Here is a 43419-nt window from a genome sequence, read left to right as displayed (position 1 = left end):
GGGCCAGTCACATCCAGCCCCTCCGGCGTTTGAGGAGCGGGGTCTGGGGCGGAGCCCCAGGGAACGGTGGAAGGGCGGGTCGGGGACGGCCCCGCGCAGCGGCTGCCGGAGCCGGCTACCCCGGCCAGGGGGCCACTCCGACCGGCTGAACCAGCCAGCCGAAGTCGCCGAGGCCACCCCGCGCGGTGAGTTCCGCAGCCTCCCCGGCCAGGGACAGCGCCCGCACGTACGCCACCGGATCGCTGGAGGCGAGGGCCAGCGGGGGCCGCGCCCCCGAGACCCCGAGCGCGGCCAGCGCTTCCCGCTGCGTCACCAGGGCCGCCCCCGGCCCCCCGCACGCGTCGAGCGCCACGTGCGCCGTGACATCGCAGCTCCCGTCCGGGACGGGGGCGGTCTCCCGCCCGGCGCGGAATCCGGTGAGCGTTCCGAAGGGCGGCCGGGCCTCCCGGGTGTGGGCGTAGTCCACCGCGACCGCGAGCCCCCGCTCCAGGGTCGCGACGGCCGCCGCCCAGGCCTCGTCGCGCGGGCGCCCGATCTCCGCCCGGCCCGCGCCCTCCTCCGTGCCCGCCCCCGGCCACCACCGCTCCAGCCAGGCCCGGTCCGGCCCGTCGAGAGGGCCGCCCGGATGCTCCGTACCGTCCCGGGCGACCTCCACGTAGCGCCCGTCCTCGGCGAGGTCCAGCGGTACGTTGTCGAGCCACTCGTTGGCGAAGAGCAGCCCGCGGACGCCGCGCGGCGGCTCGCTCACCCAGCGGATCCGCCCGTCGAGCCCGGCGGGCCGCTCCGCGCGTTCCACCCCGTACGGCCGCACCCGCGCGGCAGTCTGCGGCGGCAGCGCGGCCAGCACCTCGGCCAGCAGTTCCCCGCGCCCGGCCCCTACGTCGACCAGGTCCAGCTCCTCCGGGCGGCCGAGCTCCCCGTCCACCCACAGGAGCAGCCGGGCCACGGCCCCCGCGTACAGCGGCGAGGCGTGCACGGACGTGCGGAAATGGCCTGCGGGGCCGGGCCCGCCGGGGCGTACGTAGAAGCCGTCGGGGCCGTACAGCGCCCGCTCCATCGCCGTCCGCCAGCGGACCGGACCCGCCTCTTCCACGGCTTCACCCTGAGTGCTCATCGCTGAAAGGTTATGGTCGCCTCCACCTCGGGTAGTACTCGCGCGTCGCACGGATCGCCCCTCTGGTTGACTCCAGCACCTATCTGCTGTCCCTACTCTGGGTTACGTGCAGCGCCTCTACGATTTCCTCCGCAGACACCCGACGGGCGTCGACAGCTTCTGGGCTGTCCTCTTCTTCGGGTTCTCGATGGCCGTCGTCGCCTCGATGCACGAGGGCACCACCGCCGCACTGCTCGCCACCCCCTGCGTGGTGGCGCTGAGCAGCGCCGTCGCGCTGCGCCGCAAGTGGACCGTCCCGGTCTTCTGGCTCACCGTCGCCACCGGGCTCTACCAGCTGGCCATCGGCGCGCAGGCGAACTTCTACGACTTCGCGATGCTCCTCGTGCTCTTCACCGTCGCCGCGTCCGACGTGCCGCGCTGGGTCTCGCGCACGGCCCTCGGCTGGGGGCTGCTCGCCTCCTCGCTGTACTTCCTGCGCGTCGGCGTGGACAAGTCGAACTCCACCACCGACAACCTGCTCTTCGTCGTGTTCATGATGGTCCCCTTCGCCCTCGCCTGGGTGATGGGCGACTCCCTGCGCACCCGCCGGGCCTATTACGCCCAGCTCGTCGAACGCAACCAGCGCCTGGAGCAGGAGCGCGCGGCCCAGGCCAAGGTGGCCGTCGCCGCCGAGCGGGCCCGGATCGCCCGCGAGCTGCACGACGTGGTCGCGCACAACGTCTCGGTGATGGTGGTCCAGGCCGACGGCGCCGCCTACGTGATGGACGCGGCCCCCGAGCAGGCCAAGGAGGCCCTGCAGACCATCTCCGGCACCGGCCGCCTGGCCCTCGCCGAGATGCGCCGGCTGCTCGGCGTCCTGCGCACCGGCGAGCCGCAGGAGTCCGAGGACTACGTGCCGCAGCCCGACGTGGAGCAGATCGAGGTGCTGGTCGAGCAGGTGCGGGTGGCCGGGCTCGCGGTGGACTTCGAGGTCGAGGGCGCCCCCCGCAAACTGCCCAGCGGCGTGGAGCTGACGGCGTACCGGATCGTCCAGGAAGCGCTCACGAACACCCGCAAGCACGGCGGCCCCGACGCGAAGGCCAGCGTGCGGCTCGTCTACTTCGACGACGGGCTCGGCCTGCTCGTCGAGGACGACGGCCGGGGCGCGGCCCGCGAGCTGTACACCGACGGCGGCGCGGACGGCGCCGGTCACGGGCTGATCGGCATGCGCGAACGCATCGGTATGGTCGGAGGCACTCTCGACGCGGGCCCCCGGCCCGGTGGCGGCTTCCGGATCAGCGCCCTGCTCCCCCTGAAGAAAAGGTGACCATGTCCTTCCCCACCGGCCCCTCCATCCGCGTGATGCTGGTCGACGACCAGGTCCTGCTGCGCACCGGTTTCCGGATGGTGCTCGCGGCGCAGCCCGACATGGAGGTCGTCGCCGAGGCCGGCGACGGCCTGGAGGCGCTGGAGGTGCTGCGGGCCACCAAGGTGGACGTGGTGCTGATGGACGTCCGCATGCCCCGTCTCGACGGGGTCGAGGCGACGCGCCGCATCTGCGAGCCCGAGGAACACCCCAAGGTGATCATCCTGACCACCTTCGACCTCGACGAGTACGCCTTCTCGGGCCTGAAGGCGGGCGCGAGCGGGTTCATGCTCAAGGACGTCCCGCCGGGCGAGCTGCTGGCCGCGATCCGCTCGGTGCACAGCGGCGACGCGGTCGTCGCCCCGTCCACGACGCGCCGGCTGCTGGACCGGTTCGCGCCGATGCTGCCGTCGACCTCGGCGGAACCGCGCAACAAGGACGTCGAGCGGCTGACGGAGCGCGAGCGCGAGGTCATGCTGCTGGTCGCCCAGGGCCTGTCGAACGGCGAGATCGCCGCCCGCCTGGTCCTGTCGGAGGCCACGGTCAAGACCCACGTGGGCCGCATCCTGACCAAGCTGGACCTGCGCGACCGGGTGCAGGTCGTGGTCCTGGCGTACGAGACCGGCCTGGTCCGCGCGGGCGGCGGCGGGGCGGCGTAGTTTTCCGGCCACTGCGGTGATCGTGAGATCCTCCCCGGAGCGGGGGCGGCACCAGGCCTCCGCCCAGGGGAGGGAACACCAGCATGAGAAGCACGAGATCCGTGAAGCGCGCGGCGACCGCGGTCGCACTGGCGCTGGCCGCCGTCTTCACCTCGGGGGGAGCGGCGCCGGCGGCCGGGACCACGATCGCCCAGACGTACACGGTGTGGCACTGGAACGTGTCCGGACACAAGATCAATAACGGGTCGGCCACCACCGGAATGGTCGCCGCGGCCGTCGGCTCGATCAAGTCCCAGGACCCGAGCCCGGACTTCGTCTCCTTCAACGAGCTCTGCTACTCCCAGTACAAGGCGATCCGCGACCAGCTGAACTCCGCCCCCAACGCATGGACCCAGGCGACCAACTACGCCCGCTGGTCCGAAACCCACCCGGCCGGCACCGGAATCTGCGGGGGCGAGGCGTTCGGCAACGCCCTGTTCAGCAAGGCGCAGCTGCGCGGCGAGCAGAACTACATCCTGCCCGCCGACTACACCCAGGCCGAGGCTGACAGCGGCGCCTACCACGAGGACCGCAGCCTGCTCTGCGCGGCGCTCGCCGACCAGGCGACGATGAAGTTCTGCACGACGCACATCACGACCTCGAACAGGCGCCTGCCCAATCCGGACTCGGCGAAGATCAACACCCAGCAGCTCGGCGCCGTCCGGAACATCCTCAAGGGATTCGCGGACGCCGGTGAGACGTACCTGGTGGCGGGCGACTTCAACGCCGAGCCCGACATGTCCCGCATGGGCTCCCTGATGACGACGCACACGGAGCTCGACAGCACCGATGCCCGCTGCCTGAACTACGGCGAGTGGACCGCGATCGACAACCCGGAGATCAACGACCCCGACACCGGGCTGCCTCCGTGTGCCGCCAACGGAGGCAACCCGAAGATCGACATGATCCTCGCCCGGACCGACCGGCTCGTCGACCCCGCCGCCGGCTTCACCGCCGACACGAAGTCGATCCCGACGACCTGCACGGTCGACGGCAAGACCAACCAGCTGTGCTCCGACCACCGCGTCCTGATCGGCACCGCCACCCTCTCCGTGCCCGTCCCCGTCACGCTGCCCGCCACCGGCTGACCGCGGACCCCGCCCGGACCTCAGGTCATCCAGCGGTCCGGGCGGGCTGCCGCCCGGGAGGTGCGGGAGCGGGCCGCCTGGGCGTGGAGCAGTCCGGCGGCCTGTGCCGCGTCGCGCAGGCGGGCCGTGACCGTGCCGTTCGCGCCGGTGTCCACGTGGACGTCGGCCACGCCGCGGGCGCGCTCCCAGGGGCCCTGGGACAGGCGCACGCTCTGCACCTTGGCGTGCGGGACGATCTCCGTACGCCGGCACAGGCGGCCGCGGCGGGCCGCGAACACGTCGGCGGAGACGGCCAGGCCGTACCCCTTCCACCACACCGGGACCACCCAGCGCGATCCGCTCCGGGGCGAGGGCTCGAAGACCAGGCCCCCCAGGTCGACTCCGGGCAGTACCCGCGCGACGACGGCGTGGGCTGCGGCCCGGGTGGCCACCGGGACCAGGACGTCGTTCTTCGAGCCGGCCACCGCCAGCTCCACCCGGACCCAGCCGCGCCGGCGCCACAGCAGCGGCTCGACGATCCGTACGGTCTGCACGCGCCCCGGCGGCACCGTCTCGTGGGCGCGGTCGAGCATGCCGTGGTCCAGGCGGAGCCCGTCGGGGGACTCGGCGACCCGCCAGTCGTACTCGGCGAGGAACCGCCCGGCGCTCGCCGCCCACATCGCGCCCAGCACCGGGAGCAGGGCGGCGAGCGCCACCCAGGGGCTGGAGCTGAGCCACCACAGGAGCGAGGGGCCGGCGATCCCGCCGACGAGGACCGCCCAGGTGGTCAGGGTGAGCAGCAGGGACACCGCCAGATCGCGCGGCCCCACCCGGAGCAGTTCCCGGTCGGGGGCCTCGCCCAGGAGCGGGGCCTCGGCCGGGGTGAATCCGGCCGCGCGGGCCAGCAGTTCGGCGCGGAGCGAGACGGCGTCCTGCTCCGCGAGGAAGGCCAGCTCGTCCTTGGCCTCGGTGCCGATGACGTCGAGCCGCAGTTTGGCGACGCCCGCGATGCGGGCCAGCAGGGGGCGGGTGACGTCGATCGCCTGGATCCGGTCGAGGCGGATGTGCGCGGTGCGGCGGAAGAGGAGCCCGCTGCGGATGCGCAGTTCGGTGTCGGTGACCGCGTAGTGCGTGAACCACCAGCTGAGGAAGCCGTACACGCCGAAGACGAGGACCAGCGCGGCCAGCGCGAGGACCCGCAGGGCGATGGAGACGGCCGTGACCCACTCGGCGAGGTTCTCGCCCTGCTGGGCGGCGATGCCGATGGTCGCGGCGATGGGCACCCAGGCGCGGCGCAGCGGGGTGAGGAAGTGCAGCCGCCGCTCCTGGCCGGGCCCGGCCGCGGGCTTGTCGAGCCCCGGCCCCGCAGCCTCCGCCCCCGGCCCCGCAGCCTCCGCCCCCGTCTCCGCCCCCGCCGGCGGCGTCACAGGCCCGCCGACCTTGCCTCGCCGAGCTCCGTCAGCCGGTCGCGCAGCCGTTCCGCCTCCTCGGGCGCGAGTCCGGGGATCGTGGCGTCGGTCGCCGCCGCGGCCGTGTGGAGCTGCACGGTGGCCAGCCCGAAGCGGCGCTCCAGGGGCCCCGAGGTCACCTCCACCAGCTGCATCCGCCCGTACGGGACCACGGTCTGCTCCCGCCACATCACGCCCCTGCTGATCAGCAGGTCGTCGGCGCGCTCCGCGTACCGCCAGGACCGCCAGTTCCGCCCGAGCATCACCCAGCCCCAGGCCAGCACCACCAGCCAGAACCCGCCGAGCGCCGCCCACCCCGGCCCGGCGGTGAGCCCCAGCACGACGGCCGTCACCACCGCGAAGACGGACATCCACAGCGCGAGCAGGAGCCTGCGCACCGTCAGCAGCCCCGGCCGCAGCCCCACCCACTCGGGCGGACCCGCCTCATCCTCTGTCCCCGTGTCCATCCCCCCACCCTAGGGGCGTGCCCCGCGGAGCGGACCGGGCTCGTGGCGGCTGCCGGCCGCCGCTCCCGGATCCGGAATCCGGACCGTGCCGCGGCCCGCCCCCGGCGGCTGAGACAATGCCGCCATGACGGAGACCACGGTCGGCATCGGCGGCGCGGCGGAGAGCACCGACATGGTGCTCAACATCGGCCCCCAGCACCCTTCCACGCACGGCGTGCTGCGCCTACGCCTCGTCCTGGACGGCGAGCGCATCGTCAGCGCCGAGCCGGTGGTCGGCTACATGCACCGCGGCGCCGAGAAGCTCTTCGAGGCCCGCGACTACCGCCAGATCGTGATGCTCGCGAACCGCCACGACTGGCTGTCCGCGTTCTCCAACGAGCTGGGCGTGGTCATGGCCGTCGAGCGGATGCTCGGCATGGAGGTCCCCGAGCGGGCCGTGTGGATGCGGACCCTGCTCGCCGAGCTGAACCGGGTGCTGAACCACCTGATGTTCCTCGGCTCGTACCCCCTGGAGCTGGGCGGGATCACCCCGATCTTCCACGCGTTCCGCGAGCGCGAGGAGCTCCAGGCCGTCATGGAGGAGATCTCCGGCGGCCGCATGCACTACATGTTCAACCGCGTCGGTGGCCTCAAGGAGGACCTCCCGGCGGGCTGGCTCGGCCGGGCCCGCGAGGCCATCGCCGACGTCCGCACCCGCATGCACGTCTACGACGACCTGGTGCGCGGCAACGAGATCTTCCGCGCCCGCACCCGCGGCGTCGGCGTCCTGTCCGCCGAGGCCGTGCACGCGTACGGGGTCTCCGGCCCGATCGCCCGCGCCTCCGGCGTCGACTTCGACCTGCGCCGCGACGAGCCGTACCTCGCCTACGGCGACCTCCAGGACGTCCTGAAGGTCGTCACCCGCACCGAGGGCGACTGCCTGGCCCGCTTCGAGGTCCTGCTGGAGCAGACCCACAACGCGCTGGACCTCGCGGTCGCCTGCCTGGACCGGATGGCGGAGCTGGCCCCGGGACCGATCAACCAGCGGCTGCCGAAGGTGCTGAAGGCCCCCGAGGGCGAGACGTACGCGTGGACCGAGAACCCCCTCGGCATCAACGGCTACTACCTGGTCTCCAAGGGCGAGAAGACCCCGTACCGGCTCAAGCTGCGCTCCGCGTCCTACAACAACATCCAGGCGCTCGCGGTACTGCTCCCCGGGCAGCTCGTCGCGGACATGGTCTCGATCCTCGGCTCGCTGTTCTTCGTCGTCGGGGACATCGACAAGTGACCCGCATAGAGGCCCCCTACGCCGCCTACCTGCGGCGGCTAGGCATCGAGGAGCCCGGCGCGCCGTCCGTGGAGGGGCTGTTCGCCCTCCAGCGGGCGCACCTGGAGCGCGTCCCGTACGAGAACGTCGACATCCAGCTCGGCCGCGCCCCCGGCATCGATCCCGAGCTGTCGGCACGCCGCTTCGCCGCCGGACGCGGCGGCTACTGCTTCCACCTCAACGGGGCCCTCGCCGCGCTCCTCGGCCACCTCGGCTACGAGGTCACCCGCCACGTGGGCGGCGTCTACAAGGAGTCCCAGGCCGAAGACGCCCTGCGGGGCGTGAGCGGGGACCACCTGGCGCTCACCGTCCGCGTGCCGGGTGCGACGGCCGACGCGGACCGCGTCTTCTACGTGGACGCCGGGCTCGGAGACGGCCCGCACGAGCCGCTGCCGCTGCGCGAAGGCACGTACCGCCAGGGGGCCTTCGCCTACTCCCTGGAGCGGCTGCCCGGAACGGGCTGGCTGTACCGCCACCCGGGCAGCTCCGCCCCGCTCGTGAACTTCCGCGCGGAGCCCGCCGGGACGGCCGGAGCGGCCGGTTTCGAGGCCGAACACCTGCGGCTGTCGACCTCCGGGGACTCCGGTTTCGTACGGACCTTCGCGGCCCTGCGCCGCGATGCGGACGGCATCGACGCCCTGCGGGGACGGGTGCTGAGCCGCACCGACCCGGTGAAGGGGAACACGGAGCGGGTGCTCGACGGCCCGGAGGAGTTCTTCGCCGCGCTGGAGGGGGTCTTCGGCCGGGCGCTCGACGACCTGACCCCGACGGACCGCACGGCCCTGTGGACCCGGGTGGACCGGGCCCACGAGAGCTGGGCGGCCGGACGCGAGGCCGCCGGGCGTGCGGCGGCCGGGCGCGAGGCCGCCGGACCCGAGGCCACCGGACCCGAGGCCACCGGACGCGAGACCGCCGCCGACGGGGCCACCGCCGGCGTGACCCGCGAGGGCTGACACCGCGCCGGCCGGGCGGGCCGATGTCCGTGCGGCAGGGCAGACTTGGGGGATGTCCCTCTCACCCCGCCGGGCCTGCCCCTCCTGCGGCCGCGACTGCGCCGTCACCGCCGGGCGGATCGCCCGCCACGACCCGCCCGCCGGGCGGGGCCGCGGGGACCTCGTCTCCTGCCCCGGCTCCCGCGCCCGCGTGACCCTCGGCGCCTCCGCACCCACCCTGGACGGCTTCACCCTGTCCCCGCTCCCGGGCCAACTCCCGTTGTTCTGAGCGCGGACGGGGGGCCAGCACCCGTAACCGCCGCGGGGTAGCCGGATGTCGGGGATCTCCGCAGCTCCGTAGCTTCGGAGCATGACGATCGAGCAGAAGCAGAGCAACCGCCAGTGGCTCCGGCGCGGCGCCGCCGCCGTGGCCCTCGCAGCCGTCCTCGGCGGGCTCGCCGCGCCCGTGGCGCTCGCCGCCCCGGCGGGGAGCCCCGCGTCCGCCACGGCCGCGCAGGGCGGCCGCGGGCACCTGATCTCCCTCACCGCCCTGGAGCGGCTCACCCCCGCGGACGTCACCGACCGGCTCGGCACCCTCGGCTTCGACGCCTCCACGGTCCGGTACGGCGTCGACGCCTACCGGCTCACCTACGCCACCGTCGACCCCCGGGGCCGCCCGGCCACCGCCACCGGCCTGCTCGTGCTCCCCCGAGGAGGACCGCACCGGCTCGACCTGGTCTCCGACACCCACGGCACGGTCGCCACCCGCGACGACGCCCCGTCCGGGGGCCCGGGCGACAACCGGCTCACCCCCTACCTGCACGCCTCCGCCGGCCGCGCCGTCGCCGCCCCGGACTACCTCGGCCTGGGAGGCGGGCCCGGCGCCCACCCGTACATGGACACCCGGTCCTCGGTCACCGCCTCCGTCGACATGCTGGAGGCCGCCCGCACCGCCGCCGCCCGGCTGGGGCGGCCCGTCACCCGGGACGTGTACGCCACCGGCTTCTCCCAGGGCGCCCAGGTGGCGATGGCCCTGGGCCGCGAACTGTCCCGCCCCGGCTCCGGCTTCCGGCTGCGCGCGCTGGCCCCGATCGCCGGACCGTACGACCTGGACGGCTCCGAGCTGCCCGGTGTCACCGACGGCCGGGTCGCACCGCGCACCGCCGTCTTCTACCTCTCCTACTTCCTCACCGCCCAGAACCGGCTGCACCCGCTCTACGCGGACCCGGCCGAGGTGTTCCGCGCACCTTATGCACAGGCTGTGGAAAGCCTGTTCGACGGGAACCACCGCTTCGAGGACATCGTGGCCGGGCTCCCCGCGTCACCGCAGGAGCTGCTCACCCCGGAGTGGTACGAGAACGTCAGGGCCCCGCGCGGGGCCCTGCTCACGGCCCTGAAGGCCAACGACGACGCCTGCGACTGGAAGCCCGCCGCACCGGTCCGCCTCTACGGCGGCTCCGCCGACACCGACGTGCCCTTCGCCAACACCCGTGCCTGCGCGGCCGAGCTGGCCCGCCACGGGGTCCGCGCGAAGGTCGTCGACCAGGGGCCGGACGCCGACCATTTCCTCTCGGCGATCCGCTCGGCCCCGCAGGCCGTCCGCTGGTTCGACACCCTCCGCCAGACGACCGCCCTTCGCCAGACGACCGCCGTGCGCTAGGAGATCGCGGTGCGCAGCTGCACCACGTCGATGGGCTCGGTCTCGTCGTGCGCGGTCAGGTCGATGACCTGACCCGCCGCGCGCTGCTCGTCGGTGGCCGGACCGGCGGCGCCGACGAGGGCCGCCGACTCCGCCCCGCCCTGGACGGACTCCGCCTCGTGGACGGCGAGGGCCTCCGCGCCGACGACATCGGCGAGGTCCTCGTTCTGGACGGACTCGATGACCGCGCGGGCCTGCGCCGCGGTCTTCGTACCGAAGAAGTCGAAGCCGCCCTCGACGCGCGAGGCCGGGCGGCGCTGCGCTGCGTACGGGGCCACCGCGGCGGCGAGCCGGCGCGCGGGGACGGCTGCCGCCGGACCCGCGGGCACGGGGCCGGTGAGTGCGGGGCGGGAGTGCGCCTCCAGCTCAGCGGGCTTCGCCGGGGCGGCGGGGGCGGCCGCGGTGGCGGCGGCAGCCGGGGCGGCGGGAAGAGCGGGAGCGGCGGGGGCCGCGGACAGCGCGGCGGGGCCGCTCTGCGCCGGCCGGGCGGACGCGACGGTCCCGGCCGCCTTGTCGCCAGGCTTGCCAGTCGTCGTGCCAGCCGTCTTGTCGGCCAGCGCCGCCAGTGCGGCGTGGGCGCGGGCGAAGCCCACCGAGGTGGCCGCACCGGCGCTGGTGCGCTCCTCGGACACCGCGGGAAGTTCCTTGGGACCCTCGGCGGCGGGAGCGGCCGGGGCCGCCGGGGCCGCGGCCTCGATGGCCAGCAGCCGGCGTCCCTCCAGGGCGCTCGCCCGCTCGGTCTCCGCGGTGGCGTACCGGCGCAGCAGCGAGGCGTGCTCCCCGCGCAGGCCGGCGAGTTCGACCCGCTTGGCGCGCAGTTTGGCGTCGAGCTTGCCGCGCAGCACCCGGGCCTCTTCGAGGTCGGATTCGAGCTCGGCTATCCGCTCGTCCGTGCGCCACTCGTCCTTGACCCGTTCGCGCCCGAGCTCGGTGACCCGGCGGCCCGCCGCCAGGTCCCACGCGCGCATGACGACGGCGCCGGCCAGCCCGGCGGCCGCGGTGAGCGCCACGAGCAGGCGCAGCGCCATCGGTTCCGCGAGCAGCCAGGCGGCGCCGGCGCCGGCGACGGATACACCGGCGACGGCCGTCGGCGTGAGCAGCCGGTGAAGAGGTTCGGGATTGCGGTGGCGTCCACGGGGCATGGCCTGAAATTTACAGGGAGTGGACGCGGTGTGGGGCAGCCGCCCGGGAATCTGTTCCCGAGCGGTTACCGCACTTGGCGCACGAAAGGCGCAACTCCTACTTCTTCAGAAGGCCCTTCGACTCCAGGTAGGCCTTCGCCACATCGGAGGGCTTGGCGCGCTCGGCGTCGACCTTGCGGTTCAGCTCGACCAGATCGGCCGTGGTGAGCGCCTTGGTGATCTTGTCGAGGGCGGCCGCGATCTCGGGGGCGCCGGCGTCCTTGGCGTTGACCACCGGGAGCACGTTGTCGGCGTTCTGGAGCTTCTTGTCGTCCTCCAGCAGGACCAGGCCGAAGCTGTCGAGGGTGGCGTCCGTGGTGGTGGTCAGGACGAGCTGGTCCGCGCCGTCCTTGACCGCCTGCTTGGCCTGCGGGGTTCCGACGCCCTTGGGGTCGATACCGGAAACGTCGATTCCGTACGTGGTCTTCAATCCGGGTGCGCAGAAGGGCCGCACCGCGCATTCGTCACCGGCCGCGATCTTCACCTTCAGACCGGACTTGCCCAGATCGGAAAGGGTCTTGAGATTGTTCTTCGTGGCGAATTCCTTGCTCACCGCGAAGGCGTTCTGGTCGACGGCCGAGCCCGCGGGCAGCGCCTTCAGGCCCAGCGGGCCCGCCAGCTTCTCCAGGGCCGCCACCGTCGCCGTCACATCGCTCGACGCGACCGGCTTGTCCGTCGGCGCCTTGGCACCGTTCACCTTGGCGTTGAGGAACTCCGCGAGGGTCGCCGCGTACTCAGGGACGACGTCGATCTCGCCCTTCTCCAGCGAGGGTTCGTACAGCTCGCGGTTGCTGACCGTGGTGATCGAGGTGTCGTAGCCGGCGTCCTTGAGGACCTGCGCGTACAGCTCGGCCAGCACGTTGGACTCGGTGAAGCCGGCGGCGCCGATCACCAGCTTGCCGCCCTTGGCGCCCTCGGACGACCCGGAGGCGGCGGCGGAGGAGCCCCCGTCCTTGGTCTTCTCCAGGCTGTCGCCGCCGCACGCGGCGAGCGATGCGGTCAGGGCGACGGCACCCAGGGCCGCGCCGAGGGCGCGCGTGGACTTGCTCATCTCAATCTCCTTCAAGGGGTGGACCGACAGGGGGGGGCCGAGGTGTCGGGGCCCGCTCAGCGGGTGGCCGCGCCCGGCAGCAGCCGGTCGGCCGCCACCAGCGCGCCCTCCACGAGCAGGGCCAGCGCGGCGACCAGCAGGGCGCCCGCGACGACCTGCGGGGTGTTGTACGTGTTGAAGCCGGCGGTGATGATCCGGCCGAGGCCGCCCTGGCCGACCATGGCGGCGATGGTGGCCGTGGCGATGACCTGGACGGCTCCCGAGCGCAGCCCGGTCATCACCAGTGCGCGGGCGAGGGGCAGTTCCACCCGCCAGAAGAGCTGGCGGCCGGACATGCCCATGCCCCGGGCGGCCTCCACCACCGAGCGGTCGACCTCGCGCATGCCCACGTAGGCGTTGGTCAGCAGCGGCGGGATCGCGAACAGGACCAGCGCGGCGATGGTGGGCACGTACCCGGCGTTGCGCAGCGGGGAGACCATGAACAGCGCCAGCACCGCGAAGACGGGGACGGCCCGCCCGATGTTGGAGACGTTGACGGCGAGGCCGCCGCCCTTGCCGAGGTGGCCCAGCCACAGCCCGACCGGGAGGGCGAGGGCGCAGGCCAGGGCGAGGGCGACGCCGCTGACGTACACATGCTCGCCGAGCCGGTGCCACACCCCGCTCTCCCCGGACCAGTTGGCCCCGTCGGCCAGCCAGTCCCAGGCCTGTCCCAGCACTCCCATCAGACGGCTCCCGCGGTGACGTCGGCGGTACGCGCGGCGCGCTTGGCCCGCGTCGGGCGGCTCGCCCGGGTCCAGGGCGTCAGCAGCCGCTGGACGCCGAGCAGCGCCAGGTCCGCGACGAGCGCGAGGAGCACGCACAGCACCGAGGCGGTGAGCACCTGGGCCTTGAAGGAGCTGTTCACGGCGGGTGCGATGAGATTGCCGAGGCCGCCCTTGCCCACGATGGAGCCCACGGTGGTCAGCGCCACCGTGGAGACGGTCGCGATCCGTACGCCGGCCAGCAGCGCGGGCAGGGCCAGCGGCAGCTCGACCTGCCACAGCAGCCGGCCCGGGCCGTACCCCATCCCGCGCGCGGCTTCCCGTACGTCCTCGGGCACGGCTTCGAGACCGGCCAGCACGTTGCGCACGAGGATGGTCAGCGAATACAGCACCAGGCCGGTCACCACCAGCGCCGCCGAGAGCCCGAAGACGGGCAGCAGCAGGGAGAACATGGCGAGCGAGGGGACCGTGTAGAGCAGGGTGGTGAGGCCCAGGACGGGCGCCGCCCAGTGCCGGCCGCGGCGGGCCAGCAGGGCGAGCGGGACGGACACTGCGATGCCGATGAGCACCGAGACACCCGTGATCCAGACGTGTTCGAGGGTGGCGTCGGTGAGCTCCTGGGAGCGGGACGTGACGTACTCCCAGCAGATCCAGTCGTTCGCCACCAGGCAGCTCTGCCCTGCCATCGCTCCTCACCCCCCGTCACCGATCGCACGTAGGAGCGACCATAACCCCCGGCACCGACAATGGCCGGAATCCTTCGCACGCGGGCAACACGCCCTTCACAAATGGACCCCGCGGGTAGGGAAAGATGGCCGGGTGATCCGATTCGAGCAAGTGACCAAGCGCTACCCCGACGGGACCACGGCCGTCGCGGACCTGTCCTTCGAGGTCGCCGAGGGCGAACTGGTCACCCTGGTGGGCCCGTCCGGCTGCGGCAAGACGACCACCATGAAGATGGTCAACCGGCTCATCGAGCCGACCTCCGGCCGGATCCTGCTGAACGGCGAGGACATCGCGGAGGCCGACCCGGTCGAACTGCGCCGGCGCATCGGCTACGTCATCCAGCAGGTCGGGCTCTTCCCCCACAAGACGGTGCTGGAGAACACGGCCACCGTGCCCCAGCTCATCGGCACCCCGAAGGCCAAGGCCCGCGCCCGGGCCGCCGAACTCCTCGACCTGGTCGGACTGGACCCGGCCGTCTACGGGGGCCGCTACCCGGAGCAGCTCTCCGGCGGCCAGCGCCAGCGCGTCGGCGTGGCCCGGGCGCTCGCCGCGGACCCGCCGGTGCTGCTGATGGACGAGCCGTTCGGCGCGGTGGACCCGGTGGTGCGCGAACGGCTGCAGAACGAGTTCCTGGCGCTCCAGCGGACCGTGCGCAAGACGATCCTGCTGGTCACGCACGATCTGGAGGAGGCGGTCCGGCTCGGCGACCGCATCGCGGTCTACGGAGCGGGCACCATCGAGCAGTTCGCCAGCCCGGCGCAGGTGCTGGGCGCCCCGGCCACCGACTACGTGGCCGGCTTCGTCGGCGCCGACCGAGGGCTGAAGCGGCTCGCGGTCACCCCGGTGGCAGAGGCCGACCTGACCGACCTCGCGGACCTGACCGGCCTTGACGGGGCCGCCTCCGCCAACGGAAAGGCCCCCACCGCCGAAGTGGCGCTGGGGGCCAGTCTGCGCGAGGCGCTCGCGCTGCTGCTCCAGGAGGACTCGGGCCGGATCGGGGTCACGGATCCCGACACCGGCGCGCTGATCGGCGTACTCACCCCGGAAGGGGTGCACCGGGCGCTGCGCCGGGCCCGGCTGCAGGAGGCCTGAACCGCCGGGCGTCCGCTACGCCTGGATCCGGCCGCTCATCCACACCAGCATCGGCGGGATCTCGCGGCGCCAGGTGTTGAAGTTGTGGCCGCCGCTGTCGAGGATGATCGAGGAGACCCGGTCCGGGCCCTTGACCAGCTTGATGAACTTCTTCGTGCCGGCGAGGTTCGGCTCGCCCTTCTCGCTGCTGGTGACGAGGAAGGACGTACCCGTCGGCTGCTTCGCCTTGACGGCCTCCAGCACGTTCGCGCGGGCCTTCAGCTGATCGTCGCCGTGGAAGAGGTCACCGGTCGTCGGGTCGTCCGCGGCCTCGTAGTACGCGGACAGTCCGGCGGCGGCACCGAAGTTCTGCGGGTAGTGCGCGGCCATCTTCAGGGCGCAGTAGCCACCCGTGGAGTTGCCGATGAAGCCCATGTTCCCGGGCTTGTCGCCGACCCGGAAGGTGCTCTGGATGGCCTGCGGGAGGTCCTGGCCGTAGAAGGTCTCGGTCTGCGGGCCACCGGGTATGTCCACGCACTCGGTGTCGCGCGCACCGGGAGTCGGCCGCATCATGACCAGGATCATCGGCTTCATCTTGCCCGCCTTGGACAGGCTGAAGGCCTTCATCGGGTAGTCGAGCCCTTTGATCAGGTTCTCCGCCATGCCCGGGTACCCCGTGAGGACGATGGAGGCCGGGAAGTTCTTGTCCTTGTACTGCGGCTGGAAGTACTCCGGCGGCAGCCACACGAACCCGGGGCTCGTTATCTTCGACTTCTGGCCCGTTATGGACACCTTCAGGATCTGCCCGCCGACCGGGGGCTTGGCGCCGCCGGGCACGTCGAGGTGCTGCTTGTCGACCACCTTGATGTCGTCACTGCTCATCGAGTGGTCGACTACCTTGCCGATCGACGTCTCTTGGCCGAAGAGGTCGGCCCAGGAGCCGTAGAAGAGGAACGACTTGTTCGCGGCGAGACCGATCGCCGCGAACATCGCCAGCTGTGTCGCCAGGAGGAGGCCGATCCGGCCGAGGACCGAGCGCCAGGAGCGGCCCGAGAGCTTTGGCCAGAACCACACCGTGGCCGCGAACAGCAGCACCCCGGCAAGGATGGCCAGCGCCAGAACCGTATTACTGGTGAGACCCATGAGCAGTCAGTCGACTTTCTATGGCAGGACTAGTTTTTTTCTCGGCGGAAGAGTGAACCCGCTCCCCCTCGATGTCGTCCTAGTGGACGCACCACCCAACGAAGGGCCCCAGCGGCCTTCGGCCACATGATCTCTCGCAGAGCAACGGGAAGCGATGTCTAGCAGGATAGATGGCGATAAGTCGGGACAGGTTCCGAAGCCTGTCAGCCGAATCCTCCGAGGCCCCCGACCGGAGTCCGTCCCCGGCATCGTGGGCACCGCCGTCACGGTCGTCGGCCTGCTGGACATCGCCGCGGGAGTCTTCCCGCGCTTCCGGCACAGCCGCATCCACGCGGTCACCGAGGTGCTGCCCGGCTCCTTCGGCCCCTTCGCCGCCGCCCTGGCCCTCAGCGCCGGCGTCCTGCTCCTGCTGCTCGCCCACGGGCTCAAGCGCCGCAAGCGCCGCGCCTGGCGGGCCGCGGTGGTACTGCTGCCGGCCGGGGCCGTCGCGCAGTTCACGTACCGCCACTCGGTCATCGGCGTGGTCATCGCGGCAGTGCTGCTGGCACTCCTGCTCCGCCATCAGAGTGAATTCAAGGCACTGCCCGACCCGCGCAGCCGCTGGAAGGCACTCGCCAACTTCGTGCTGATGAGCGCGGGCTCCATCGGCCTCGGCCTGGTCATCGTCAACTCGCACCCCGGCCGCGTTGTAGGCAATCCGGGTGTTTACGAGCAGATCAGCCACGTCGTCTACGGGCTCTTCGGCTTCGAGGGCCCCGTCGACTACGCCGGCCGGGTGTCCTGGACCGTCGGCTACTCACTCGGCGCCCTCGGCATGCTGACCGCCGTCACCACCATCTACCTGGCCTTCCGCCCCGAGCACCCGGCCGCCCGGCTCACCGCCGACGACGAGGTCAAGCTCCGCGAGCTGCTCGCCCGGCACGGCGGCCGCGACTCGCTCGGCCACTTCGCGCTCCGCCGCGACAAGGCCGTCGTCTTCTCCCCCAGCGGCAAGGCCGCCGTCACCTACCGCGTCGTCTCCGGCGTGATGCTCGCCTCCGGCGACCCCGTCGGCGACGTCGAGGCCTGGCCCGGCGCCATCGAACGGTTCATGGAGGAGGCCAAGACCCACTCCTGGACCCCCGCCGTCATGGGCTGCAGCGAGACCGGCGGCGAGGTATGGACCCGCGAGACCGGCCTCGACGCCCTGGAGCTCGGGGACGAGGCGATCGTCGACGTCAAAGACTTCTCCCTCTCGGGCCGGGCGATGCGCAACGTCCGGCAGATGGTGAAGCGCATCGAACGCAACGGCTACACCACCCAGGTCCGCCGGGTCAGCGAACTGACCGAAACCGAGCTGGAGCAGGTGCGCGGCGCCGCCGAGGCCTGGCGCGGCACCGACACCGAACGCGGCTTCTCCATGGCCCTGGGCCGCGTCGGCGACCCCGGCGACGGCGACTGCTACATCGCCACCGCACACCGCGTCGAAGAGGGCGACACCTCCCCCTTCGGCGACCTCAAGGCCGTCCTGCACTTCGTCCCCTGGGGCAAGGACGGCATGTCGCTGGAGCTGATGCGCCGCGACCGCGCCGCCGACCCCGGCATGAACGAGCTGCTCATCGTCGCCTCCCTGGAGGCCGCCCCGGCGCTCGGCATCGAGAAGGTCTCCCTGAACTTCGCGATGTTCCGCTCGGCCCTGGCCCGCGGCGAGAAGATCGGCGCCGGCCCCGTCCTGCGGATGTGGCGCAGCCTGCTCGTGTTCCTCTCGCGCTGGTTCCAGATCGAGTCGCTCTACAAGTTCAACGCGAAGTTCCGCCCCCGCTGGGAGCCCCGCTTCGTGGTCTTCCGCACCACCCGGGACCTGCCCCGCATCGGCTTCGCCGCGATGCAGGCCGAGGGCTTCGTCACCCTGGCCCTCCCCCGCCTGTTCGCCGCCCGCCGCCGCCCCAAGCCCATCCGCACCTGCGCCCACCACCACGTCCCGACCCCGTCCGTCCCGTCCCCGTCGGAACACAAGGTCCGCGCCGCCTGAGGCCGAATCCGGCCCCGCCCGGGTAAATCCAGCCCCGCCGGCGTTTGAGGCGCGGGGGTCCGGGGGCGGAGCCCCCGAGGCGGTCCGGGCGCAGCCCGGGGAACGGAGGAAGGGCGGGGCGGGGACCAGCCCGCGCAGCGGCCCCCCACCCGCACCCGCCCACCGGCCCGGCCACGCCCCCGGCCCACCCGGCCACGCACCCAGCCCCCCGGCCCCCGGCCGCCCGGCCACCCAGGGCAAGGCCAAGGCCACGGGCCCTACCCTGGGAACCATGAACACGAACAGCGGCGGCCCCGCCCCCAGGGGCCGGGTGACAGGCCTCCCCGAATGGGACCGCTGCGCGGTCATGGGCGTCGTCAACGTCACCCCCGACTCCTTCTCCGACGGCGGCCGCTGGTTCGACACCACCGCCGCCGTCAAACGCGGGCTCGACCTCGTCGCCCAGGGCGCCGACCTCGTGGACGTGGGCGGCGAGTCCACCCGCCCCGGCGCCTCCCGCGTGGACGAGGAGGAGGAGCTGCGCCGGGTCGTCCCCGTCGTCCGCGGCCTCGCCTCCGAGGGCGTCGTCGTCTCCGTCGACACCATGCGCGCCTCCGTCGCCGCCGCGGCCGTCGCCGCCGGCGCCACCCTGGTCAACGACGTCAGCGGCGGCCTCGCCGACCCGGGGATGATCCCGGCCGTCGCCGCCGCCGAGGTGCCCTTCGTCGTCATGCACTGGCGCGGCTTCAGCGACGGCATGAACAGCCTCGCCGTCTACGAGGACGTCCTCGCCGAGGTCACCGCGGAACTGCGCACCCGCATCGACGCCGTCGTCACCGGCGGCATCGCCCCCGAACGGCTCCTGGTCGACCCGGGCCTGGGCTTCGCCAAGAACGCCGAGCACGACCTGGCCCTGGTCGCCCACCTCTCCGAGCTGCGCGCGCTGGGCTTCCCGCTGCTGGTCGCCGCCTCGCGGAAGCGTTTCCTCGGCCGGGTGCTGGCGGGCGCCGGCGACGCCTCCCCGCCGCCCGCCCGCGAACGCGACGCCGCCACGGCCGCCGTCACCGCCATCGCCGCCTCCCGGGGCGCCTGGGCCGTACGGGTCCACGAGGTACGGGCGAGCGCCGACGCGGTTCGGGTGGCCCGTGCCGTGGAAGGGGCACTGGGTACGACCCGTAGCAACGAGGAAGGGGCACGGTGAGCCGTACCGACATCGAATCCGTCGAAGAGGTCAACACGGCCTTCTACGAGGCCATGGAGCGGGGGGACTTCGACGCACTGTCGGCGCTCTGGCTCGAAGACGAGATCTCCTGCGTGCACCCGGGCTGGCCGGTGCTGTCGGGACGCGGCGAAGTGCTGCGCTCCTACGCGCTGATCATGTCGCACACCGAGTACATCCAGTTCTTCCTGACCGACACCAAGGTCACCGTCATAGGCGACACCGCGCTGGTGACCTGTACCGAGAACATCCTCAGCGGCGGACCCGCCGAGGACGGCGGAGAACTGGGCCCGCTCGTCGGCCAGCTCGTCGTCGCGACGAATGTGTTCCGACGCACACCGGACGGCTGGCGCCTCTGGTCGCACCACGGTTCTCCCGTGCTCACGGACTCCGACGAGGACGACGAGGAGGAGCCCTCCTAGCCCCTCAGCCGGGGGGCTGTCGGGGTCCGAGGTATTTCGCAGGTAAATTCGAAGATGGACGACGTCGACCGCACTCGGCGTGGGCCATGGATCCGGGGAGTCCCGGACCGGAAGCACCTACGAAAAGCAGGAGTGATTCGCGTGGATCGTGTCGCGCTGCGCGGCCTCAAGGCTCGCGGGCACCATGGCGTCTTCCCCCGGGAACGCGAGGAAGGCCAGACCTTCATCGTCGACCTGGTGCTCCACCTCGACACCCGGCCCGCGGCGGCGGGCGACGACCTGGCTAAGACGGTGCACTACGGGGTAGTCGCGGAAGAAGTCGTCGACGTGGTCCAGGGCGAGCCCGTGGACCTGATCGAGACCCTCGCCGAGCGGATCGCCCAGCAGTGCCTCAAGCACGAGGCGGTCGCCCAGGTGGAGGTCGTCGTCCACAAACCGGACGCGCCGATCACCGTCCCCTTCGACGACGTGACCATCACGATCACCCGGAGCCGCGCGTGAACAACGGAATGAACGCCCAGAGCGACCCCACCGTCCAGCCGGTACCGGCGTCCGTGGTCGAAGCCGTCGACGCGGCGGACGTGACCCTGTCCAACCCCAAGTGGGCCGTCGTCGCGCTGGGCGCGAACCTGGGCAACCGTCTGGAGACCCTCCAGGGCGCCATCGACGCCCTCGGCGACACCCCGGGCCTGCGGGTCAAGGCCGTCTCCGCCGTCTACGAGACGGAGCCGTGGGGCGTGGAGGCGGGCTCGCAGCCCGCGTACTTCAATGCCGTCATCTCGGTGAAGACCACCCTGCCCCCGAGCTCCCTGCTGGAGCGCGGCCACGCCATCGAGGAAGCCTTCGACCGCGTCCGCGAGGAGCGCTGGGGGCCCCGCACCATCGACGTCGACATCATCGCCTACGCCGACGTGGTCTCCGCCGATCCCCTCCTCACCCTCCCGCACCCGCGCGCCCACCAGCGCGCCTTCGTGCTGGCCCCCTGGAACGACGTCGACCCCGAGGCGCAGATCCCGGGCCACGGGCCCGTGGCGGAGCTCCTGGCGGCCGTCGGCCCCGCCGGACTCACCCGGCGCGAGGACCTGGAACTACGCCTCCCCGAGTGAGCCGCGCCCGCGGGACAGGGCCGTCGCACCCTTAGGATCACCGGATACGCACGCACGGGGAACGGTGGGAGAGGCGCACGTGAAGCAACTGAGGCCGGCGGTCCTGGCGGGCATTTTCGCGATCGCCGCGGTGCTGTCCTGGGCCGGAGCCCGGCTGTGGAACGCGTACGGCACCCTCCCCGGCGTCCCGGTGGCCGCGCCCATCGTGCTCGGCGCCATCGCCGTGGTCCTGCTGGCGACGGCCCTGTCGCTGCGCTCCCGCCTGAAGGCCCAGCGCGAGCGGGTGCCCGGCGCCAAGGGCGTGGAGCCGCTGATGGCGGCCCGCGCGGTCGTCTTCGGCCAGGCCAGCGCCCTGGTGGCGGCCCTGGTCTCGGGCGCCTACGGCGGCGTCGGCGTCTTCCTGCTCACCACCGCCATGGACGTGCCCGCCCGCCGCGACCAGACCTGGTACGCCGGCTTCTCGGTCCTGGCGGGCGCGGCGGTCGTGGCGGCGGCCCTCTTCCTCGAACACGTCCTGAAGCTCCCGGACGACGAGGACGGCCCGGAGGCCCCGGCCCGGGCCTAGATCCTGCCCTCCTGCGGGACGGCGGTACCCACCACCCCGTAGGCACGGCCGCCTGCATCGAACTCCCCGAGCGGGATCATGCCCAGCCCGTCGACGTGCACCGCCCACGAGGCCCGGTTGGTCGTCTCGATGAAGGCCACCATCAGCTCGGCCCGCCCCGAGGCGGCCTCCAGCGCGGTGTCGAACAGCCCCCGGGCGATCCCCCGGCCCCGGTCGGCCGCGACCACCACGGGCCCGTAGAGCAGCCAGCGCAGGGTCCCGAGCGGCCGCCCCTGCCACAGCAGCGCGTCCTGGGCCCCAGCAGCGCCCGCACGGGCGGCGGCGGCCCCGGCACGCTCTCGGCCCGTACGAGCCCGAGCAGCCCGGCGATCTCCCCACCGTCGTCCGCGACGAGCAGCCGGCTAGCGCGCCATGATGAGGCTCATCGCCTCGTTGCGGGTCGCGGGGTCGCGGAGCTGGCCGCGGACGGCCGAGGTGATGGTCTTCGCGCCGGGCTTGCGGACACCGCGCATGGTCATGCACATGTGCTCGCACTCGATGACCACGATGACCCCGCGCGGGTCCAGGATCTCCATGACCGACTCGGCGATCTGCGTGGTCAGCCGCTCCTGCACCTGCGGGCGGCGGGCGAACACGTCCACCAGGCGGGCGAGCTTCGACAGACCGGTGATCTTGCCGTCGACGGACGGGATGTAGCCGACGTGGGCCACGCCGTGGAACGGCACCAGGTGGTGCTCACAGGTACTCATGACTTCGATGTCCTTCACCAGGACCATCTCGTCGTGGCCGAGGTCGAACGTCGTCGTCAGGACGTCCTCGGGCCTCTGGTACAGGCCGGCGAATATCTCCTTGTACGCCCGCGCCACCCGTCCCGGAGTCGCCAGGAGCCCCTCGCGGTCCGGGTCCTCGCCGACCGCGATCAGGAGTTCGCGGACGGCCGCCTCGGCGCGCTTCTCGTCGAACTCGCCGATCGTGCCCTCGCCACCGGTCAGGGTCACTGGGTCGGTCATTTCTTCCTCGTTCCTGTGTGCGCGGTCGCCGGCGCGTGAAAGTGCCGCGCCCCCCAGGCTAGAACCTGGGGGGCGCGGCATCCATTCCGGGAGGTACTAGGCCTCCGGGCGCTCCTCCGGGGAGGGCTCCGGGGTCTTCTCCACCGAGACGGTGGCGGAAGAGGCCGACGTGCCGTTCGCCGCGTTCGTCAGCTGGAGCTCCTTGGGAGAGAGCACCGGCGGACGGGTGGACGGCGTGCGGTGCGAGGAGCCGGTCCACGCCGGGCGGGCCGGGCGCTTCACGATCGTCGAGAAGACCTCGGCGATCTGCTCCTTGTTGAGCGTCTCCTTCTCCAGGAGGGCGAGGACCAGGTTGTCGAGGACGTCGCGGTTCTCAACCAGGATCTCCCAGGCCTCGTTGTGCGCGGTCTCGATGAGCTTCTTGACCTCTTCGTCGACCAGCGCGGCAACCTCCTCCGAGTAGTCCCTCGGGTGCGACATCTCGCGGCCCAGGAACGGCTCGGTGTTGTCTCCGCCGAACTTGATCGCGCCGAGGCGCTCGGTCATGCCGTACTGGGTGACCATCGCGCGGGCCGTTGCCGTGGCCTTCTCGATGTCGTTCGCGGCGCCCGTGGTCGGGTCGTGGAAGACCAGTTCCTCGGCCGCGCGCCCGCCCAGCATGTACGCGAGCTGATCGAGCATCTCGTTGCGCGTGGTGGAGTACTTGTCCTCGTCGGGCAGGACCATGGTGTAACCCAGGGCCCGGCCGCGGGACAGGATCGTGATCTTGTGGACCGGGTCGGAGTTCGGGGAAGCCGCCGCGACCAGGGCGTGTCCGCCCTCGTGGTACGCGGTGATCTTCTTTTCCCGGTCCGACATGATCCGGGTCCGCTTCTGCGGACCCGCCACGACGCGGTCGATCGCCTCGTCCAGCGCGTGGTTGTCGATCAGCTTCCCGTCCGAGCGGGCCGTGAGCAGCGCGGCCTCGTTCAGGACGTTGGCGAGATCGGCACCCGTGAAGCCGGGCGTGCGGCGGGCGACTGCGCCCAGGTCCACGTCCGGGGCGACCGGCTTGCCCTTCTGGTGGACCTTGAGGATCGCCAGACGGCCCTGCATGTCCGGACGGTCGACCGCGATCTGGCGGTCGAAGCGGCCGGGGCGCAGGAGGGCCGGGTCGAGGATGTCGGGACGGTTCGTGGCGGCGATCAGGATGACCCCGCCCTTCACGTCGAATCCGTCCATCTCGACGAGCAGCTGGTTGAGGGTCTGCTCGCGCTCGTCGTGACCGCCGCCGAGGCCCGCACCGCGGTGCCGGCCGACTGCGTCGATCTCGTCGACGAAGACGATCGCCGGGGCGTTGGCCTTGGCCTGTTCGAACAGGTCGCGGACACGCGAGGCACCGACACCGACGAACATCTCGACGAAGTCGGATCCGGAGATCGAGTAGAAGGGGACACCGGCCTCGCCCGCGACGGCACGCGCGAGCAGGGTCTTACCGGTGCCGGGCGGGCCGTAGAGCAGCACGCCCTTGGGGATCTTGGCGCCGACGGCCTGGAACTTCGCCGGCTCCTGGAGGAACTCCTTGATCTCGTGGAGTTCCTCGACGGCCTCGTCGGAGCCCGCGACATCGGCGAACGTGGTCTTCGGGGTGTCCTTGGTGATGAGCTTGGCCTTGGACTTCCCGAAGTTCATGACTCGGGAGCCGCCGCCCTGCATCTGGTTCATCAGGAACAGGAAGACCACGACGATGAGGACGAACGGCAGCAGCGAGAGCAGCACGCTCAGGAACGGGCTGGTCTTGTCCGGCGTGACGGAGTATCCGTCAGGGATCTGACCGGCTTCGTACTTGGTCTGGAGGTTCTGGGCGAGCTGTACGCCCTGGTCCCCGATGTAGTTGGCCTGGAACTTGGTGCCGTCGTTGTCGCCGAGCTTCTGGTCCTTCTTCAGCTCGATCTTGATCATCTGGCTGTCACCGGTGGTGAGCTTGGCGCTGTCCACCTGGCCACTGTTGATCGCCTTGATGACCTCGCTGGTCTCCACCGACTTGTAGCCGCCGCCGGAGCCGACGACGTTCATCAACACGACCACGGCGAGGACGGCCAGCACGATCCACATAACCGGCCCACGGAAGTATCGCTTCACGTCCATCCATACGGGGCGCTAGGCACCCCGTCCCTCCTGCCCGTAGGTAAATGCTGCTGTGAGTAAAGACTGTTCTTCGGAATGTACCCCTGCATTGTCACCCGCGGCCTCATGGGACGGCTGACAGACCCGCCTTTCCATGCTCCAACGGCGGGAATCGCTCCAGGGTTCCCCTGTCGGGCGCTGGATCAGCCGCCGTAGACGTGGGGAGCGAGGGTGCCGACGAACGGCAGGTTGCGGTACTTCTCGGCGTAGTCGAGGCCGTAGCCGACGACGAACTCGTTCGGGATGTCGAAGCCGACCCACTTCACGTCGATCGCGACCTTGGCGGCGTCGGGCTTGCGCAGCAGCGTGACGACCTCCAGGGAGGCCGGCTGGCGGGAGCCGAGGTTCGACAGCAGCCAGGACAGGGTCAGGCCCGAGTCGATGATGTCCTCGACGATCAGGACGTGCTTGTCCTTGATGTCGGTGTCCAGGTCCTTCAGGATCCGGACCACGCCCGAGGACTGGGTTCCGGCGCCGTACGAGGACACCGCCATCCAGTCCATGGTGAGCGGGGTGGACAAGGCGCGCGCCAGGTCCGCCATCACCATCACCGCGCCCTTGAGGACGCCGACGATGAGCAGGTCCTTGCCCGCGTACTCCGCGTCGATCTTCGCGGCCAGCTCGGCCAGCTTCGCGTCGATCTCTTCCTTGGTGATGAGCACCGACTGGAGGTCGCTGCCCATGTCCTTCTCGTCCACCCGCATCACTTTCGTTGTCGGCTGGGGCTCCGGGGGTGACCCCGGAGGTCTCAGCCGTGTTTCAGCACCAATCAGCCCTGCCGGATGACCAGTCTGCCACCCTGCCGCTGGGCCTCGACCCGGCCGGGCAGGTTGATGGCTCCCTGACCGCGCCATCCGGTGATGAGCCGGTCGACTTCCTCGATGTGGCGGGCGAAGAGGGAGCCTGCGGGGGAGCCTGCGGCGACGACGGCCCGGCGCAGTACGCGGCGGCGGACCGCGGGGGGCAGCGCGTACAGCTTGGCGCACTCCAGGCGGCCGTCCGCGTCCCGTACGCCGCTCTCGGCCTCGGCGGCCCAGGCGTCCAGGGCGTCGGCGTCGTCGCGGGAGAGCTGGGCGGTGCGGGCGAGCGCCTCCACGACTCCCTTGCCGAGCGCCTTCTCCAGGGCGGGCAGTCCTTCGTGGCGCAGGCGGGAGCGGGTGTAGGCGGGGTCGATGTTGTGCGGGTCGTCCCAGACGGCGAGGGACTGGACCATGCAGGCCTTGCGGGCGGTCTGCCGGTCCACCTGGAGGAAGGGCCGGCGGTAGCGGTGGCCGCGGCCCCGGGCGCCGGGGTCTCCGGGGCCGCCGGAGACTTCCGCCATGCCGGAGAGCGAGCGGGTGCCGGAGCCGCGGGCGAGGCCCAGCAGGACGGTTTCGGCTTGGTCGTCGCGGGTGTGGCCGAGCAGCACGGCGACGGCGCCCAGCCGGTCGGCGGCCTCGTCCAGGGCCGCGTAGCGGGCGTCGCGGGCCGCGGCTTCGGGTCCTCCCTCGCGGCCGACGCGCACGGCGACGGACTCGACGGGGTCGAGGTGCAGCGCGGTCATGCGGGAGACGACCTCGGCGGCGCGCAGGGCGGAGCCGTCCTGGAGGCCATGGTCGACGGTGATGCCGCCGGCCCGGATCCCGAGTTTGGGGGCCTCGAAGGCGAGGGCGGAGGCGAGCGCCATGGAGTCCGCGCCGCCGGAGCAGGCGACGAGGACGAGCGGGGCGGTGTCGGGGAGGGGGTCGTGGGGGGCGGCACCGGCCGAGGAGCCGACGGTGCGGCCGGGGCGGCCGACCCGGGGTGCGGGGGCGGGAGCGGGCCGGCTGGTGATGTCGGTGAGGTCGGTGAGGACGTCGTGGAGTGCGCGGCGGACCGCCAGGCGTATCGCCGCGACCGCAGGATGGGGACCCATGTCCGGTGCCCTTCGGTGGAGTTCGGAAGCCTCGGAGGCGCTGGGGAGGCGTAGGGGAGGTGGTGTGCCGGTGTGCTGCCCGGCTCCCCCCGCGGGCGGGGGGTTGTCACTCAGAGTGCGTCGATGGTGACAGAACCGAGCCGTTCCCCGAGCATCGCACGCCCTTCCACGCCCCACGGTCCCTCGGACGGGTGACGCTGCTTCCCCCAGAGGGACATCTTCACGCCTCTCCGGTCACACCTCTTCGCTTGCCTCGCTCTGCTCGCTCCCCTTGCGGTGGACGCGGGCCACCCAGTCCGCGGGCCTGGCGATCTCGGCCTTGGTCGGCAGTGTGTTCGGGGAGGTCCAGACCCGGTTGAAGCCGTCCATGCCGACCTGGCCGACTACGGCGCGCACGAAGCGTTCGCCGTCGCGGTACTGGCGCAGCTTCGCGTCGAGGCCGAGGAGCTTGCGCAGGGCGGCGTCCAGCCGGCCGGCTCCGCTGGCCCTGCGCTGCTGGAACTTCTCGCGGATCTCGGCGACGGAGGGCACGACCTCGGGGCCGACCCCGTCCATGACGAAGTCGGCGTGGCCCTCCAGGAGGGACATGACGGCGGTGAGCCGGGCGAGCACCTCGCGCTGCTCGGGGGTCTGGACGAGCTCGACGAGGGAGCGGCCCTCCTCTCCGCTCTCCGCGTCGGGGCGGGCTCCGGCGAAGGACTGGGCGGCCTCGCGCAGGCGCTCCAGCACGGTCATCGGGTCCACTTCGGTGGCTCCGAGGAACGTCTGGATTTCGCCCTCCAGATGTTCGCGGAGCCACGGGACGGCCGTGAACTGGGTACGGTGCGTCTCCTCGTGCAGGCAGACCCAGAGGCGGAAGTCGTGCGGGTCCACCTCCAGCTCCCGCTCCACGTGGACGATGTTCGGCGCGACGAGCAGCAGCCGGCCGCCCGTGGCGGAGCCCGGGAGGTCGAGGCCCGCGGGCGCGAAGGTCTCGTACTGGCCGAGCACGCGGGAGGCCAGGAAGCTGAGCAGCATGCCCAGCTCGACGCCGGTGACCTTGCCGCCGACCGCGCCGAGCACGGCGCCGCCGGGGGTGCCGGAGCGGCGGTCCTGCATCTTGCCGAGGAGGGGTGACAGGAGCTCGCGGAAGCCCGCCACGTTGGCCTTGACCCAGCCGGCCCGGTCCACGACGAGGACGGGCGTATCGGCCGGGGTCGCACCTTCGGGCATCATCCGGGTGAACTCGCGCACGTGCCGTTCGGAGGTCTTGGCGTGCCTGCGCAGCTCCGCGACGACGGCCCGCGCCTCTTCCCGGCTCACCTCCGGACCGGGCCGCACGAGCCTGGTCGCGGTCGCCACCGCGAGGTTCCAGTCGACCATCTCCGCACCACCGAAGCTCGTCATGCGTCAACCGTACGTGGACCTCGGCGCGGGCGGGATCCCCAGTACGCCCTAGGAAGCGTTGGCCACGGCTGCCGCGAGCTTGTCGAGGCCCTTCTCCGCGGCGCCGGGCTCGGGGGTGTTCGCGGTCAGGAACGCGAAGGCGAGCAGTCGGCCGGTGGGGTCGAGGACGGTGCCGGCGAGGGTGTTCACGCCGCTCAGGGTGCCGGTCTTGGCCCGCAGCAGGCCGGCTGCCGGGGAGGTGCCGGAGTTGCGGGTGCGCAGGGTGCCGGTGAATCCGGCGACGGGCAGTCCGGTGAGGACGGGCCGCAGCTCGGGCCGCTGCGGGTCGGCGGCCTTGGCGAGGAGGGCGGTGAGCAGGCCGGCGCTGACCTTGTCGGCGCGGTTGAGGCCGCTGCCGTCGGCGAAGCGGGTGCCGGCGGTGTCGACTCCGAGGGCGGCGAGCTTCGCGCCGGTGGCCTGGGCGACGCCGTCGAAGCTCGCGGGTGCTCCGGAGGCGAGGGCGGTCTGGCGGGCGAGGGCTTCGGCGATGTCGTTGTCGCTGTAGGTCAGCATCCGCTCGACGAGCCCGGCGAGCGGCGGCGAGAGGGTGGCGGCGAGCGGGACGGCCCCGGCGGCGGCCTTGGCCCGGGCGGGCTCGCCGGTGACCTTGATGCCGCGTTCCGCCAGCAGGGCGGCGAAGGCCCGGGCGGTGTCGCGGGAGGGGTCCTGGCTGCGCTTGACGGGGCCGGAGAAGGATTCGTCGGGGCGGCCTTCGTCGGCGGTCAGGGCCGTGACGGGGGCGAGGTTGGGGTTGTCGCCGATCGGGTGGACGGCGGGGCCGGTGTAGAGCGAGTCGTCGTAGCCGAGGGCAACGGTGTCGGTGCCTGCGGCCTTGAGGGCCTGGGCGGTGTCCGCGGCGAGGGCGACGAGGCTGCCGCCGGACCCGGCGGGGGCCTTCTTCCTGGCGGTGAGCGAGGGGTCGCCGCCGCCGACGAGGACGATCTGGCCGGGCCCGGCGCCGGGGGTCACGGTGGTGCGGATCCGGTGGTCGGGGCCGAGGGCGGCGAGGGCGGCCGAGGCGGTGGCGATCTTGACGGTGGAGGCGGGGGTCATGGCCTCCCGGGCCCCGGCTTCGAAGAGGACCTTCCCGGTGGCGGTGTCGATCACGGAGGCGCCGCGGGCGGTTCCGAGGGCGGGGTCGGCGAGCAGGGGCCGCAGGGCGGCGGCGAGGGCCCCGGAGTCCGCGGCTCCCGCCGTGCCGCCGGCGGCGTCGGCGCCGGCTCCGGCCGGGCGGACGCCGGCGAGCACTCCGGGGGCGCTGGGGGCGGCCTTCGGGAGCGCCGCGGCGGGGTCCTCACCGTGATCTGCGCCACCCGTACGGCCCCAGGAGGCGACCCTGTCCCGCTCGGCCTTACGCTGGCCGGAGTCCCAGGGACCCGCGGCGGCCACCGTCGCGGCCGACAGGGCGAGGCCGGAGACGGCCGACACCGCGATGAGCTGCCAGGTCTTGACCAATGGCACCTCGGACCAGCCCCTTTCGCGATCACACATATGCGTGAGGGACACTTAACCATTGCGTCTTGCCGCGAGCATGGCACCCCACCCGGCAGGGCCGGGTCGGCCACGCACGCAGGTGAGTCGGCGCAGTCCCGAAGCAATCAAGCTGCTGAAGCTGATCATGGAGGAGCAGGACGTGGAGTTCGACGTCACCATCGAGATCCCCAAGGGTTCGCGGAACAAGTACGAGGTGGACCACGAGACCGGCCGGATCCGTCTGGACCGTCGCCTCTTCACCTCGACCAGCTACCCGGCCGACTACGGCTTCGTCGAGAACACCCTCGGCGAGGACGGCGACCCGCTGGACGCGCTGGTCATCCTTGACGAGCCGACCTTCCCGGGCTGCCTGATCAAGTGCCGCGCGATCGGCATGTTCAACATGACGGACGAGGCGGGCGGCGACGCCAAGCTGCTGTGCGTGCCGGCGTCCGACCCGCGTGTGGAGCACCTGCGCGACATCCACCACGTGTCCGAGTTCGACCGCCTGGAGATCCAGCACTTCTTCGAGGTCTACAAGGACCTGGAGCCGGGCAAGTCGGTCGAGGGCGCGAACTGGGTCGGCCGCGTCGAGGCCGAGGCCGAGATCGAGGCCTCGTACAAGCGCCTCGAGGCCCAGGGCGGCCAGCACTGAGCTCCGCTCGGTGACGGAGCGGGCCTGAGGCCCCTCCAGCCCCTGTGACACCGCGGGCGGTACCCCTTTGAACGGGGTGCCGCCCGTCGTCGTGTCCGGGTGCGGTCGCGGGTGCCGTCGCGCGGGCGGGGCAGGTGCGGGGCGGGCCGGGGCCGGGCCTGCTCCGGCACCCGTCCTGCCTTCGCGGCGGATCAAGGTGTTCCGCATACTGATACGGGCCGGGCCGGGCCAGTGACTGGAGGACGCGTGGCGGAGGGCGAAGCATCCGGGACAGAGGACCGGAAGCCGAAGTCGGACGAGGCGCGCAGCGCCTTCGCCGTGCCGCCCGGGGTCGGGGTGGAGCCGGAGCCGGCCGAGGAGGACCAGCCGACCTCGGAGTTCGCCGTCCCCGACGGCCTCGCGTCGGTGCCCGTGGAGCCCGATGGCCCTGCATCCGCGTTCGCCACCCCGCACACCTACAGCGCCGCGCACTCCCCGCCGGCGTACACGGGCCTTCCGGGCCTCCCCGTCACCCGGTTGAAGGAGTCCCCCTGGCAGGACCGCATGCGCACGGTGCTGCGCATGCCGGTCGACGTCCGGCCGGTGCCGGAGCCCTCGCAGCGGCTGGCCGTGGAGACCGGGCCCGCCGTGGGGCGCGTGCTCGACCTGACGCTGCGCATCGGCGAGCTGCTGCTCTCGGGCGGCGAGGGCGCCGAGGACGTGGAGGCCGCGATGTTCGCGGTGGCCCGCAGCTACGGCCTGGACCGCTGCGAGCCCACCGTCACCTTCACCCTGCTGTCGATCACCCATCAGCCCTCCCTGGTGGACGACCCCGTGTCGGCGAACCGCACGGTCCGCCGCCGCGGCACGGACTACACCCGGCTCTCGGCGGTGTTCGCCCTCGTCAACGACATCACCGCGCACGAGGTCGAGATCTCGCTGGAGGACGCCTACCGGCGGCTCGCCGAGATCCGCCGCAACCGGCACCCGTACCCCGGCTGGGTGCTCACGGCCGCCGCCGGCCTGCTGGCCGGCGCGGCCTCCACGCTGGTCGGCGGTGGCGTGCTGGTGTTCTTCGCAGCCGCACTCGGGGCGGTGCTCGGCGACCGGCTGGCCTGGCTGTGCGCCGGGCGAGGGCTGCCGGAGTTCTACCAGTTCGTGGTCGCGGCGATGCCGCCGGCCGCGATGGGCGTGGCGCTGAAGATGACCGAGATCGACGTGCGCTCCTCCGCCGTGATCACCGGCGGGCTGTTCGCCCTGCTGCCGGGAAGGGCCCTGGTCGCGGCCGTGCAGGACGGTCTGACCGGGTACTACATCACCGCCTCGGCCCGGCTGCTGGAGGTCATGTACCTCTTCATCGGCATCATCATGGGCGTCCTGGTGGTGCTCTACGTCGGCGTCCAGTTCGGCTCCAATCCGCAGCCGGAGGACGTCCTGCAGATCGAGCAGCGGCCGCTGCTCCAGATCGCCGCCTCGATGGTCCTGGTGTTCACGTTCGCGATCCTGCTCCAGCAGGAACGTTCCACCGTGTGGTTCGTGACGCTGAACGGCGGGATCGCCTGGGTGATCTACGGGGCCCTGCACCTCGCCGCCAAGATGCCGGCGGTACCGTCCACCGCGATCGCCGCCGGGCTGGTCGGCCTCTTCGGACAGCTCCTCGCCCGGCACCGGTTCTCCTCGGCCCTCCCCTTCGTCACGGCCGCCATCGGCCCGCTGCTGCCCGGCTCGGCCACGTACTACGGACTCCTGCTGATCGCCGAGAACCGGCTGAACGAGGGACTGGCCTCCCTGACGAACGCCGCGGCCGTCGCCCTCGCCATCGCGATCGGCGTCAACCTCGGCTCCGAGACCTCCCGCCTGTTCATGCGCATCCCCGGCGCGGCCAGCGCGGCCAAACGCGGCGCGGCGAAGCGCACCCGCGGGTTCTAGGGCCCTGACACGCCGATGCCCCGCCGACCGGGAATCCCGGTCGGCGGGGCATCGTACGGAGCTACGGGGCTACGGAGCTGCGAGCAGCCCTAGCGCTTCGCGTGGCGGCCGCTGCGCTGGCCCGGGGCCTGCGGGTCGTCGCCGGCGCCGGGCTCGGTGCCCCCGGCCTCCGCCGCCGCCTTCTTCTGCTTGCGGGACTTGAGCACCTCGAAGATCACCGGGATGACCGAGATCAGCACGATGCCGATGAAGATCGGCTCGACGTTGTTCTTGATGACCTCGAACTGGCCGAGCTGGTAGCCAAGGATCGTGACGCCCGCGCCCCACAGGACGCCTCCGATGACGTTGAACGTCAGGAAGGTGCGGTACTTCATCGCGGTGGCGCCGGCGACCATCGGCGCGAAGGTGCGGATGATCGGCACGAAGCGCGCGAGCACGATGGCCTTGGGGCCGTGCTTCTCCATGAACTCGTGCGCCGCGTCGAGGTTCTCCCGCTTGAACAGCTTGGAGTTCGGCTTGTTGAAGATCTTCGGGCCGAAGACCTTGCCGATCATGTATCCGACCTGGTCACCGATGATCGCGGCGGCCACGATCAGGGTGCACACCAGCCACAGCGGCTGGCTGATGGTGCCGCTCGCGACGAACAGGCCCGCCGTGAAGAGCAGGGAGTCTCCGGGCAGGAACGCGAAGAGACCGGATTCCGCGAAAACGATGACCAGGATGCCGATCAGGCCGAAATGGCCGATCAGGTACTCCGGGGAGATCCACTCAGGACCGAGCGCAAGCGTGTTCACGGGTTCCGGGCTCTCCAGGATCAGGTGGGGGTGTCCGTCCAATTATGAACGCACACCACCCCCGCCTGGTTCCAGGGAAGAGCGGTTAGACCTTGCGGACGGCGTTGGCCAGGATCGCGTCCCGCACGAACACCGCCAGCCCGGGCCGCACGGCCTCGTAGTACGCGGTGAACCGTTCGTCCGCCACGTACATCTCGCCGAGGCCGGTGTGGATCTCGTACGTGCAGAAGTAGTAGCTGCCGTTGATCCAGCCGCGGTGCTCCTCGGCCAGGTCCATGGCCTCCTCGGACTCCGCGGGCGTCCCGGAGTCCAGCAGGGCGGCGAACCGCCCGTTGATGTCCTCGGCCAGGGCCTGGATCCGCAGCCAGTCCTCCTTGGTGTACGAGGCGGTCCGGCGGGCGGACTCCCGGTACGTGTCGCCCCAGCGGCGCTCGGCCTCCTCGGCGTGCTCCTCGGGATCGAAATCCCCGAAGACCTCGAACTTCTCCTCGGGGGTGAGGTTGATGCCCATCTTCTTCGCCTCCATGGCGTGCTCGACGGCCGCGGCCATCTGCTGGAGCCGGGCGATCCGGTCGGACAGGAGGGCGTGCTGCCGGCGCAGGTGCTCCCCCGGGTCCGATTCCGGGTCGTCCAGCAGGACCGCGACCTGGTCGAGCGGAAAGCCGAGCTCCCGGTAGAACAGGATCCGCTGGAGCCGGTCGAGGTCGGCGTCTTCGTACCGCCGGTGCCCCGCCCCGCTGCGGGCGCTCGGGGAGAGCAGCCCGATCTCGTCGTAGTGGTGCAGCGTGCGCACCGTCACTCCGGCGAATCCGGCGACCTGGCCCACGGAGTAGCCCATCGCTTTCCGCTCCTCTTCTCGGGTACGCGTCCCAGCCTGGTCCCTCACGCCGCGTGAGGTGCAAGCCCGGACGGCGACAGGACTCAGGAGGCGGAGCTCAGTAGCACGGGCTCAGGAGGACGGGGCGAGGACCCCGGCGAAGGCGTCGCCCGGGTCGTCGGCGAAGGAGTACGCGCCGCCCTCGATCCGGGCGACCAGGCCCCGGGTCCAGTCCGCCTCGGCGTCCGCCGAGTGGATCCAGCGGTGCATGATCTCGCCGATGTGGCCCAGCGGCTCGGGGCCCTCCGCGGGGACGTAGTGGTCCGTGACGGTGGAGCGCCAGGCGGCCAGCCGGCCCAGCCGCTCGCGGAGCAGGGCCAGGGCCTCGGCGCGGGGCAGGTCGACCATGAAGCCGAGGGCCGAGGCGAGCACGTCGGCCTTCTGGTCGGCGGAGGACAGCGCCTCGCGGAGCAGCTTGAAGTACTCCGCGCGGCCCGCCTCCGTCAGCTCGTACTCGGTCCGCGGCGGGCCGCCCGCCGCGGACGGGGCCACCTCGTGGGCCAGCAGCACGCCCTGCTTCGCCATCTGCTTGAGCGCGTGGTAGATCGATCCGGGTTTGGTGTTCGACCACTCGTGGGCGCCCCAGAACTCCAGATCGGCCCGGACCTGGTAGCCGTGGGCCCGCCCGTGCCGGCGCACGGCGCCGAGGACGAGGAGGCGGATCGCTGACATGGGGCCAGGCTACTGACCCGGCCCCGGCGAGCCGCTCTTAGCCCATCGCCCGGGTGCCGTCGATGGTCTCGCGGACGATGTCCGCGTGGCCCGCGTGCCGGGCGAACTCCTCCACCAGGTGCAGCAGCATCCAGCGCATCGAGACCTTGGCATCCTGCGGGAACCACGGGGCCGGGGGCAGCGGGAAGCTGTCGTCGAGGCTGGGCACGGCCAGGATGAAGGCCTCCGTCTCCCGCCTGACCTCGTCCCAGTGCGCCAGCACCGAGGGCACGGTCTCGTCCCCGACCAGCCGGAAGGCATCGGCCCAGGCGTCCTCCTGGCCCTCCTCCGGGCCGGTCGCGCCCTGCGCCATCCGCAGCCAGCCCAGCTCGCACTGCGCGGCGTGCTTGAGCAGTCCGGACAGCGAGAGCTCGCTGGCGCTGGGCCGGCTCGCCGCCTGCTCCTCGGTCAGCCCCTGCGCCGCCTCGCGCAGCGCCGTGCGCTGGGCCTCGACGAAGGCGAGGAGCGTGCCGCGCTCGTCACCGGGGACCTCCATGGAAATCTGAGCCATGACCTGACCGCCTTCTGTTCCGTGTGTCCTGCGGGTCTCTACCTGCTGACAAGAACCACGTTACGAACCCTTGCGGTCAGCTTCGGTCCGCAATCCCGTCCGCAATCACCGGGATTCCCGAGGGATCACTGGTTCTCCTGCCGGACCGGCGGGAGCTCGGTCTGCGGCTTGGGCAGCAGGGCCTTCTTCAGGTCCTGGGCGCCCTTCTCGTCCAGCCCGTACATCGCCTCGTAGATCTTGCGGACGGCCGGTCCCGAGGCTCCGGAGCCGGTGCCGCCCTGGGAGATCGTCATCACGATCGCGTAGTCCTCGGTGTAGGAGGCGAACCACGAGGTGGTCTGCTTGCCCTGGACCTCGGCCGTACCGGTCTTCGCGTGCATCGGGATCTGCTTCTGCGGCCAGCCGCCGAACCGCCAGGCCGCGCTGCCGGTGGTGGCCACGTCGGCCAGGGCCCCGTCGATGTCGTTCCGGAGCTTGGCGTTCATGGGGAGCTTGCCCTGCTCCTTCGGGGCGATCTCCTTGACCGAGGCGCCGTCGGCGCTGACCACGGCCTTGCCGATGCTGGGCTGGTGCAGGGTGCCGCCGTTGGCGATGGCGGCGTAGACGGAGGCCATCTGGATCGGGGTGACGAGGGTGTCGCCCTGGCCGATGGAGTAGTTGATCGCGTCGCCCTCGCGGAGCTGGTTGCCCTGGCGGCAGTTCTCGTAGGCGATCTTCTCGGCGTACGAGCCGTCCTTCTTGCCGTCGCGGCACCAGGCGGCCTTGTTCGCCTCGAAGAAGTCCTTCTTCCACTGGCGGTCCGGGACCCGGCCCGCGACCTCGCTGGGCAGGTCGATGCCGGTGCGCTTGCCGAGGCCGAACTCGTGGGCGGTCTTGAAGAACCAGTCGCCGGGCTGCGCCTTGGGCTTGATGCCCCCGTCCTTCTTCCACTCCTTGTCGGCGATGGCGTAGTAGACGGTGTCGCAGGAGACTTCCAGGGCCTTGCCGATGGTGATGTCGCCGTAGCCCTGGGACTCGAAGTTGGTGAAGACCTGGCTGCCGACCGAGTACGAGCTCGGGCAGCCGTAGAGCCGGTTGAAGGGGTAGCCGGCGTTGACCGCGGCCGTCGAGGAGACCACCTTGAAGATCGAGCCGGGGGCGGCCTGGCCCTGGATGGCGCGGTTCAGCAGCGGGTAGTTCGATCCCTTGTCGGTGAGGGAGGCGTAGTCCTTCGCGGAGATCCCGCCGACCCAGGCGTTCGGGTCGTAGGTCGGGTTGGAGGCCATCGCGACGACCCGGCCGGTCTTGGCCTCCATGACCACGACGGCGCCCGAGTCGGCCTCGTAGTGGCGGCCCGTGTTGTTCTTGTCGATGCCCTTGCGGGCCTCGATCATCGCGTTGTTCAGCTCGCGCTCGGCGACGGCCTGCACGCGCGCGTCGATCGAGGTCACGATGTTCGCGCCGGCCTGCGGCTTGTCGCTGACGCCCTCGCCGATGATCCGGCCGAGGTTGTCCACCTCGTAGCGGGTGATGCCCGCCTTGCCGCGGAGCTCCTTGTCGTAGGTGCGCTCCAGTCCGCTGCGGCCGACCTGGTCGGAGCGCAGGTACGGGGAGTCGGAGCTCTTGGCCTTGGTGATCTCCTCGTCGGTGACCGGGGAGAGGTAGCCGAGCACCTGGGAGGTGTTGGCGCCGTCGGGGCCGGCGTAGCGGCGCAGGGCGGTGGGCTCGGCGGTGATGCCGGGGAACTGCTCCGCGTGCTCCCGTATCTCCAGGACCTGGTCGGTCGTCGCCTCGTCCGTGATGGGGATCGGCTGGTACGGAGAACCGTTCCAGCAGGGCTTGGGGGTCTTGGCGTCGCACAGCCGGACCCCGTTGACCACGTCGTCGGGGTTCAGTCCGAGGACCCCGGCGAGGTGGGTCAGGACGCCCTTGCCGCGGTCCTTCATCTTGGACAGGTCGGTACGGCTGGCGGAGACCACCATGCGGGTCTCGTTGTCGGCGAGCGGGACCCCGCGGGAGTCGAGGATCGAGCCGCGCACGGCGGGCTGGACCACCTGCTGGGTGTTGTTGTTCTTCGCCTCGTCCGTGTACTCCTGGCCATTGCGTATCTGGAGGTACCAAAGACGCCCGCCGAGGGTCAGCAGCAGCGAGAACACCACGATCTGGATCATGACGAGCCGGTTCTGGACCCGGGGTGTGCGCCCGGTCTCCGGTATGTTGCTCAACTCGGCTCTCCCCGGACTGGTCTTCGCCTGACCTGCCCGAGTCTAGATCCCTCGGGGTACTAGAACGGGAACTGCGTCCGGCCGTGCTGGACCGAGATCCATTTCTGGGTGGTGAAGGCCTCTACGGTGGCCTCGCCGTTGAGGCGGCCCATGCCGGAGGCCTTCTCCCCGCCGAACGCCGCGAGCGGCTCGTCGCCGATGGTGGAGTCGTTGACGTGGATCATGCCGGTCTCGATGCGCTTGGCGAAGCGGACCCCGCGCTCCACGTCCCGCGTGTGGACGGCGCCGCTGAGTCCGTAGGGGGTCGCGTTGGTGAGGCGGACGGCCTCGTCCTCGCCGTCGAAGACGACGAGGAGGGCGACGGGGCCGAAGATCTCCTGGCCGAGCAGCGGGGAGTCCTCGGGGAGCCCGGCGAGCACGGTGGGCTCGACCAGGTTGCCGCGCGTAGAGCCGCGTACGAGCGCCTGCGCGCCGGATTCGACGGCGCGGTCGACGAGCGCGGTGAGGGCGTCGGCCTGGAAGGAGTTGATCAGCGGGCCGATGTGGGTGTCGGCGTCGTGCGGGTCTCCGGTCTTCAGGGCGCGCACGCGGGTGGTGAACTTCGCGGTGAACTCCTCGGCGACCGAGGCGTCGACCAGGATCCGGTTGGCGGCCATGCAGACCTGGCCCTGGTAGACGAAGCGGCTGAAGACGGCCGCGTCCACCGCGTAGTCGAGGTCGGCGTCGTCGAGGACGACGAGCGCGCTGTTGCCGCTGAGTTCCAGGACGGTCCGCTTGAAGTGGCGGGCGGCGACCGCGCCGACGTGCCGGCCGACCCGGTCGGAGCCGGCGAAGGAGATGACCTTGGGCACGGGGTGGGTCAGGAGCGCGTCGCCTATCTCGGCGATGTCGGTGACCAGGACGTTGAGCAGACCGGCCGGCAGGCCCGCCTCCTCGAAGATCTTGGCGATGACCCCGCCGCCGACGACGGGCGCGTTCTGGTTGGGCTTGATGACCACGGCGTTGCCCAGCGCCAGGGCCGGGGCGACCGACTTCAGGGTGACCAGGAAGGGGAAGTTGAACGGGCTGATCACGGCGACGACCCCGACGGGCAGGCGCTGGACCCGGTTCTCCTTGCCCTCGACCGGCGAGGGCAGGATGCGGCCCTCGGGGCGGACGGCCAGCTGCATGGCCTCGCGGATGAACTCCTTCGCGAGGTGGACCTCGTACTCGGCCTTGGGACGGGTCCCGCCGAGCTCGTCGATCATCGCCTCGACGATCTCCTTCTCGCGCTCCTCGGTGATCCGCAGGGCGCGTTCCAGGACGGCTCGTCTGGTGTAGGGGCTGGTGGCGGCCCATTCCTTCTGGGCCCGCTCGGCGGCCCGGTAGGCCCGGTCTACCTGCTCGACGGTGGCCACGGTGATGGCCGCGAGCTTCTCCCCGTTGTACGGGTTGACGTCGATGATGTCCCACGACCCGGTCCCGGCCAGCCATTCGCCGTCGATGTACTGGTGAGCCAGGTCCTCGAATATGGACATGCCATCCCTTACGTCGAACGCGCGTCCTTGCGCTGCACCGGAGACCCAGGGGTCGTGTGGGTCATCGTCATGCCCTGATCAGGCGTCATAGTACGTGTGAATCAAGACAGTTGGAGCAGACCGCGCAAGAGATCCCGGGTCTGGCCGGGGTCGGGGCAGTCGCTCTGGAGACGCAGCATCGCCCGCTCGTACTGCCCCACTTCCTCGTCTTTGTCGAGGTAGAGGGCGCTGGTGAGCTGTTCCAGATAGACGACGTCCTGGAGGTCGGACTCGGGGAAGCGCAGCAGGGTGAAGGCGCCGCTCTCGCCGGCGTGCCCGCCGAAGGAGAAGGGCATGACCTGGAGGTGCACGTTGGGGCGCTGCGAGATATCGATGAGGTGCTCCAGCTGACCGCGCATCACGTCCCGGTCGCCGTACGGGCGGCGCAGGGCGGCCTCGTCGAGGACGGCGTGGAAGACGGGGGCGCTCTCGGAGACCAGCACCTTCTGGCGCTCCAGGCGCAGCGCGACGCGGCGGTCGATCTCGGCGCGGCCGGCGCCGGGCATGCCGCGGCTGACCACGGCCTGGGCGTAGGCCTCGGTCTGCAACAGGCCGTGCACGAACTGCACTTCATAGATGCGGATGAGGGAGGCGGCGCCTTCCAGGCCCACGTACGTCTGGAACCAGCCCGGCAGTACATCTCCGTAGCTGTGCCACCAGCCGGCCACGTTCGCCTCGCGGACCAGCCCCAGGAGGGACTCCCGCTCGGCGCCGTCGGTGACTCCGTAGAGCGTGAGGAGGTCCTCGACGTCTCTGGCCTTGAAGCTCACCCTTCCCAACTCCAAGCGGCTGATCTTCGATTCGGATGCGCGGATCGAGTAACCGGCCGCCTCACGGGTGATGCCGCGGGATTCTCGGAGTCGCCTGAGCTGGGAGCCCAGGAGGATGCGGCGCACCACAGAACCACTGGCTTCTGCGGTCACGAGTCCTGCCCCTCCCCATGCGGTGGATGGATACGTACGGATACGCGTGTACGGCTGCGTCGCAGGGGCCCCCGTGCCCCTCAAGGCCCGCAGTCTGCCACCAAAACGCATCTGCCCGTACTCGTTCTGTAACGGATTTGGCCTCGCTGTAAAAGAAGTCCGTAAGTATGCGTAGGAAGAAATGAGCAAGAACCGTCACGGGACCGGACAGGTCCGGCGCGTGCACGTGCATCTGCCCTTGCATCCGGCTCCGGCATTCGGAAGCATGGTCCCGCGCACCTGCGTGCCCCGCAGTTCTTTCGAATCCCGGGAGTGCCTCGCATGGGGACGAATGGATCGACCATGCTCGAGCCGTTACGGCAGGGGCTTCCCCCGGTCGACCCCACGGCTGTCTCCGGGTCCGCGTCCTGCGCCCTGCCGGCCCGCTTCGAGGCGGTGCGCGGCGCACGCACCTTCACGCGTTCCACCCTTGCCCAGTGGGGCCTCGACGACCGGTTCGACGACGTGGCACTGGTCGTCTCCGAACTCGTCACCAACGCGCTGCGCCATGCCCTCCCGGACGATTCCCGCCCGGCTCCGGGCGAGAGCGAGCCGCCGGTGCGGCTGCACCTGATGCGGTGGAGCACCCGGCTGGTGTGTGCGGTGCGGGACCCCAGCGAGGACCGGCCCGGCGGGTGCTTCGCGCCGGACGCGACGGAGCGCAACAGCGACCTGGAGTCGGGACGCGGACTGTTCCTCGTCGACTCCTACAGCGACAGCTGGGGCTGGCACCCGCTCGCGGGGCGGCTGACCGGCAAGGTGGTCTGGGCGCTGTTCACGCTCCAGGACTGACCGCTGCACGATCGGTGCACGACCCCCGCACGACCACTACACGATCACCGCATATGCGACAAGCGGCCGGGATTGATCATGGCGATCAATCCCGGCCGCTGCACGTGCATGGCTGATCTTGAGCTGGTCTTCAGCTGATCAGGTGGTCGAACTCGCCGTCCTTGACACCCAGCAGCAGCGCTTCTATCTCGGCCGGCGTGTACACGAGTGCCGGTCCGTCCGGAAACCGCGAGTTGCGCATGGCAACGTCGCCTCCGGGCAGTTTCGCGAACTCCACACAGGAACCTTGCGAGTTGCTGTGTCTGCTCTTCTGCCAGGTCACCCCGTCAAGCTCTGCAGCTGCCATCCCGTTGTACGCGTGGTCCACAGGAAGCCCCCGATAGTGCAGATGTCAACTGCACCGGATCATAGCTGTGTTCATGAACGCCTGCATGGGCAGATGCACGTGCACGAGCGGAGGGCAAGCCACCACTAAGGGTGACGACCATCCCCGGCACCTTCCCCGGACCTGGGCCGGGGCGGGGTCCGCAGCGCCTCGGAGACCTCGTCCAGGGAGTCCAGCAGCTGCCGCGCCGCCCCGCGCAGCACGCCCGGGTCCGGGGTGTCCCCGTAGGCCAGCGCCGAGCGGACCCCCTCCCAGTCGGGCACCCGGCGCTCCCGTACCGCCTTCGCACCCGCCTCCGTCGCCTCGCGCAGCGCCCGGGCCAGCTCGGCCGCCCCCGGCACCGGGGGCCGGGACCGGTCCGGGAAGTGCGCCTCCAGCAGCATCGCGTGGCGGCCCATCGCGGCCAGGGCCCGGCCCGCGTCCTCGGCGGCGGCCCGGGAGATCCCGCGGTGGCGCACCGGCTCCCCGGAGGCCCGGTCCACCGCCTCCTGCCAGGCGACCCGGGCGTCGCGGGTCGCCAGCAGGGCGCTGCGCACCTCGTCGCGGTCGGCTCCGGCCGGGTCCGCGTACTGCGCGAACACGGTCGCCGCGTACCGCCCGGAGGCGGCCACCCAGTCGGCCAGCCGCATCCGCAGTCGCGGGGTCTCCCAGGCCGGGTAGACCGCGTAGGAGATCATCGCGAGGACCCCGCCGATCAGGGTGAGCATGACGCGGTCCGGGACGGTCTGGTCCCAGCGCAGGCCGCCCATGCCGAGCAGGAAGACCACGTAGCCGGAGACGAACACCATCGAGACGGCGTAACCGGTGCGCATGAAGGTGTACATCAGGCCCGCGCTGATGACCGCGAGCAGCCCGGACACGTACATCCCCGGATGCGCGAGCTGGACCACGGCCGTCGCGAGGGCGACCCCGACCAGGGTGCCGCCGAAGCGGGCTACGGCGCGCGCGTAGGTCTGCGTGAAATCGGGCCGCATGACCATCACGGAGGCCATCGGGGCCCAGTAGGCGTGGCCGAAGGGCAGTACGTGGCCGATGCCGTAGCCCGCGCAGGCGACCGCGGTGACCCGCACCGCGTGCCGCAGGATCGGCGACCCGGGGTGCAGCTCTGCCCGTACGGCGGCCAGCACCATCGGCGCGAGCGCCGGCAAGGTGGGCCGCAGCATCGACTCCCCCGGATCGGCGGTGCGCCCCGAACCCGGCTCGGCGATGTCGAGTACGTCGTCCAGCAGGGCGGTGAGCTTGCGCGCGGCGCGCAGCGCGGCCCCCTGGAACAGATCGGCGGTATCGGGAGCCTTGAGCAGCGCCAGGGCCGGCGCCGGCAGCCGCACCGCCTCCCCGTGCCGGATCGCCGACGCGGCGGCGTCCAGCACCGACCCGGCCGCGGCGAGCAGCTCCCGGGCCCGGTCCCGCGCCGGACCCTCGGCCGGAGCCCCGACCGCCGGATCCGCCAGCAGGGCCAGCACCGGACGGATCCGCTCCGCGAGCCCGCGCGCACCGTGCAGCTCGGCGGGGCGGCGACGGGCCTGGCGGGCCGTCACCGTCGCGGCGTCGCGCGCCCGCATCAGCGGCTGCGGGTCGAAGGAGGCGACCGGGTCCTGGCGCAGACGGCGCGCGTAGTCCGCCTCGGCGGCCAGGGCGTCGGCCAGGGCGTCGCGCTGGGCGCCCCAGCGGCGGATGGGGAACAGCACGATCAGCAAGGCCTGCACCACCCCGCCGGCGGCGATCATCGCGGCGTGCCCGGCGGCCTGGGGCACGGAGGTCGGCAGCGTGACGGTGACCAGCATGATCGCGACATTGCCGGAGGCGATCATGCCCGCGGTGGGCCCGGCCGCCCACATCAGGCCCGCCGCGAAGCTCCACACGGCGAGCAGCAGCACGAAGGCCAGGGTGTGCGAGGACCCGACGAGGTAGCCGATGAAGGTGGACACGGCCAGCGTCAGCCCGGAGGCGAGCGCGAGGACGGGCCGGGGCCGCCAGCTCTTCTGGAAGCTGGCCACGGCCGCCATGTAGGCACCGAACGCGGAACTGGCCGCCGCGCCGGGCCCGAGGAAGGCGAGGCCCCCGCCGATCACGATGGCCAGCCCGACGGCGGCGCGGAACGCGATGAGGGGTTGGAGCCGGGTCCGCTCGACCCGCAGCCCGGATCGGGCGGTGTCCTTCAGCGCCCGGACCCAGCTCATGGCCCCGAGCGTAGCCCCGCCCGGCCCCGAACCCGGGAGCCCGACGACACGGCGCGCGCGTCGGGGCCCCGCCCCCCTTCCAACCACCGCCGCACGGGGCAAAGCCCCCGCGACACCCTTCCCCGCCGCCGCGGGGCGGCGTCCCCCGCAGCACCCTTCGCCGCTGCCGCGGGGCGGTGGCCCCCGCGGCACCCTTTGCCGCTGCGCGGGGCGAAGTCCCCCTCAGCACCCTTTGCCGCTGCCGCCGGGCGGCGTCCCCCTCAGCACCCTTTGCCGCTGCGCGGGGCAAGTTCCCCTACCCGCCCTTCGCCCGTTCCCCGGGCTCTGCCCGGACCCGGTCCTCAAGCGCCGGACGGGCTGGAAACGGGGTACCGGGCTGCGCCCGGACCTGGTCCTCAAACGCCGGACGGGCTGGAAGCGGGGTACCGGGCTGCGCCCGGACCTGGTCCTCAAACACCGGACGGGCTGAAAGCGGGGTACCGGGCTCTGCCCGGACCTGGTCCTCAAACCCCGGACGGGCTGGAAACGGGGTACCGGGCTGCGCCCGGACCTGGTCCTCAAACGCCGGACGGGCTGGAAGCGGGGTACCGGGCTGCGCCCGGACC

At 71.9% G+C, this 43419-nt stretch carries 39 protein-coding genes and 2 pseudogenes; 17 read left to right on the top strand and 24 right to left on the bottom strand.

What is annotated here, in order from left to right:
* Window positions 1-115: 115 nt before the first annotated feature.
* Window positions 116-1114, bottom strand: coding sequence for an SAM-dependent methyltransferase (locus ACFWNV_RS23280; protein ID WP_383950238.1), 999 nt, complete (start codon window positions 1112-1114; stop codon window positions 116-118).
* Between the two features lie 106 nt (window positions 1115-1220).
* Here ACFWNV_RS23280 and ACFWNV_RS23275 point away from each other — a divergent pair, with 106 nt between their 5' ends.
* The 3 genes from ACFWNV_RS23275 to ACFWNV_RS23265 all read left to right on the top strand — a co-directional run bounded on the left by ACFWNV_RS23275 (window position 1221) and on the right by ACFWNV_RS23265 (window position 4245).
* Window positions 1221-2420: a sensor histidine kinase gene (locus tag ACFWNV_RS23275; RefSeq protein WP_383950235.1), complete on the top strand. Its 1200-nt coding sequence runs from the start codon at window positions 1221-1223 to the stop codon at window positions 2418-2420.
* 2 nt (window positions 2421-2422) lie between these two features.
* Window positions 2423-3118 (top strand): response regulator transcription factor, encoded by a 696-nt coding sequence (locus ACFWNV_RS23270; protein WP_266880250.1) that lies wholly within the window; start codon window positions 2423-2425, stop codon window positions 3116-3118.
* 83 nt (window positions 3119-3201) lie between these two features.
* Entirely contained in the window at window positions 3202-4245 is a 1044-nt protein-coding gene (locus ACFWNV_RS23265) for an endonuclease/exonuclease/phosphatase family protein (RefSeq protein WP_383950232.1), read from the top strand.
* Window positions 4246-4265: 20 nt separating this feature from the next.
* Here ACFWNV_RS23265 and ACFWNV_RS23260 read toward each other — a convergent pair whose 3' ends face one another.
* A complete protein-coding gene (locus tag ACFWNV_RS23260) occupies window positions 4266-5651 on the bottom strand; it encodes a PH domain-containing protein (protein ID WP_383950230.1) in 1386 nt (461 codons plus the stop codon).
* On the bottom strand, window positions 5648-6139 hold the full coding sequence (locus tag ACFWNV_RS23255; protein ID WP_383950227.1) for a PH domain-containing protein: 492 nt from the start codon (window positions 6137-6139) through the stop codon (window positions 5648-5650). The genes ACFWNV_RS23260 and ACFWNV_RS23255 overlap by 4 nt, the downstream gene beginning before the upstream one ends.
* 124 nt (window positions 6140-6263) lie before the next feature.
* Here ACFWNV_RS23255 and ACFWNV_RS23250 point away from each other — a divergent pair, with 124 nt between their 5' ends.
* From ACFWNV_RS23250 to ACFWNV_RS23235, 4 genes are all read left to right on the top strand, one after another.
* A complete protein-coding gene (locus ACFWNV_RS23250; RefSeq protein WP_383950224.1) occupies window positions 6264-7406 on the top strand; it encodes an NADH-quinone oxidoreductase subunit D in 1143 nt (380 codons plus the stop codon).
* Window positions 7403-8398, top strand: a complete 996-nt coding sequence (locus tag ACFWNV_RS23245; protein ID WP_383950221.1) for an arylamine N-acetyltransferase — start codon at window positions 7403-7405, stop codon at window positions 8396-8398. Before ACFWNV_RS23250 ends, ACFWNV_RS23245 begins: the two co-directional genes overlap by 4 nt.
* 52 nt (window positions 8399-8450) lie before the next feature.
* Window positions 8451-8666 carry a hypothetical protein gene (locus ACFWNV_RS23240; RefSeq protein ID WP_266956188.1) on the top strand — a complete coding sequence of 72 codons (216 nt, stop codon included), beginning with the start codon at window positions 8451-8453 and terminating at the stop codon, window positions 8664-8666.
* 81 nt (window positions 8667-8747) lie between these two features.
* Window positions 8748-10037, top strand: coding sequence for an alpha/beta hydrolase (locus tag ACFWNV_RS23235; RefSeq protein WP_383950218.1), 1290 nt, complete (start codon window positions 8748-8750; stop codon window positions 10035-10037).
* On the opposite strand, the gene ACFWNV_RS23230 is transcribed toward ACFWNV_RS23235, so the two are convergent.
* The 4 genes from ACFWNV_RS23230 to ACFWNV_RS23215 all read right to left on the bottom strand — a co-directional run bounded on the left by ACFWNV_RS23230 (window position 10034) and on the right by ACFWNV_RS23215 (window position 13755).
* Window positions 10034-11218: a hypothetical protein gene (locus ACFWNV_RS23230; RefSeq protein ID WP_383950215.1), complete on the bottom strand. Its 1185-nt coding sequence runs from the start codon at window positions 11216-11218 to the stop codon at window positions 10034-10036. The genes ACFWNV_RS23235 and ACFWNV_RS23230 overlap by 4 nt on opposite strands.
* Before the next feature lie 97 nt (window positions 11219-11315).
* A complete protein-coding gene (locus ACFWNV_RS23225) occupies window positions 11316-12308 on the bottom strand; it encodes an ABC transporter substrate-binding protein (protein WP_383950212.1) in 993 nt (330 codons plus the stop codon).
* A 56-nt stretch (window positions 12309-12364) separates the two neighbouring features.
* Window positions 12365-13030 (bottom strand): ABC transporter permease, encoded by a 666-nt coding sequence (locus tag ACFWNV_RS23220; RefSeq protein ID WP_383950210.1) that lies wholly within the window; start codon window positions 13028-13030, stop codon window positions 12365-12367.
* Window positions 13030-13755: an ABC transporter permease gene (locus ACFWNV_RS23215; protein WP_383950208.1), complete on the bottom strand. Its 726-nt coding sequence runs from the start codon at window positions 13753-13755 to the stop codon at window positions 13030-13032. The genes ACFWNV_RS23220 and ACFWNV_RS23215 overlap by 1 nt, the downstream gene beginning before the upstream one ends.
* A gap of 133 nt (window positions 13756-13888) precedes the next feature.
* On the opposite strand from ACFWNV_RS23215, the gene ACFWNV_RS23210 reads away from it, so the two are divergent.
* On the top strand, window positions 13889-14887 hold the full coding sequence (locus ACFWNV_RS23210) for an ABC transporter ATP-binding protein (RefSeq protein WP_383950206.1): 999 nt from the start codon (window positions 13889-13891) through the stop codon (window positions 14885-14887).
* 15 nt (window positions 14888-14902) lie between these two features.
* Here ACFWNV_RS23210 and ACFWNV_RS23205 read toward each other — a convergent pair whose 3' ends face one another.
* Entirely contained in the window at window positions 14903-16009 is a 1107-nt protein-coding gene (locus ACFWNV_RS23205; RefSeq protein WP_383950203.1) for an alpha/beta hydrolase-fold protein, read from the bottom strand.
* 154 nt (window positions 16010-16163) lie between these two features.
* Here ACFWNV_RS23205 and ACFWNV_RS23200 point away from each other — a divergent pair, with 154 nt between their 5' ends.
* The 6 genes from ACFWNV_RS23200 (at window position 16164) to ACFWNV_RS23175 (ending at window position 21311) form a co-directional block, all read left to right on the top strand.
* The gene (locus tag ACFWNV_RS23200; protein ID WP_383950201.1) at window positions 16164-18020 is read left to right on the top strand and encodes a phosphatidylglycerol lysyltransferase domain-containing protein; all 1857 of its coding nucleotides are present in this window, start codon (window positions 16164-16166) and stop codon (window positions 18018-18020) included.
* A gap of 271 nt (window positions 18021-18291) precedes the next feature.
* The gene (gene folP / locus ACFWNV_RS23195; RefSeq protein WP_383950198.1) at window positions 18292-19200 is read left to right on the top strand and encodes a dihydropteroate synthase; all 909 of its coding nucleotides are present in this window, start codon (window positions 18292-18294) and stop codon (window positions 19198-19200) included.
* Between the two features lie 53 nt (window positions 19201-19253).
* Window positions 19254-19640: a nuclear transport factor 2 family protein gene (locus ACFWNV_RS23190; protein WP_383950244.1), complete on the top strand. Its 387-nt coding sequence runs from the start codon at window positions 19254-19256 to the stop codon at window positions 19638-19640.
* Window positions 19641-19781: 141 nt separating this feature from the next.
* Window positions 19782-20141, top strand: a complete 360-nt coding sequence (gene folB, locus ACFWNV_RS23185) for a dihydroneopterin aldolase (RefSeq protein WP_030010912.1) — start codon at window positions 19782-19784, stop codon at window positions 20139-20141.
* Between the two features lie 8 nt (window positions 20142-20149).
* Entirely contained in the window at window positions 20150-20746 is a 597-nt protein-coding gene (gene folK, locus ACFWNV_RS23180) for a 2-amino-4-hydroxy-6-hydroxymethyldihydropteridine diphosphokinase (protein WP_383950241.1), read from the top strand.
* Window positions 20747-20825: 79 nt separating this feature from the next.
* Window positions 20826-21311 (top strand): DUF3180 domain-containing protein, encoded by a 486-nt coding sequence (locus ACFWNV_RS23175; protein ID WP_383950195.1) that lies wholly within the window; start codon window positions 20826-20828, stop codon window positions 21309-21311.
* Here ACFWNV_RS23175 and ACFWNV_RS23170 read toward each other — a convergent pair.
* The 7 genes from ACFWNV_RS23170 to dacB form a co-directional block, all read right to left on the bottom strand.
* Window positions 21308-21538 (bottom strand): hypothetical protein, encoded by a 231-nt coding sequence (locus ACFWNV_RS23170; protein WP_383950192.1) that lies wholly within the window; start codon window positions 21536-21538, stop codon window positions 21308-21310. The genes ACFWNV_RS23175 and ACFWNV_RS23170 overlap by 4 nt on opposite strands.
* A 174-nt stretch (window positions 21539-21712) precedes the next feature.
* On the bottom strand, window positions 21713-22321 hold the full coding sequence (folE, locus tag ACFWNV_RS23165; RefSeq protein ID WP_250754436.1) for a GTP cyclohydrolase I FolE: 609 nt from the start codon (window positions 22319-22321) through the stop codon (window positions 21713-21715).
* Window positions 22322-22417: 96 nt separating this feature from the next.
* The gene (gene ftsH / locus ACFWNV_RS23160; protein ID WP_383950190.1) at window positions 22418-24448 is read right to left on the bottom strand and encodes an ATP-dependent zinc metalloprotease FtsH; all 2031 of its coding nucleotides are present in this window, start codon (window positions 24446-24448) and stop codon (window positions 22418-22420) included.
* Between the two features lie 182 nt (window positions 24449-24630).
* Entirely contained in the window at window positions 24631-25191 is a 561-nt protein-coding gene (gene hpt, locus ACFWNV_RS23155) for a hypoxanthine phosphoribosyltransferase (RefSeq protein ID WP_030158549.1), read from the bottom strand.
* 65 nt (window positions 25192-25256) lie between these two features.
* A complete protein-coding gene (tilS, locus tag ACFWNV_RS23150; RefSeq protein WP_383950185.1) occupies window positions 25257-26381 on the bottom strand; it encodes a tRNA lysidine(34) synthetase TilS in 1125 nt (374 codons plus the stop codon).
* A gap of 234 nt (window positions 26382-26615) precedes the next feature.
* On the bottom strand, window positions 26616-27767 hold the full coding sequence (locus tag ACFWNV_RS23145; protein WP_383950182.1) for a zinc-dependent metalloprotease: 1152 nt from the start codon (window positions 27765-27767) through the stop codon (window positions 26616-26618).
* A 48-nt stretch (window positions 27768-27815) separates the two neighbouring features.
* A complete protein-coding gene (gene dacB / locus ACFWNV_RS23140; RefSeq protein ID WP_383950179.1) occupies window positions 27816-29267 on the bottom strand; it encodes a D-alanyl-D-alanine carboxypeptidase/D-alanyl-D-alanine-endopeptidase in 1452 nt (483 codons plus the stop codon).
* Between the two features lie 172 nt (window positions 29268-29439).
* Between dacB and ACFWNV_RS23135 the strand changes: the two genes are divergently transcribed.
* Both ACFWNV_RS23135 and ACFWNV_RS23130 read left to right on the top strand, forming a co-directional pair.
* Window positions 29440-29934 carry an inorganic diphosphatase gene (locus tag ACFWNV_RS23135; RefSeq protein ID WP_266912864.1) on the top strand — a complete coding sequence of 165 codons (495 nt, stop codon included), beginning with the start codon at window positions 29440-29442 and terminating at the stop codon, window positions 29932-29934.
* A 246-nt stretch (window positions 29935-30180) separates the two neighbouring features.
* On the top strand, window positions 30181-31842 hold the full coding sequence (locus ACFWNV_RS23130) for a threonine/serine exporter ThrE family protein (protein WP_383950176.1): 1662 nt from the start codon (window positions 30181-30183) through the stop codon (window positions 31840-31842).
* Window positions 31843-31976: 134 nt separating this feature from the next.
* On the opposite strand, the pseudogene ACFWNV_RS23125 reads toward ACFWNV_RS23130, so the two are convergent.
* The 7 genes and pseudogenes from ACFWNV_RS23125 to ACFWNV_RS23095 form a co-directional block, all read right to left on the bottom strand.
* Window positions 31977-32636, bottom strand: a pseudogene (locus tag ACFWNV_RS23125) (DedA family protein); the annotation flags it as partial.
* A gap of 85 nt (window positions 32637-32721) precedes the next feature.
* Window positions 32722-33474, bottom strand: a complete 753-nt coding sequence (locus ACFWNV_RS23120; RefSeq protein WP_383950174.1) for a MerR family transcriptional regulator — start codon at window positions 33472-33474, stop codon at window positions 32722-32724.
* Between the two features lie 111 nt (window positions 33475-33585).
* Window positions 33586-34185 (bottom strand): PadR family transcriptional regulator, encoded by a 600-nt coding sequence (locus ACFWNV_RS23115; RefSeq protein ID WP_383950172.1) that lies wholly within the window; start codon window positions 34183-34185, stop codon window positions 33586-33588.
* Between the two features lie 37 nt (window positions 34186-34222).
* Window positions 34223-34735, bottom strand: coding sequence for a DinB family protein (locus ACFWNV_RS23110; RefSeq protein WP_383950169.1), 513 nt, complete (start codon window positions 34733-34735; stop codon window positions 34223-34225).
* A 134-nt stretch (window positions 34736-34869) separates the two neighbouring features.
* Window positions 34870-36939: pseudogene (gene mrdA / locus ACFWNV_RS23105) on the bottom strand (penicillin-binding protein 2); the annotation flags it as partial.
* Window positions 36940-36998: 59 nt separating this feature from the next.
* Window positions 36999-38456, bottom strand: a complete 1458-nt coding sequence (locus ACFWNV_RS23100) for an aldehyde dehydrogenase family protein (RefSeq protein ID WP_383950166.1) — start codon at window positions 38454-38456, stop codon at window positions 36999-37001.
* 101 nt (window positions 38457-38557) lie between these two features.
* Entirely contained in the window at window positions 38558-39418 is an 861-nt protein-coding gene (locus ACFWNV_RS23095) for a helix-turn-helix domain-containing protein (RefSeq protein WP_383950163.1), read from the bottom strand.
* 342 nt (window positions 39419-39760) lie between these two features.
* Between ACFWNV_RS23095 and ACFWNV_RS23090 the strand changes: the two genes are divergently transcribed.
* On the top strand, window positions 39761-40249 hold the full coding sequence (locus ACFWNV_RS23090) for an ATP-binding protein (RefSeq protein ID WP_383950159.1): 489 nt from the start codon (window positions 39761-39763) through the stop codon (window positions 40247-40249).
* 130 nt (window positions 40250-40379) lie between these two features.
* On the opposite strand, the gene ACFWNV_RS23085 is transcribed toward ACFWNV_RS23090, so the two are convergent.
* Complete coding sequence (locus ACFWNV_RS23085; protein ID WP_112450436.1) at window positions 40380-40616, bottom strand: DUF397 domain-containing protein; 237 nt, start codon at window positions 40614-40616, stop codon at window positions 40380-40382.
* Between the two features lie 104 nt (window positions 40617-40720).
* The gene (locus tag ACFWNV_RS23080; RefSeq protein WP_383950155.1) at window positions 40721-42814 is read right to left on the bottom strand and encodes an FUSC family protein; all 2094 of its coding nucleotides are present in this window, start codon (window positions 42812-42814) and stop codon (window positions 40721-40723) included.
* Between the last annotated feature and the right edge of the window lie 605 nt (window positions 42815-43419).

The organism is Streptomyces sp. NPDC058401 (assembly GCF_042722885.1).
GTDB lineage: Bacteria > Actinomycetota > Actinomycetes > Streptomycetales > Streptomycetaceae > Streptomyces.
Note: the sequence above shows the minus strand (reverse complement) of the source record. Positions and strands in the feature narration are given on the sequence as shown.

Coding starts and splice junctions, on each gene's coding strand:
- ACFWNV_RS23280 (WP_383950238.1), bottom strand. CDS start 1,114: ATGAGCACTCAGGGTGAAGCCGTGGAAGAGGCGGGTCCGGTCCGCTGG.
- ACFWNV_RS23270 (WP_266880250.1), top strand. CDS start 2,423: ATGTCCTTCCCCACCGGCCCCTCCATCCGCGTGATGCTGGTCGACGAC.
- ACFWNV_RS23265 (WP_383950232.1), top strand. CDS start 3,202: ATGAGAAGCACGAGATCCGTGAAGCGCGCGGCGACCGCGGTCGCACTG.
- ACFWNV_RS23255 (WP_383950227.1), bottom strand. CDS start 6,139: ATGGACACGGGGACAGAGGATGAGGCGGGTCCGCCCGAGTGGGTGGGG.
- ACFWNV_RS23250 (WP_383950224.1), top strand. CDS start 6,264: ATGACGGAGACCACGGTCGGCATCGGCGGCGCGGCGGAGAGCACCGAC.
- ACFWNV_RS23240 (WP_266956188.1), top strand. CDS start 8,451: ATGTCCCTCTCACCCCGCCGGGCCTGCCCCTCCTGCGGCCGCGACTGC.
- ACFWNV_RS23235 (WP_383950218.1), top strand. CDS start 8,748: ATGACGATCGAGCAGAAGCAGAGCAACCGCCAGTGGCTCCGGCGCGGC.
- ACFWNV_RS23230 (WP_383950215.1), bottom strand. CDS start 11,218: ATGCCCCGTGGACGCCACCGCAATCCCGAACCTCTTCACCGGCTGCTC.
- ACFWNV_RS23225 (WP_383950212.1), bottom strand. CDS start 12,308: ATGAGCAAGTCCACGCGCGCCCTCGGCGCGGCCCTGGGTGCCGTCGCC.
- ACFWNV_RS23220 (WP_383950210.1), bottom strand. CDS start 13,030: ATGGGAGTGCTGGGACAGGCCTGGGACTGGCTGGCCGACGGGGCCAAC.
- ACFWNV_RS23215 (WP_383950208.1), bottom strand. CDS start 13,755: ATGGCAGGGCAGAGCTGCCTGGTGGCGAACGACTGGATCTGCTGGGAG.
- ACFWNV_RS23205 (WP_383950203.1), bottom strand. CDS start 16,009: ATGGGTCTCACCAGTAATACGGTTCTGGCGCTGGCCATCCTTGCCGGG.
- ACFWNV_RS23200 (WP_383950201.1), top strand. CDS start 16,164: ATGTCTAGCAGGATAGATGGCGATAAGTCGGGACAGGTTCCGAAGCCT.
- folP (WP_383950198.1), top strand. CDS start 18,292: ATGAACACGAACAGCGGCGGCCCCGCCCCCAGGGGCCGGGTGACAGGC.
- ACFWNV_RS23190 (WP_383950244.1), top strand. CDS start 19,254: ATGGAGCGGGGGGACTTCGACGCACTGTCGGCGCTCTGGCTCGAAGAC.
- folK (WP_383950241.1), top strand. CDS start 20,150: ATGAACGCCCAGAGCGACCCCACCGTCCAGCCGGTACCGGCGTCCGTG.
- folE (WP_250754436.1), bottom strand. CDS start 22,321: ATGACCGACCCAGTGACCCTGACCGGTGGCGAGGGCACGATCGGCGAG.
- ftsH (WP_383950190.1), bottom strand. CDS start 24,448: ATGGACGTGAAGCGATACTTCCGTGGGCCGGTTATGTGGATCGTGCTG.
- hpt (WP_030158549.1), bottom strand. CDS start 25,191: ATGCGGGTGGACGAGAAGGACATGGGCAGCGACCTCCAGTCGGTGCTC.
- tilS (WP_383950185.1), bottom strand. CDS start 26,381: ATGGGTCCCCATCCTGCGGTCGCGGCGATACGCCTGGCGGTCCGCCGC.
- ACFWNV_RS23145 (WP_383950182.1), bottom strand. CDS start 27,767: ATGACGAGCTTCGGTGGTGCGGAGATGGTCGACTGGAACCTCGCGGTG.
- ACFWNV_RS23120 (WP_383950174.1), bottom strand. CDS start 33,474: ATGGGCTACTCCGTGGGCCAGGTCGCCGGATTCGCCGGAGTGACGGTG.
- ACFWNV_RS23115 (WP_383950172.1), bottom strand. CDS start 34,185: ATGTCAGCGATCCGCCTCCTCGTCCTCGGCGCCGTGCGCCGGCACGGG.
- ACFWNV_RS23110 (WP_383950169.1), bottom strand. CDS start 34,735: ATGGCTCAGATTTCCATGGAGGTCCCCGGTGACGAGCGCGGCACGCTC.
- ACFWNV_RS23100 (WP_383950166.1), bottom strand. CDS start 38,456: ATGTCCATATTCGAGGACCTGGCTCACCAGTACATCGACGGCGAATGG.
- ACFWNV_RS23090 (WP_383950159.1), top strand. CDS start 39,761: ATGCTCGAGCCGTTACGGCAGGGGCTTCCCCCGGTCGACCCCACGGCT.
- ACFWNV_RS23080 (WP_383950155.1), bottom strand. CDS start 42,814: ATGAGCTGGGTCCGGGCGCTGAAGGACACCGCCCGATCCGGGCTGCGG.